Annotated in this window: 59 protein-coding genes and 1 pseudogene (1 of these 60 running past the window's edge); 21 read left to right on the forward strand and 39 right to left on the reverse strand. The window is 57.0% G+C overall.

Features of this window, described 5'->3' with window-relative positions; genetic code table 11:
- From KORM41_RS21970 to KORM41_RS00965, 5 genes and pseudogenes are all read right to left on the reverse strand, one after another.
- Positions 1–266, reverse strand: a pseudogene (locus KORM41_RS21970) (hypothetical protein); the annotation flags it as partial.
- 290 nt (positions 267–556) lie between these two features.
- On the reverse strand, positions 557–1,465 hold the full coding sequence (gene argB, locus KORM41_RS00950; RefSeq protein WP_082719644.1) for an acetylglutamate kinase: 909 nt from the start codon (positions 1,463–1,465) through the stop codon (positions 557–559).
- A gap of 52 nt (positions 1,466–1,517) precedes the next feature.
- Positions 1,518–2,243, reverse strand: a complete 726-nt coding sequence (locus tag KORM41_RS00955) for a lysoplasmalogenase (RefSeq protein WP_068143445.1) — start codon at positions 2,241–2,243, stop codon at positions 1,518–1,520.
- Positions 2,244–2,344: 101 nt separating this feature from the next.
- Positions 2,345–3,649, reverse strand: a complete 1,305-nt coding sequence (locus KORM41_RS00960; protein WP_068143447.1) for an MFS transporter — start codon at positions 3,647–3,649, stop codon at positions 2,345–2,347.
- Between the two features lie 10 nt (positions 3,650–3,659).
- The gene (locus tag KORM41_RS00965) at positions 3,660–4,289 is read right to left on the reverse strand and encodes a cation transporter (RefSeq protein ID WP_068143449.1); all 630 of its coding nucleotides are present in this window, start codon (positions 4,287–4,289) and stop codon (positions 3,660–3,662) included.
- Between the two features lie 174 nt (positions 4,290–4,463).
- Between KORM41_RS00965 and KORM41_RS00970 the strand changes: the two genes are divergently transcribed.
- A complete protein-coding gene (locus tag KORM41_RS00970; protein ID WP_068143451.1) occupies positions 4,464–5,546 on the forward strand; it encodes a succinylglutamate desuccinylase/aspartoacylase family protein in 1,083 nt (360 codons plus the stop codon).
- Between the two features lie 114 nt (positions 5,547–5,660).
- Entirely contained in the window at positions 5,661–6,683 is a 1,023-nt protein-coding gene (gene hemH, locus KORM41_RS00975; RefSeq protein ID WP_068143452.1) for a ferrochelatase, read from the forward strand.
- A 2-nt stretch (positions 6,684–6,685) separates the two neighbouring features.
- Here hemH and KORM41_RS00980 read toward each other — a convergent pair whose 3' ends face one another.
- The 9 genes from KORM41_RS00980 to KORM41_RS01020 form a co-directional block, all read right to left on the reverse strand.
- Positions 6,686–7,237: a TIR domain-containing protein gene (locus KORM41_RS00980; RefSeq protein WP_068143454.1), complete on the reverse strand. Its 552-nt coding sequence runs from the start codon at positions 7,235–7,237 to the stop codon at positions 6,686–6,688.
- A gap of 2 nt (positions 7,238–7,239) precedes the next feature.
- On the reverse strand, positions 7,240–8,076 hold the full coding sequence (locus tag KORM41_RS00985) for a macro domain-containing protein (RefSeq protein WP_068143455.1): 837 nt from the start codon (positions 8,074–8,076) through the stop codon (positions 7,240–7,242).
- 79 nt (positions 8,077–8,155) lie between these two features.
- Positions 8,156–8,605: a copper chaperone PCu(A)C gene (locus KORM41_RS00990; protein ID WP_068143457.1), complete on the reverse strand. Its 450-nt coding sequence runs from the start codon at positions 8,603–8,605 to the stop codon at positions 8,156–8,158.
- Between the two features lie 212 nt (positions 8,606–8,817).
- The gene (gene pip / locus KORM41_RS00995) at positions 8,818–9,783 is read right to left on the reverse strand and encodes a prolyl aminopeptidase (RefSeq protein ID WP_068143459.1); all 966 of its coding nucleotides are present in this window, start codon (positions 9,781–9,783) and stop codon (positions 8,818–8,820) included.
- A 124-nt stretch (positions 9,784–9,907) separates the two neighbouring features.
- A complete protein-coding gene (locus KORM41_RS01000) occupies positions 9,908–10,576 on the reverse strand; it encodes an HAD family hydrolase (RefSeq protein WP_068143461.1) in 669 nt (222 codons plus the stop codon).
- A 2-nt stretch (positions 10,577–10,578) separates the two neighbouring features.
- Complete coding sequence (locus KORM41_RS01005; protein ID WP_068143464.1) at positions 10,579–11,376, reverse strand: nucleotidyltransferase family protein; 798 nt, start codon at positions 11,374–11,376, stop codon at positions 10,579–10,581.
- On the reverse strand, positions 11,343–12,533 hold the full coding sequence (locus KORM41_RS01010) for a hypothetical protein (protein ID WP_068143466.1): 1,191 nt from the start codon (positions 12,531–12,533) through the stop codon (positions 11,343–11,345). Before KORM41_RS01010 ends, KORM41_RS01005 begins: the two co-directional genes overlap by 34 nt.
- 346 nt (positions 12,534–12,879) lie before the next feature.
- On the reverse strand, positions 12,880–13,692 hold the full coding sequence (locus KORM41_RS01015) for a nucleotidyltransferase family protein (RefSeq protein WP_068143468.1): 813 nt from the start codon (positions 13,690–13,692) through the stop codon (positions 12,880–12,882).
- Between the two features lie 41 nt (positions 13,693–13,733).
- Positions 13,734–15,134, reverse strand: a complete 1,401-nt coding sequence (locus tag KORM41_RS01020) for an MmgE/PrpD family protein (protein ID WP_068143470.1) — start codon at positions 15,132–15,134, stop codon at positions 13,734–13,736.
- A 158-nt stretch (positions 15,135–15,292) separates the two neighbouring features.
- On the opposite strand from KORM41_RS01020, the gene KORM41_RS01025 reads away from it, so the two are divergent.
- The 4 genes from KORM41_RS01025 to KORM41_RS01040 are packed head-to-tail and all read left to right on the forward strand — an operon-like array spanning position 15,293 to position 18,848.
- Positions 15,293–16,432, forward strand: a complete 1,140-nt coding sequence (locus KORM41_RS01025) for an ABC transporter permease (RefSeq protein WP_068143472.1) — start codon at positions 15,293–15,295, stop codon at positions 16,430–16,432.
- Between the two features lie 3 nt (positions 16,433–16,435).
- A complete protein-coding gene (locus KORM41_RS01030) occupies positions 16,436–17,212 on the forward strand; it encodes an ABC transporter ATP-binding protein (protein WP_068143474.1) in 777 nt (258 codons plus the stop codon).
- A gap of 32 nt (positions 17,213–17,244) precedes the next feature.
- Complete coding sequence (locus KORM41_RS01035) at positions 17,245–18,216, forward strand: MlaD family protein (protein ID WP_068143477.1); 972 nt, start codon at positions 17,245–17,247, stop codon at positions 18,214–18,216.
- On the forward strand, positions 18,213–18,848 hold the full coding sequence (locus KORM41_RS01040) for an ABC-type transport auxiliary lipoprotein family protein (protein ID WP_068143478.1): 636 nt from the start codon (positions 18,213–18,215) through the stop codon (positions 18,846–18,848). Before KORM41_RS01035 ends, KORM41_RS01040 begins: the two co-directional genes overlap by 4 nt.
- Here the strand turns inward: KORM41_RS01040 and KORM41_RS01045 are convergent.
- Positions 18,845–20,077, reverse strand: coding sequence for an MFS transporter (locus KORM41_RS01045; RefSeq protein WP_082719646.1), 1,233 nt, complete (start codon positions 20,075–20,077; stop codon positions 18,845–18,847). The two genes, KORM41_RS01040 and KORM41_RS01045, sit on opposite strands and share 4 nt — an antisense overlap.
- Before the next feature lie 104 nt (positions 20,078–20,181).
- Entirely contained in the window at positions 20,182–20,775 is a 594-nt protein-coding gene (phaR, locus tag KORM41_RS01050) for a polyhydroxyalkanoate synthesis repressor PhaR (protein WP_068144066.1), read from the reverse strand.
- A 144-nt stretch (positions 20,776–20,919) separates the two neighbouring features.
- Here phaR and KORM41_RS01055 point away from each other — a divergent pair, with 144 nt between their 5' ends.
- The 6 genes from KORM41_RS01055 to KORM41_RS01080 all read left to right on the forward strand — a co-directional run bounded on the left by KORM41_RS01055 (position 20,920) and on the right by KORM41_RS01080 (position 24,493).
- Positions 20,920–21,126 (forward strand): hypothetical protein, encoded by a 207-nt coding sequence (locus tag KORM41_RS01055; RefSeq protein ID WP_068143482.1) that lies wholly within the window; start codon positions 20,920–20,922, stop codon positions 21,124–21,126.
- A complete protein-coding gene (locus tag KORM41_RS01060; protein WP_068143485.1) occupies positions 21,123–22,394 on the forward strand; it encodes an alpha/beta fold hydrolase in 1,272 nt (423 codons plus the stop codon). The genes KORM41_RS01055 and KORM41_RS01060 overlap by 4 nt, the downstream gene beginning before the upstream one ends.
- Positions 22,384–23,106 carry a class I SAM-dependent methyltransferase gene (locus tag KORM41_RS01065; RefSeq protein ID WP_068143486.1) on the forward strand — a complete coding sequence of 241 codons (723 nt, stop codon included), beginning with the start codon at positions 22,384–22,386 and terminating at the stop codon, positions 23,104–23,106. Before KORM41_RS01060 ends, KORM41_RS01065 begins: the two co-directional genes overlap by 11 nt.
- Positions 23,107–23,264: 158 nt before the next feature.
- Positions 23,265–23,477: an SMc00767 family acetate metabolism repressor gene (locus tag KORM41_RS01070; protein ID WP_068143488.1), complete on the forward strand. Its 213-nt coding sequence runs from the start codon at positions 23,265–23,267 to the stop codon at positions 23,475–23,477.
- Positions 23,478–23,482: 5 nt separating this feature from the next.
- Entirely contained in the window at positions 23,483–23,989 is a 507-nt protein-coding gene (gene rraA / locus KORM41_RS01075; protein WP_068143490.1) for a ribonuclease E activity regulator RraA, read from the forward strand.
- Positions 23,990–24,493, forward strand: a complete 504-nt coding sequence (locus KORM41_RS01080; protein WP_197420912.1) for a hypothetical protein — start codon at positions 23,990–23,992, stop codon at positions 24,491–24,493.
- Positions 24,494–24,562: 69 nt separating this feature from the next.
- On the opposite strand, the gene KORM41_RS01085 is transcribed toward KORM41_RS01080, so the two are convergent.
- The 5 genes from KORM41_RS01085 to metX form a co-directional block, all read right to left on the reverse strand.
- Entirely contained in the window at positions 24,563–25,384 is an 822-nt protein-coding gene (locus tag KORM41_RS01085; RefSeq protein WP_068143492.1) for a flagellin, read from the reverse strand.
- A gap of 248 nt (positions 25,385–25,632) precedes the next feature.
- The gene (locus KORM41_RS01090) at positions 25,633–26,820 is read right to left on the reverse strand and encodes a flagellin (RefSeq protein WP_068143494.1); all 1,188 of its coding nucleotides are present in this window, start codon (positions 26,818–26,820) and stop codon (positions 25,633–25,635) included.
- Positions 26,821–26,956: 136 nt separating this feature from the next.
- The gene (locus KORM41_RS01095; RefSeq protein ID WP_082719647.1) at positions 26,957–27,850 is read right to left on the reverse strand and encodes a helix-turn-helix transcriptional regulator; all 894 of its coding nucleotides are present in this window, start codon (positions 27,848–27,850) and stop codon (positions 26,957–26,959) included.
- An 80-nt stretch (positions 27,851–27,930) separates the two neighbouring features.
- Entirely contained in the window at positions 27,931–28,530 is a 600-nt protein-coding gene (gene metW / locus KORM41_RS01100) for a methionine biosynthesis protein MetW (RefSeq protein ID WP_082719648.1), read from the reverse strand.
- Positions 28,523–29,683, reverse strand: coding sequence for a homoserine O-acetyltransferase MetX (metX, locus tag KORM41_RS01105; RefSeq protein ID WP_068143499.1), 1,161 nt, complete (start codon positions 29,681–29,683; stop codon positions 28,523–28,525). The genes metW and metX overlap by 8 nt, the downstream gene beginning before the upstream one ends.
- Before the next feature lie 214 nt (positions 29,684–29,897).
- On the opposite strand from metX, the gene hisC reads away from it, so the two are divergent.
- Both hisC and KORM41_RS01115 read left to right on the forward strand, forming a co-directional pair.
- Positions 29,898–31,004 (forward strand): histidinol-phosphate transaminase, encoded by a 1,107-nt coding sequence (gene hisC / locus KORM41_RS01110; protein WP_068143501.1) that lies wholly within the window; start codon positions 29,898–29,900, stop codon positions 31,002–31,004.
- Positions 31,001–31,924, forward strand: coding sequence for a prephenate/arogenate dehydrogenase family protein (locus KORM41_RS01115; protein WP_068143503.1), 924 nt, complete (start codon positions 31,001–31,003; stop codon positions 31,922–31,924). Before hisC ends, KORM41_RS01115 begins: the two co-directional genes overlap by 4 nt.
- Positions 31,925–31,964: 40 nt before the next feature.
- Here KORM41_RS01115 and KORM41_RS01120 read toward each other — a convergent pair whose 3' ends face one another.
- The 5 genes from KORM41_RS01120 to ftsE all read right to left on the reverse strand — a co-directional run bounded on the left by KORM41_RS01120 (position 31,965) and on the right by ftsE (position 36,114).
- Positions 31,965–32,831, reverse strand: a complete 867-nt coding sequence (locus KORM41_RS01120; protein WP_068143506.1) for an SDR family oxidoreductase — start codon at positions 32,829–32,831, stop codon at positions 31,965–31,967.
- A 138-nt stretch (positions 32,832–32,969) separates the two neighbouring features.
- Complete coding sequence (locus KORM41_RS01125) at positions 32,970–33,920, reverse strand: DUF2125 domain-containing protein (protein WP_068143507.1); 951 nt, start codon at positions 33,918–33,920, stop codon at positions 32,970–32,972.
- Between the two features lie 2 nt (positions 33,921–33,922).
- The gene (locus tag KORM41_RS01130) at positions 33,923–34,537 is read right to left on the reverse strand and encodes a YdcF family protein (RefSeq protein WP_068143509.1); all 615 of its coding nucleotides are present in this window, start codon (positions 34,535–34,537) and stop codon (positions 33,923–33,925) included.
- Positions 34,538–34,546: 9 nt separating this feature from the next.
- Entirely contained in the window at positions 34,547–35,425 is an 879-nt protein-coding gene (locus KORM41_RS01135) for a cell division protein FtsX (protein ID WP_068143510.1), read from the reverse strand.
- Positions 35,426–35,427: 2 nt separating this feature from the next.
- Positions 35,428–36,114, reverse strand: coding sequence for a cell division ATP-binding protein FtsE (gene ftsE / locus KORM41_RS01140; protein WP_068143513.1), 687 nt, complete (start codon positions 36,112–36,114; stop codon positions 35,428–35,430).
- 252 nt (positions 36,115–36,366) lie between these two features.
- Between ftsE and KORM41_RS01145 the strand changes: the two genes are divergently transcribed.
- The 3 genes from KORM41_RS01145 to KORM41_RS01155 are packed head-to-tail and all read left to right on the forward strand — an operon-like array spanning position 36,367 to position 38,608.
- Complete coding sequence (locus KORM41_RS01145) at positions 36,367–37,503, forward strand: zinc-ribbon domain-containing protein (protein ID WP_068143515.1); 1,137 nt, start codon at positions 36,367–36,369, stop codon at positions 37,501–37,503.
- A 28-nt stretch (positions 37,504–37,531) separates the two neighbouring features.
- On the forward strand, positions 37,532–38,086 hold the full coding sequence (locus KORM41_RS01150; RefSeq protein ID WP_068143516.1) for a phosphoribosyltransferase: 555 nt from the start codon (positions 37,532–37,534) through the stop codon (positions 38,084–38,086).
- Positions 38,087–38,140: 54 nt separating this feature from the next.
- On the forward strand, positions 38,141–38,608 hold the full coding sequence (locus KORM41_RS01155) for a response regulator (RefSeq protein ID WP_068143518.1): 468 nt from the start codon (positions 38,141–38,143) through the stop codon (positions 38,606–38,608).
- On the opposite strand, the gene lysA is transcribed toward KORM41_RS01155, so the two are convergent.
- Genes lysA through argH form a run of 3 tightly spaced genes read right to left on the reverse strand, consistent with a single transcriptional unit; the run spans position 38,548 to position 41,391 of the window.
- Entirely contained in the window at positions 38,548–39,819 is a 1,272-nt protein-coding gene (gene lysA, locus KORM41_RS01160) for a diaminopimelate decarboxylase (RefSeq protein WP_068143520.1), read from the reverse strand. The two genes, KORM41_RS01155 and lysA, sit on opposite strands and share 61 nt — an antisense overlap.
- Positions 39,820–39,842: 23 nt before the next feature.
- Complete coding sequence (gene lptM, locus KORM41_RS22440; protein WP_407928202.1) at positions 39,843–39,956, reverse strand: LPS translocon maturation chaperone LptM; 114 nt, start codon at positions 39,954–39,956, stop codon at positions 39,843–39,845.
- 10 nt (positions 39,957–39,966) lie between these two features.
- Positions 39,967–41,391 carry an argininosuccinate lyase gene (gene argH / locus KORM41_RS01165; protein ID WP_231727054.1) on the reverse strand — a complete coding sequence of 475 codons (1,425 nt, stop codon included), beginning with the start codon at positions 41,389–41,391 and terminating at the stop codon, positions 39,967–39,969.
- Between the two features lie 72 nt (positions 41,392–41,463).
- Between argH and KORM41_RS01170 the strand changes: the two genes are divergently transcribed.
- Positions 41,464–42,054: a TlpA disulfide reductase family protein gene (locus tag KORM41_RS01170; protein WP_068143522.1), complete on the forward strand. Its 591-nt coding sequence runs from the start codon at positions 41,464–41,466 to the stop codon at positions 42,052–42,054.
- Between the two features lie 106 nt (positions 42,055–42,160).
- Complete coding sequence (locus KORM41_RS01175) at positions 42,161–42,760, forward strand: TlpA disulfide reductase family protein (RefSeq protein ID WP_231727056.1); 600 nt, start codon at positions 42,161–42,163, stop codon at positions 42,758–42,760.
- On the opposite strand, the gene KORM41_RS01180 is transcribed toward KORM41_RS01175, so the two are convergent.
- The 8 genes from KORM41_RS01180 to KORM41_RS01215 all read right to left on the reverse strand — a co-directional run bounded on the left by KORM41_RS01180 (position 42,757) and on the right by KORM41_RS01215 (position 51,469).
- On the reverse strand, positions 42,757–43,434 hold the full coding sequence (locus KORM41_RS01180; RefSeq protein WP_068143525.1) for a glutathione S-transferase family protein: 678 nt from the start codon (positions 43,432–43,434) through the stop codon (positions 42,757–42,759). The genes KORM41_RS01175 and KORM41_RS01180 overlap by 4 nt on opposite strands.
- Positions 43,435–43,544: 110 nt before the next feature.
- Complete coding sequence (locus KORM41_RS01185; RefSeq protein ID WP_068143527.1) at positions 43,545–44,207, reverse strand: glutathione S-transferase family protein; 663 nt, start codon at positions 44,205–44,207, stop codon at positions 43,545–43,547.
- 20 nt (positions 44,208–44,227) lie between these two features.
- Positions 44,228–47,680 (reverse strand): DUF3857 domain-containing protein, encoded by a 3,453-nt coding sequence (locus KORM41_RS01190; protein ID WP_068143529.1) that lies wholly within the window; start codon positions 47,678–47,680, stop codon positions 44,228–44,230.
- Positions 47,681–47,848: 168 nt separating this feature from the next.
- Positions 47,849–48,721, reverse strand: a complete 873-nt coding sequence (locus KORM41_RS01195; protein ID WP_068143531.1) for a 3-hydroxybutyryl-CoA dehydrogenase — start codon at positions 48,719–48,721, stop codon at positions 47,849–47,851.
- 127 nt (positions 48,722–48,848) lie between these two features.
- The gene (locus KORM41_RS01200; protein WP_068143533.1) at positions 48,849–49,778 is read right to left on the reverse strand and encodes an electron transfer flavoprotein subunit alpha/FixB family protein; all 930 of its coding nucleotides are present in this window, start codon (positions 49,776–49,778) and stop codon (positions 48,849–48,851) included.
- The gene (locus KORM41_RS01205) at positions 49,778–50,524 is read right to left on the reverse strand and encodes an electron transfer flavoprotein subunit beta/FixA family protein (protein ID WP_068143535.1); all 747 of its coding nucleotides are present in this window, start codon (positions 50,522–50,524) and stop codon (positions 49,778–49,780) included. The genes KORM41_RS01200 and KORM41_RS01205 overlap by 1 nt, the downstream gene beginning before the upstream one ends.
- Positions 50,525–50,703: 179 nt before the next feature.
- Positions 50,704–51,270 carry a cob(I)yrinic acid a,c-diamide adenosyltransferase gene (locus tag KORM41_RS01210; protein ID WP_068143537.1) on the reverse strand — a complete coding sequence of 189 codons (567 nt, stop codon included), beginning with the start codon at positions 51,268–51,270 and terminating at the stop codon, positions 50,704–50,706.
- 10 nt (positions 51,271–51,280) lie between these two features.
- Positions 51,281–51,469: a twin transmembrane helix small protein gene (locus tag KORM41_RS01215; protein ID WP_068143539.1), complete on the reverse strand. Its 189-nt coding sequence runs from the start codon at positions 51,467–51,469 to the stop codon at positions 51,281–51,283.
- Between the two features lie 231 nt (positions 51,470–51,700).
- Here KORM41_RS01215 and KORM41_RS01220 point away from each other — a divergent pair, with 231 nt between their 5' ends.
- Positions 51,701–52,225: a hypothetical protein gene (locus KORM41_RS01220; RefSeq protein WP_156431845.1), complete on the forward strand. Its 525-nt coding sequence runs from the start codon at positions 51,701–51,703 to the stop codon at positions 52,223–52,225.
- Here the strand turns inward: KORM41_RS01220 and gluQRS are convergent.
- Positions 52,209–53,060: a tRNA glutamyl-Q(34) synthetase GluQRS gene (gluQRS, locus tag KORM41_RS01225; RefSeq protein ID WP_068143543.1), complete on the reverse strand. Its 852-nt coding sequence runs from the start codon at positions 53,058–53,060 to the stop codon at positions 52,209–52,211. The two genes, KORM41_RS01220 and gluQRS, sit on opposite strands and share 17 nt — an antisense overlap.
- 60 nt (positions 53,061–53,120) lie before the next feature.
- A complete protein-coding gene (locus KORM41_RS01230; protein ID WP_197420913.1) occupies positions 53,121–55,304 on the reverse strand; it encodes a hybrid sensor histidine kinase/response regulator in 2,184 nt (727 codons plus the stop codon).
- Positions 55,305–55,546: 242 nt separating this feature from the next.
- On the opposite strand from KORM41_RS01230, the gene KORM41_RS01235 reads away from it, so the two are divergent.
- A protein-coding gene (locus tag KORM41_RS01235; RefSeq protein ID WP_068143547.1) for a TauD/TfdA family dioxygenase crosses the window boundary here: on the forward strand, positions 55,547–56,376 show its start. The gene runs 1,333 nt beyond the window's last position; 830 of the gene's 2,163 nt are visible here — the first part of the coding sequence; the start codon lies at positions 55,547–55,549; the stop codon falls past the right edge of the window.

The following is a 56,376-nucleotide window of genomic DNA, read 5'->3' on the forward strand; positions in this document are numbered from 1 at the left end:
AGCGGTATTGGTCCGGCGCCGTCTCCGATGCCACCATCGGGTTCGACCGGCATGGGGCTTCCAAGTGGTATTGGTCCCGCCCCATCTCCGATGCCACCATTGGGCTCCACGGGGAAAACAAGCTCACCGCCACCTGCGGTTTGCCCTATCAGCCCCCTGATTTGATCACCCGACACGTCTGATGGCATGTCGAGCGTCACCGTGGTTTGGGGGATGGCAAAACCGCCAGGCCCTCCAAAGTTCCACGCCCCAGTCATGTAGATCAAAAGTCCTCTCCTTATTTTGATCAATTGTCCAGAATGTCCGGCCGTGATTACGGCCAGGGGTTGAATTGTGGAAATCAGGGGCTGAACCCAATATGAACGGAAAATTCAGAAAAGCCTTTTCCTGTTAAGGAATGGCATTCTTCTTCGATGTGTCTTGTGGAAAAAGGCTGATTTGAGCCATTTTCTCCTGGAGGTTGGGTCACACCTGCTTCTCTGCAGCCCATGCTCCAAGACAAAGGAGGCCGAAAGGGCCCCCTTGTTCCTTCATTTTGCCGCTTATCGCGAAAGGGTCAGTGCGCAGGCCGTATCAGCGTACCTGCACCGCGCTCGGTGAAGATTTCAAGCAGCATGGCATGCTTGACCCGGCCGTCCAGGATAACCGCACCTTTAACGCCGGCTTCCACGGCCTTGATGCAGGTTTCCACCTTGGGGATCATGCCGCCGGTGATGGTGCCGTCCGCCTTGAGGCGCGCGATGTCCTCCGGGTCCAACTCCGTCAGCATTTCCTTGTCTTTGCTGAGTACGCCCGGCACGTCTGTCAGCAGGAAGAAACGCCGTGCGCCCAGTGCCCCGGCGATGGCCCCCGCCATTGTATCGGCATTGATGTTATAGGTATTGCCGTCTTCGCCAGCCGCGATGGGTGAGATCACGGGGATGATGCCGTTGGCCATGCTTTGCTTGAGGACGGTCGGGTCGACATGCGTGGGTTCGCCCACGAAACCCAGGTCGATTACCTTCTCGATATTGCTGTCCGGGTCTGGCTTGGATTTTTCCATCTTGGTGGCGGTGACCAGCTTGCCGTCTTTGCCTGACATGCTGATGGCCCGGCCACCTGCCGCGTTGATGTCAGCGACGATGGATTTGCTGATAGAGCCACACAGCACCATTTCGGCGATATCCACAGTTGCTTTGCAGGTCACGCGAAGGCCGTCAACAAAGTCGGTCTCGATCGAGAGCTTCTTGAGCATTTCGCCAATCTGTGGGCCGCCTCCATGGACAACCACTGGGTTGATGCCCACCTGTTTCAAAAGCGTGATGTCCTGGGCGAACTGGCGTGCCAGCGCGTCATCGCCCATGGCATGTCCGCCGTATTTGATAACGAAGGTTTCGCCAGCATATTTGCGCATGTAGGGAAGCGCTTCGACGAGCGTGGCTGCTTTCTTCTGCAGAATTTTCATATCGCGGTCCACTGTGATCATGGCCTTGTTCCATCAATGAGGGTGACAAAAAGATGTAAGGCCAAGGCTGGCCCTAGTCAAATCGATACCCGCCAAAGTTTGTTGGTCGGTCGTCCGTCAGCATGACCCCCATCGTCATCATAAGCTGTGATGCATAATAAGCGGCCCATATGAAATAGCCGACATACTCTGGGGCTCCCATGAACTCGCGTGCGCCAATAGCGGCATCCGACAGCACGAACAACACAGCCCCGATGCCAGTCAAGCGGAACGGAAATTTGCTGAGCAGCGCAGAGGTTGCCATGGCAGTCAGGACAGCGGTGTAGACATACACATACATGCGCATCTCGCCCAAACCGTCATACAGCATGTAGCCGGAGAAGAAGGCGAACAGCCACAATAGCGACGACAGCCTGACAGGCAGCGTGCTTATGTCGCTCATGGGTTGGCGGTTGGTAAGGTACAGAACGATGAAGAAAATGTGGCCAACCATGAAGCCCATCATGCCGCGCAGGAATGCCTGCCCAGGCGGGTCGGTTGGAATTTCCAGGAGCACATCCCCTGAAACAGAGAATATGAGCGCGAAAAACAAAAGGGCGTGCCCGAATGTGCGTATATTCACGGCAACAAACAGCGCCAGGAAAGACACGGCACTGGCTTTGGAGAGAACGCTCCACAGGATGCCGTCCGGGTGCCATCCGGCCCCGTGAACCACAGCGCCAATGAATGACAGAACAATGAAGATCTGCCCCAGCGCTTCCAGGACCGGTCGTTTGCGGCGGCTAAAGATGCGTGTCACGTGATGCTCCTCCTCGCGCCACTATATGCAGGCTGCTGGGGTTGTCACAAGTCTTTGATTCAAATGTATCAATTTTAACCGCTGCTGTGTAGGGACAGTTTTCAATTGGCATTCTCAATGCGTGCCTTCAACCGCGCGGCGGGGCGCAGCAGCACAAGGTTTGCGGCGGCATACAGGATCAGGATCTGGATAACCGTCAAGCCTGTCGCCAGGAGGGCTGCGGCGATGATGGTACCGCCCGCCATGAAGGCGCTGTTGAATACATTGTTGGCGGCAATCGCACGCGACCGGGCCTCGCGCGGGGTATATTCCTGCAAAATGGTGTAAAGCGGCACGATTACCATGCCTGCCATCATGGCCACACCAATCAGCGCGATAAGCATCGGCCAGTTGGATGGAGCGGCGATAAAGGCCTTCAGACCAACGACAGTTTCAGCAGAAAAGGGCACACTGGGCACTTCTGGTAGGGCCCAAATAAAGGCCAGGCTGACAGCGCCAAGCCCCACAAGGGCACGGGGCGCCAGGCGGGCTGAAATTTCGCCCTTCAAAATGCGGCTGCACAAAAGCGCGCCCGCGCCAATACCGACCGAGAAACAGGCGATCACCAGCGTGATGACTGTTTTGTCCCCGCCCATGCGCGCGTAAACGATTTCGGGTATCTGCGCGATATAGATGGAACCATAAAGCCAGATCCAGCTGATGCCGATGATGGCTGGGCGTGCGATATCATTTTGCCATGCGCTTTTCAGAAGCGTGCCGGTTGAGGTGAAGATATTCACCCGGATGTCCAGGTTGGGCGCGGCCTGCCCGGTTTTGGGGACCAGCCGCCCTGTCAGCGTGCCGATGACGGCGAAAGCGATCATGATGCCGGAGATGATGAAATTGTCACCGTCCTGGCTGATCACCAGCCCACCCACCAGGATGCCAAGCAGGATGGCAACAAAGGTGCCGGCTTCGATAAGCGCGTTGGCGCCCAGAAGCTCATCTGTTTTCATCAGGTCAGGCAGGACACCATATTTGATCGGGCCGAAGAAGGTGCTCTGGAGCCCCAGCCCGGAAAGCACAGCCACCATCATGTAGAAATTCTGGAAATAGATGGCAAAGCCGCCCACCACCATCAGGCCAATTTCCCAAATCTTGATCCACACGATCTGGTTGGTTTTCTCATACTTGTCGGCAAGTTGCCCGGCAAGCGCGGAAAACAAGAAGAAGGGCAGGATGAACAGCCCGATCGCCAGGTTGGTCAGGATGGACGGCTGGATACCCATCTCGGACGCCAGCTTGACGGTGATCAGGATAACAAGCGCCTGCCGGAACAGGTTATCATTCAGCGCACCAAGAAACTGTGTGATGAAAAGCGGCAGGAAGCGCCTTGTGCCAAACAGCTGCCACTGCGTGCGTCCCACGGGCCCCGGCCTATTCTGCGGCCGCAGTGCGGTGGTGCGAAAGCTCGTGGCTGGCCTGCCGGATAATCTGGAACGAGCCGGACAGGAACAGCGATGCCATGATGCCTGCCACAATCAGGTCCGGCCAGCCGGTGCCGGAAATCCACACGCCGGACGCCGCCACCATCACCATCACGTTGCCGATGGCGTCATTGCGGCTGCAAAGCCACACGGACCGCACGTTGGCGTCACCGTCCTTGAAGCGCATCAGCAGAAGCACGCTCGCAACATTGGCGGCCAGCGCCGCTGCCCCAACGCCGCCCATAATCGCGGCGGTTGGTTGGTTCAGATAGAAAACCGTATAGATGGTGGACCCCAATACCCACAAGCCCATTACCGAAAGGCTGATGCCTTTGAAAAGCGCGGCCTTGGCGCGCAGGCTGCCGGCCTTGCCAATCACATAAAGCGACAGGCCGTAGGTGAAGGTGTCGCCCAGGAAATCAAGCGCATCTGCCTTCAGCGCCTGGCTCTGGCCCACAAAGCCCATGGGCATTTCAAACAGGAACATGGCCGCATTGATGAGGATCACATAGATGAGCGCACGCTTATAGCGCGGGTCCATCCCTTCAAACTTCACATCATGACAGCAGTTCGCACCCATAACAGTCCCTCTGGTTTCGCCCTTATTTGGCCCGATAATATGTTGGTGTGCAAGGCAAATTTCTGGATGATATTCCATTACATGGCTGGATGATATTGCATTACATATTTGCAATTGAAGCCGGTCTGTTGCGATGATAGGCGATGCTTTGAAAGCAAACGGAGCAGTAACCACATGATGCCAGTTCGCACGATAACCCTTGGCCTTCTTGTCAGCCTTTTTGTCGCGGCGCCGTCACGCGCCTCTATGATGCCGCCCATGGAAGACACGGGTGACCGTGTGGGCGGCGTTACGGTGATCACCAGGCTTGAGGCCGAGCGGCTGCCCGAAGGGCGGCATGATTTCTATTTCCGCGCGGGCTGGCGCAACACCGGCGCGCCCATTCATGTGCCGGTTGTGGTGGTGCGCGGCGCGAAGGATGGCAAGACGCTTCTGTTGACCGCCGCGGTCCACGGTGATGAGCTGAACGGCATCGCCGTGCTGCACCGGCTTCTGGAAAAGCTGGACCCAAAGACCCTTTCAGGCACGGTGGTGGCAGTGCCGGGGCTGAACCAGCCGGGCATCAATGCCAACAACAGGCGCTTCCCGGTGTCTGCGGGCGGTGGCTCGCTGGTTGATCTGAACCGTAATTTCCCAGGCAGTGTGGGCGAAAGTGGCAGCACATCCGGGCGCTATCTTGGTGCCCTGTGGCAGGGCCTCATTCGCCAGAACGCTGATTTCGCCGTGGATATCCACACCCAGACGCGGGGCGCTGCCTATCCGCTTTTTGTGTTCGCCGATTTCGGCAACAGCACAGCGCGCGCGGCGGCCCATACCCTTGGCCCCGACATGATCAAGAATGACGCGGGCCAGCAGGGCACGCTGGAGACCAGCCTGATGAAAGAGGGCATTCCGGCTGTTACGCTTGAAGTGGGCGCGCCAAAGCAGTTCCAGGGGGAGCTGATTGACCGCGCGGTCTGGGGCCTCCAGAACCTGATGCGGGCGCACAGGATGGTGCCGGGCAGTGTGGAACAGCCGCCGGTGAAAGCCATCGTGGGGTCGAACTACACCAATGTGTATGCCGACCGGGGCGGCATTGCCGTTTTGCATGTGGGCCTGAAGGACGCGGTGAAGAAGGGCCAGGATGTAGCCACGCTGTATGACGCGTTCGGGCATGAAATTCGCACCTACACGGCCCCGCATGACGGCTGGGTGCTGGCCGTGGCCACAGACCCGGTGCGCGAGGCCGGAAGCATGCTGGTGCGTATCCTGCAGTAGGCACACGAGCGAGATACGCGCCAGATGACAGATATCTGATTTTTTCATGAGCCATTTCGGCGCCGCTGTCGTAGAAACGGCGCAAGCAAAGTTAAGAAAACGGCGAACAGACCTATGACCAGCGAAAAACCGACAGATCACCCCACCGTGGCCCACGGCAAGCTGGGCATCCTGATGATGTCCCTTGGCACGCCCGACGCCCCCACCTATGGCGCGGTTCGGAAATATCTGGCGGAGTTCCTCTCGGACCCGCGCGTGGTGGAAACGCCGCGCCTGATCTGGCTGCCGATCCTTCATGGCCCGATCCTGACCTTCCGGTCTGGCAAGTCCGCCAAGGCCTACGCCAAAATTTGGGACAAGGAGCGAAACGAAAGCCCGCTTCGGACCTACGCTAGAGGCCAGGCCGAAAAGCTGCAGGCCGCCTTCGGGGAAGAAGCCGAGGTTGAATGGGCCTTCCGGTACGGCACGCCGTCCACCAAGGATGGCCTCACGCGCCTGCGCGAAAAGGGTTGTGACCGCATCCTGTTGTTCGCGCTCTATCCGCAATATAGCGCCACGACGACTGCGACAGCTTATGAGAAAGCTTTCGAGGTAATGGGCGAGATGCGCTGGATGCCATCTGTGCGCACGGTGCCGGCTTACTTTGATACGCTGGAATACCCTTCCGCGCTTGCCGCGAGTGTGAAAGACAGCCTGAGCACATTGGATTGGGAGCCGGATAAAATCCTGGCGTCCTACCATTCGATCCCAAAGGCCTACTGGGATAAGGGGGATCCATACCCCTGCCACTGCCATAAGACCAGCCGTTTGCTGAACGACGCGCTTGATCTGCCGGAAGGCAAGCTGGTGACCAGCTTCCAGTCGCGCGTCGGTCCCACCGAATGGGTGCAGCCCTACACGGACAAAACGGTCGAGCAGATGGCCAAGGACGGCGTCAAAAAGCTCGCCGTGCTCGCCCCGGCCTTTTCACAGGACTGTCTGGAAACCCTTGAAGAAATCAATATGGAACTTCGGGAAACCTTCCTTGAGAACGGCGGCACCCACTTCCACTATATCCCGTGCCTGAATGACACAGAGCAGGGCATGTGGGTGCTCGAGAGCGTCGCAAGGAACGAGCTCAAAGGCTGGCTGGGTTAGGGCTATGTGCAACCTAGCTCGGAGTGGGCTTTTGCAGAATAAAAATTGAGAGGTCCAGTCAATGCGTTAGCATGTACCGTAAATTGGCTAATAGAATCTAAAATTGCCCCCTTTTTAAATGGGATATGAATAGCATAAGCAGTTTCCTGGTGAACTCTCTCCGTTAGCGCTTCTGGCCAACGATTTTTCAACAATATTGGTTTGGACACAATGTTGAAGCCGGGATAGGTGATAATTAGAGGCAGCTCATACCTATCAACGGCTTGTTCAATTTCATAGCTGAGCATGCTGCCGGAACTCCTCGTTTTATCGCTTAAAATAACGAGGCAGTTTTTTGATTTGGCAAGGCGCTCTCTTATCCTCGATTCTAGGGTAGATCTTTGGCTGCTATCTCTAACTGCATACGTCTTCTCGTGGCTGTTCACGAATTTGAATTCGATATGCTTTTTTGAACTCCAGGCTTGTATGGTTGAGTAATATCTAAAGTCCGACTTGCTCGGGTCGGTTTGTCCAAGGCCGTCAAAAGCAATGTAGGTTCCATTGCGATAAGCCATATCTACTTCCAATCTTGATAGATTGATCCCAAATCGATTTCAGGCTTCTTGTCTTTTGGCAAAACTATTTTTATGGAATTTGAGACCTTTCCCTGTTTAGTTTCTTCAAACACCGCGGTGAGTATTAAGTCGACAAGAATAGCGTTTTTGATACCAATGCGGGCAAGCCCAGAACCTAGCAGCGGGATGTAAATAGTTTCGTTGGAACAGGAGTTTCGAGCTTTAACTAGAAGCCCCCGAACTGCTTTAATTAGGTCTTCCGCTGTAGCCGACGTTCGATGAGTTGTTTCATCGGTTCGGCCAAGCGCGACAAAAAGGAACTTATTTTCGTTAACAATAGCTGTCGCGGTTGTTCCAATTTCATAGCGTCGTGTACGCCCAGGATTCCTTGTAATGGTTGTAAAGGGCGTTTGAGAGAGTGCTGTGTCGACTTGGTTTCGCCAATTGCCACTATTTCCTCCCCAGAATTTCTGAATGACCTGGCCGTGAAGGCTCTTGGATGATACTATTATGTCATCAACGATGTCATCAAAACAGTCGTTCACCCCAATGGCTTTCCAGCCTTTTTGATCAAAAAAATCGCCAAAAAGCACGGATATTTTTGTGTCGAAACTATTGCTGGAAATAACGATTTCGTTTTTGAAGAAACCTTCTAAGAAAAGACCATCTGCAAAGAATAGAAGTAGCCCGAGGAGAGTAGAGCTTAACAAAAAATCTTTGTAGGAAAGGTCTAATTCCTGATTTGTGATGCCCTCATATGACTCGATAAAGAGCCATATAATGCCGATAGCTGTGAGCAAAGCTCGAAAAAAGCATAGCCACTTAGAAAACGACTTCATAGTAATGCACACTCCAAGGTATCATGAAGTTAGCATAGCATACGATATTGGACTTTTTGCAATTTATACTGGTTTTTGACTACTGCATCCCCATCATGCCGGTGACTTCCACAATCACCTCGCGCTCATGCTCGCCGTCGAACTCCAGCGTCAGCGGGAAGACATCGCCTTTCTCAAGCGGCTTTTTAAGGCCCATCAGCATCACATGATAGCCGCCGGGCGCGAGCGTGAAGGTCTCGCCCGGCTTCAGCGGCACGCTCATCACATGGTCCATCTTCATGATGCCGCCTTCCTCATAGGACCGGTGGATCATGGTGGTGTTCGCAATATCTGTATCCGCGCCCGTCAGCTCAATAATGTCGTGCGTGTTGTTGCGGATGGTCAGATACACAGCGGCAGAGACCGTGCGGCTGGTTTTGCGCGCCCAGACCTTTTCAATTTCAATGCCTTCGCCATCATGCTCGCCGTGGGCGAACGCGGTGACGGAAAAACTGAGGGCCAGAATAAGGGCGGACAAAATTGCTTTCACGGGTGTTCTCCTTTGTCCTGCTCATAGCCTGACTATATAGGCTCAGGCAAGGGACATCACGTCGCAGGGGGCAGGTAGTTTCGAAATGGACCCTGAAACAAGTTCAGGGTGACAGATGAGTGGGGTGGACGGCTTAAGCAACTCAGGTCGTCATGCTGAACTTGTTTCAGCATCCATACAGCAGTTGGCGAATGACGACCTGTTAACTTGGCCTACGCCGCGTCTGTGGCGCAGATCAGCTCATGCTGGATCGCGGGCTCGAACGCCGAATGGCCTGCCACCGGCACCATCTTCAGCGTCGCCCACGGCATGGCCTGCGCCAGCTCCCACGCGCTTGTCGGTGGGCAGATGGCGTCATAGCGGCCCTGCACAATGGTGGTGGGCACGCCCCTGAGCTTATGGGCGTCGTCCAGAATCTGGTTGTCGGCCTCAAGGAAGCTGCGGTGCTTGAAATAGTGGGCCTCGATCCGCGCGAAGGCGAGCGCGAAAACAGGATCCACCGAATGGGCGCGTTGTTCTTCATCGGGCACCAGTGTCACGGTGCTGCCTTCCCACAGGCTCCATTCCTTGGCGAAGGTCAGGCGGTCTTCTTCCCAGTCAGGGTCCACCAGGCGCTTATAATAGGCGCTGATCAGGTCACCGCGCTCTTCTTCCGGGATCGGGCCGCAGAAACGCGCCCAGGCTTCGGGGAAAATGCTGCTGGTGCCGCCACGATAGAACCAGTCCAGCTCGCGCTGGCGCGACAGGAAAATGCCGCGCAGGATCAGGCCACGCGTGCGTTCTGGAAAGGCCTGGCCATACAGAAGCGACAGGGTGCTGCCCCAAGACCCGCCAAACAGGAACCAGCTGTCGATATTCAGATGTTGCCGGATGGCTTCCATGTCGGCCACCAGATGCTGGCTGGTGTTGTGGTCGAGGGACGCGTGCGGGCGGCTTTTGCCGCAGCCGCGCTGGTCAAACAATATGATGCGGTATTTCGCCGGGTTGAAGAAACGCCGCTGGATCGGGCTGGTGCCGCCGCCAGGGCCGCCATGGACAAACACAATCGGTGCGCCCACCGGGTTGCCGGACTGCTCCACATAAATCTCATGCCCGCCTGGCACTTTCAGGCGTTCGCTCGCATACGGCTCGATGGATGGATAAAGAGAGCGGAGGGTTGTTGTACTGTCTGCGCGCACCGTGCTGTCCCGATTTTTTTTGTCTTAGGTTTCAGCCAGAATAAGCCGCAGAAGTTAATAATACAAGAAACACAGGTTGCCCGGCCCCATCCGCAGGGTCGCGCCAGCCGACGCCGCTTAGGCGTCAATGCCAGATGGCTGTTTCCACCCGGTCGTGCTGGCTGGCATACTGGCGCAGCTTGCGGGTTGGGTTCACTGCAACGGCTGAATCCACCAGATCAAGGGTCGGTATATCGCTGTGGTCATCGGTATAGAAAAGGGTCTCCAGGCCGCCCAGTTTCTGCCCCTGGATCAACTGCTGAACCATGGCCCGCTTTGCGTCGCCATAACAATTGTCACCCTGGATGCGGGGGATCACCATGCCGTTCCGCGTCTCCAGCCTCGTGGCCACCAGGTGGTTGAAACCAAGTTTGTTGGCGATGGGGGCGGCATAGAAGGCATAGCTGGCGGTGGCCAGCACAAGGATGTCGCCTTGGGCCTTGTGCCTGGAAATGGCGCTCAGCGCGTCCGTATAGCATTTCCCGCGCACGATCATGTTGGCGAAGGCATCGGCTGCGCCCTCTAGGTGGGCAAGCGGTTTAGTGCCAACCAGCAGGTGGAACATGACTTCCTTCAATCGGCTGCGGGAAAAAGCCTTGAGCTTGTAGGCCGCCATCACCAGCAACATCACCGGCGTCAACAGCAGGCGGTGGGGAGCATAATGCCATGCGTACCAAAGCAGAAAAGGCGTGTAGCTGCCAAATCTGATGATGGTTCGGTCCAGATCGAAGATGACAAGTCTTTGGCGCTGCATAATCAGGTATCCAGAATCTCGCTGGCGATCATGACATCCGAAGGCTTGTCTACATCGATGGACAAATGGGCTTCCTTGAGGATGACGGGGTGGACCGTGGCACCAATGGAGTGGGAGGCGCGGCTGAAAGCGCTTTCCAGGCTCAAGAGGCGCAAGGCAAAAGCGATAAAGACCAGTGGGCCGAAATGCCAGGCAAGCCGCCAGACGCGCTTGCGGTTATGTTCGATACCAGCCCAGAAGGCCAGGACCGAGCGGGCGCGTTGTCCCTTCAGCAGGAACAGGTTGCAGCTGGTGTAGGCCGCGCCCCGCGCGAACTTCAGCCATGTGCGGCGGGCCGCCGGTATCTTGGCCAGCACTGTTTCCGCCGGCACCAGCCCCACGGCGATATCGGTGTCCAAAGGCTGGCCGTCGAGGAAAGCCGCGACATCGCTACCCGTCAGCAATACATGATCGCATGTGGTTACCAGGGTCGGCTGGTTGCTTGGGTGACTGTCGAGGAAATCCACGATGCTGCCACAGATGGAATCGCCGCTGGCGACAAAAGTTACATCGCGCCGTGCCTTGAACGGCTCGAAATCTTCGAGCGCCGCCATGTCTTCGGGCGACTGGGTCAGGATGAAGATATCTGACACACGCCCCGATGCATCGAGCGCGTCCACGACACGGTTGAGCATGGCGCGTCCGCCGATATGGGCGGCGGCCTTGTATTTGACGTTGAACATGTCCGCGACCGGGTCGCCCTCCGGGCGGCGGCCAGCAAGGACAATTACCCGTATTTTTTCAGCGGTACAGGTTGACACGTATCTAGCCCCAGAAAGTTACAATAGGCTTCGGCGGCACGCTGTGCGGATGATTTTTGCTGAAGGTCGATAGACGACTTGAAGAGCTTCTGTTGCTCCGCCCTGTAGGCGTGAGGCGTTTCAAGTGCGGCCTTCAAAGCTTGGTCGAGTTGGTCAATTGAGGACGCAACGGGGCCGAGGGTCCAGAATTTATATTTCGGGTCGCGCTGCCAGTCCGCGCCGTGTCCGTTAAGGAAGATGCAGGGCCGTGGACGGGCAATGAATTCATACACCTGACTGGAGACGTCACCCAGATAGATGTCGGCCGAGCGTATGTGGGTCATGTCCATGCAGGCCGGGCTGCCGGTGTCGATCAGGATATTGTCGCTGTTCTTGAAACGCTTGGCCAAATCCTTCCGCCAGCGCACCACCCGGTTGGTCAGTGACGTATGGATGCGGCGCTTGTAGAGCATCACATGAGGCGCAAAGATCAGGTTGAAATCCTTGTTGTTCGCGAAATAGTCCAGAACCTCTTCGCCCATGGTGAACCAGGAAGACAGGTAAGGATCGAAGTGTGGGTTATAGAGCACGATCGGTCGCTGGTTCTTGAACGGACGGTGGACGATATTTTCCTCCGCCAGAGCATCGAACTTCATATAGCCGATCACGGCGCTGTTTTCCGGCTGCACGATGCCAAGGGCGATCATCCGGTCGCGGTGTTTGTCACCAGGCAGGAAAACATAATCGAATTTGGAGATATTGTCCGACCAGGCGACGTCCCGGTCGCCAGCACCATGGCAGACACGGACCATTTTCAGGTGGGTCAGGCCAAAGACCTCACGCAGCATCAGGCTGGTGCGCTCCGGCACCACCAGGGTGTCCAACTGGCGGAAATGGTCGAGGTTGTTTTTCAAAACAGCGATGCGCTTGAATGGCGCGACTTTGTTCAAGAGCTTGTCGAGCACTTTGTAGACAAGCGGCACATCAAGCAGCGTGAACTGACAGCGGGGCGTATCGCCCGCAATTTCGCGGACCATTTCAAGTTGTTCTTCAGTGGAGGCGAAAACCTCAATTTCCACATCATCAGCAGTGCCTGCCAGCGCCGGAATCATGGGCGCAAGATGGCTGACCTGATGAGCGGCATCATGGTTGAACAGAAATCCAATGCGGTGTGGCATAAGCGGCTTCTTTTTTTCTTTCTGCTTTTTATGAGGCCTTACTTAACTCGCGGCCGTCGCGGACATTTCAGACTAAAAAATAAACAAAGATCAGAACAAAACACTCTGACAAAACGTCGCATAAGGGCTGATTTTGCCCCAAATAAGGCAATTCGACAACCGATATGCTTCAAACGGGGGCGTTTTCGCTTCAGGACCGAAACAATAAAAAGGCCGTAAACGTTCGTTACACTAGCGTTTCAGAAATGTTTCGTCTTATCGGGGACGGACCTGATTTAACTAATTTCAGGCTGCAGAAGCGAAAAAAGGTGCCAATGGACGCCTTTTTCTGGATTAAGCTTGGTTGCTACTGTGCAGCCATGCGGCGGGACTTCAGGATTTGATCCGTCAGTTCCATGTCGCCTGGGTTGTCCACATCAATTGGTGCATCGGCGAATGGCATGCGGATCACCTGCACCGTCAATTTCCAGCGCCGTGACAGGCTCGCGGCCAGCTCGTGAATGGTGGCCAGCTTGTAGCGGTACTTGAGCATGAACATCAGGCCAAAGGCCTTCATGATACGCTGCGGTTTCTTGCCGAACTGGCCGCCACCCTCGAAAATCTTGGCGGTTTCCAAGGCTTTCTCGTTGGCCAGCGCATAGAGGTTGCAGCTGGACCAGCCACCGTCCTTGAGATTATGGAAGGCGCGCTTGCCTTCGGGATATGCTTCCAAGATAACGGATGCTGGGGTCATGGCAACGGCTGCATCGGGCTTGTGCTGCTCAATTTCCTTGCAGAAATGGTCAACCATTTCAGTGGTGTGCAGGGCGTTGTCCCCTGTGGTGATCACGAGTGGGTACGGGTCCTCGATCCGGGCGGCAGCGTCCGCGACCGAAAGATAGAGGTTTTCCGCGCTCGGCACATACTGAATTTCGCCCTTGTCCAGCATTTTAGCGAGCGCGGGCACAGTCCTGAGCAGCTCTTCGCTTTCGATTGAAACAAACACACGGTCGATGCCACGGGCGTTTTTTATTTCGCGGATGACGCGTTCCAGCATCACGACACCATCAAGTGTTACCAGGCACTTGTGGCTGACCCCTTGGGCTTGGGCGACAACGTCGGCGGCGCCGCGACGGCTGGCAGCCAGCACCAAAGCTGTGGCTTTCTTGGTTACAGTCATAGGGTTATCCCTCCTACCCAACGGGCATAGTTTAAATCAGACTAGGCCGTTAAGGAAGACATGAGTTTACGAGCGCTTTCGCCCTTCGGAAGTGCCATCAATGTCTCTCTTGCGGTCTTGTATCTCTCTTTGTCCAGAAGGGTGCCCACACAGCCGTCGAATTTGTCCCAAAGCTGGTCCAGCGTCAGGGGTGCAGCACTTGAGCCCACCGGCATTTCAACTTCAATGCTCATGGTGGTGCCAGACTTCAGCGTAACATGAACCTGTGTCGGGAAATCGCTCTCCAGTTTCTCGACATACTCTTTGCGCACAAGCGGCAACAGCGCGGTAACTTCCGGGCGACTGATCGCGGCCTCTTCATAGTCCGCCAGCGTCGCGTTGCCCGTCAATAGTCCAACAGCCAGTCCATATTCAAGGCTGAATTTGGCTTCCATCGAATTGGTTGGGCGCTCATACATCAGGTTCCGGAGGTGCGCAGCCGGCGCACGCACAAAAATTTCCGCCACATCAGGGGCTTCAAAGCCATGTTTTTCGCGCAGGAAAAGAAGGCCGTCGAGCGCACGGTGGACGCTGCCACAGTTGGGGAAACGCTTCAGTTTCAGGCCATATTCTTCAATATGCAGCGGCGTGCCGATATCCTTGGTCGCGAACTGGACTTTCTGACCATATTCATCCTTGTCTGCCATGGTGGCGCGCAGCTCTTCCACATCCTGGCCGACCATCAGCGTTCCCATGCCGTTCGCGGCATGCAGCGTGTTCGCGCCTGCTGTAATGCCGGCCTCGGCGAACTGGGCGGCCTGAACCGCGCCTGCGGCTGCAAGCCCTGCATGCAGCGGTTTGGTCATGGTGCCGAACTGGCTCATGAAGCCACCGGCAAGGCTTGTTGAAAGCGAAATGGCGTGGGCTGTTTGCTCGGCATCCAGGCCCATCAGTCGCGCGCATCCGGCAGCCGTGCCTACGGTGCCAACCGTTGCCGTGGCGTGCCAGCCGCGGCTGCGGTGGTAAGGGTTCACGCCCTGGCCCACACGGCCAACCATCTGCAGGCCAACGATATAGGCATCAAGAAGCGCTTCGCCCGTTAGGTCGCGTTCGTCCGCAATGGCCAGAAGGGCAGGTACCAGAACTGCGCTGGCGTGGGCTTTTGCTGGATCGAAATTGTCGTCAAAATCAAGGGCATGGGCGGCCGTGCCGTTCACCAGGGCGGCCATGGGGGCAGACAGGCCGCCTTCAAAGCCAACCGCGCGGCAGTCGCCTTGGCCCCACCTGCGGGCGAGAGTGAACACTTTGTGTGTAACGTCCTCGCGCGCACCGGGCACCATGACAGCGATGGTGTCAATGAAGGCGTCTCGCGCGCGGTCAAGCGCCAGGCTCGACCAGGAGGCGTCTACGCCAGTCGTCCAGGCTGCAAAAGCGTGCAGCGGGTTATCCGAATTGACCTTCATATGTCCCTTGGTATCTTATATGACTTGTGTGTTGGTCTGAATTCAGCAAGATTTATTTATAGTTAAATAAAACCGGCAGATAAAGCCTGTGTTTGTTTTCCAGGCGGCCTCTATTTGCTGTTTTGGGTTTTTGAAATCAAGAGGGAAGTGGCAAAAAATTGGCGGATGCCCGGACAGGTAACGGCTTTGTAACGGTGGAAAGTGGCAGCCCCAGCGCCTTGGTGCGCCTGCGCGGCGACTGGATCATCGATAATGCTGTCGATATCGACAATGCCATGCCGGGCATTGTGGCGGCCTGTGAAGCGGGCGCCGTTGTCGACTGTTCGGAAATCACAAGCCTTGATACCACGGGTGCCGTGCTGATCCGCCGTTATTGTGCCGCCATCGAGGATGCCGGTGCCGCAGTGCTCACAGGCGTTCTGGCGGCCCACAAAACCCTTTTGGAAGTTATCTCCTGCTGCCCGCCGCCTGCCAAAACAGAACCCGATCATGTCGCCTGGTATCTGATGCCTCTCCTTCAGGCGGGTGAAGCCACCATGACGGCGCTCCGGTCGTCAGCCCGGCTCCTGGGGTTCCTTGGGTTTGTGCTGATGCGCCTTTTTGGCTCGTTGTTTGACCTGGGGCGTATTCGCCTGGTGCCGGTGGTGCACCAGATGGAAGTGGTGGGGCTGCAGTCCATGGGAATCGTGGGGCTGATTTCCTTCCTGATCGGTGCCGTGATGGTGAACCAGGGGGCTATCCAGCTGGCCAAGTTCGGCGCCGATATTTTCGTTATCGACATGCTTGGCATTGGCCATCTGCGGGAACTGGGTATTCTTTTGACCGCTATTATTATAGCGGGCCGGTCCGGCAGCGCCTTCACGGCCCAGATCGGATCGATGGTGCTGCATGAAGAAGTGGACGCCATGAAGACGCTGGGGATGGAACCCATTGATGTGCTGGTGCTGCCGCGCCTTGTGGCGCTGACGGTATGCCTGCCGCTTCTGGCATTCTATGCCGATGTGGTGGGGATCGCGGGCGGCGCGTTGATGGCATGGATCCAGCTGGATATCACGCCCGCCAATTTCCTGACCTATTTCCGGGAAGTGATCTCGATCGACCACTATTGGGTTGGCATCATCAAGGCGCCTTTCTTTGCCGCAGTTATCGCCACAACCGGCTGCTACCACGGCCTCAGGGTACATGGCAGCGCCGATGCGCTGGGTATGCGCACAACCAGAAGCGTGGTGCAATCCATCTTCCTGGTGATCGTGCTTGATGCCCTGTTCGCTATCTTTTTCACCAGTGTGGGGCTATAGGCGGTGGCTAACAAGAAACCGGACATCGTTGTAAAGGTGCGGGACCTCAAGACCGCCTTCGGCACCCATGTGGTGCATGACGGTCTCAATCTGGATGTCAGGCGCGGGGAAATTCTGGGTGTTGTCGGTGGCTCGGGCACGGGTAAGTCAGTGCTGCTGAAGGCCATTATCGGGCTTCTGAAACCTCAGAGCGGCACGATCGAGATCAATGGTCAAGACCGGGCCACGATGAGCAATGAAGAAGACAGGCTTTCCCGGCGGGACTGGGGGGTCTTGTTTCAGGATGGGGCGCTCTTTTCATCGCTGACGGTGGCGCAAAACATCCAGGTGCCGCTTCGGGAACATTTTCACATGTCCCACAGCCTGATGAAGGACTTGGCGCTTTCGAAGTTGCAGATGGCAGGCTTGTCGCTGGATGCGGCGGCCAAGTTCCCCAGCGATCTTTCTGGCGGCATGCGCAAGCGCGCCGCACTCGCGCGCTCATTGGCGCTCGATCCGGACCTTCTTTTTCTCGATGAGCCCACAGCCGGGCTCGACCCTATCGGCGCAGCGGCGTTTGATGAACTGGTACAGGAACTCTGTCGCTCGCTGGGGCTTACGGTTTTTCTTGTGACCCACGATCTCGACACACTTGTCAGAGTATGCGACCGTATCGCGGTGCTAGGGGATCAGAAAATCCTGATCAACGCGCCGCTTGAGGAAGTGATGGCGTTTGATCACCCTTGGGTGCAGGAATATTTTCACGGTCCCCGTGCGCGGGCCGCAGGCGCAAAAGACTAGTGCCAAAGACGAGATAGGACAGGCAACGGCTTATGGAAACACGGGCATCGCATATATTGGTTGGCAGTTTTGTTCTGGCGTTCCTTGCCGGGCTGATCGCCTTTGCCATCTGGATCGCCAAGGTCGATTTGGATGCCGAATATCAGGAATATGACATCTTTTTCGATGGCTCCGTGTCCGGCCTTTATAAGCGCAGTATCGTTTACTATCTGGGCATTCCGGTTGGAGATGTGCGGGACATTACGCTTGCTCCGCACGATAGTGAGAAGGTTCGCGTGCTCGTGCGGCTCAGAAGCGAAGTGCCGGTCAATGAGGAAACCTACGCACGGCTTGAGTTTCAGGGGCTGACCGGCGTTGCCTATATCGAGATCAAGGGCAGCCCGCAGGGCAGCGCCCCCCTTAAGGCCAAGGCAGGGCAGGAACGGCCTGTGATCCGGTCTGAGGCCTCGCCCATTCAGGAAGTGTTCGAGACCGCACCAAACCTGATCAATGAGGCAATCCTGACGGTTGGCCAAGTCAAGAAGATGCTGGCAGAAGAGAATTTGGAACGGGTCAGCAATATCCTGGAGAATACCGAGCGGGCCACCCGCAATATTGCAGACGGCACGGAAGACCTGGATGCCTTGATGGTTGAAGTACGCGAGGTGATGGCCCGCGTGAATGAAACAGCTGCCAAGCTGGGCACGCTCGCGGACAGTGGCAACAAGCTGCTGGCTGAGGACGGCGAACGGCTTGTGGCTGAGGCGATTGAAACCATGAACGCCGCGCAGGCGATGCTGGAACGTGTCGATGCGCTGGTAGCCGCCAATGAGGACAGCGTCACGCAATTCGTGCAGGGCAGCCTGCCTGAGGTTACCCGGATGATCATGGACTTGCGAAGCACAGCCCGCAGCCTTTCGCGGCTGGTCAGGAAAATAGAGCAAAATCCGGCTGAAACGCTTCTGGGCCCGAAAGAGAGTACATACGACCTTGACGCCCGCAAGGTGAAGGAGACGAAAGAATGAGGCAGCTTTTTAGAAAAAACGCGCTTGGTCTTGTCGCTGCTTCTGCCCTTTTGGCGTCATGCGGGCCGCTTATCTCCTTCGGCGATGAAGGCCCGGCGGATGAGATTTATACGCTTCGCTATCAGGGCAGCTATCCCGCAAGCGGGTCGGGCCCTGTTGTATTCATTGATGAGCCCGCCGTTGCAGACAGCCTCAAGGGCGACAAGGTTGCGGTTGCGCTGCCGGGTAACCGCCGTTCAACCATTGACGGCGTACGTTGGTCGGCGCCTCTGGCGGACTTGATCAGAGACTATGTGTTGAGATCTCTTGCAGCAAGCTCAGAGGCCCGGATGGTCGGCGATGGTGGGCTGGATATCCAGTCCAGCTGCCGTCTGGGTCTGAAGGTCTGGGAAATGGACTTTGTTCCCGGCGCCCGTGCTGCGGACGACAAGGTCTCTGTTGTTTTGGAATTCACGCTCGTGCGCCTGAAGGACAACCAGCTCCTTGGTATGCCGACCATTGCGAAACAAGTGAGTACCCGCGGTAGCGGTACGGATGCCGTGATGGCAGCCTTCCATGAAGCCATGGGTGACGCGGCCGGGGATGCGGCCAGTTGGTTCGGCAAAGCCCATGAAGCTTGCGATGCGGGCTAGGCAGCAGGTTTCCTGAGTTCCCAGAAACTCCAGGCCAAAAGCAGGCAGCTTGTGACCGCGATAGCGTAAAAGAGCGGCTCTGGCGCTTCTTTTGTATACAGCAGGCCCGCGGCCAGCGGCCCTGCCACCCGACCAAGGGCCGAAATCCCGCTTGAAAGTCCAAGGGCCGCGCCCTGGTGGTGTCGGTCCGTGCGGCGCGACAGCAGGCTGTTGAGTGCGGGGAATGAAATGGTCATGCCGCTCATGATCAGCGGGAAGGCAATCAGCGCCACAGTGAAGGACGGCGTGCCGAAAATGATGACCAGGCAGCCAATAAAATGGATGCTGCCACCAAGCACCAGCGATTTCAGTTCACCAATGCTTTTGAACAGCGGCCCTGTCGCCAGCGACTGGATCGCAGCAATGCACAGGCCGATGGCCCCCATCAGGTTGCCGACTTCCTGCTGGCTCCAGAACAAGAGGTCCTTGGTCCAGAAGGGCATGATGGTGAAGGCCATGATCTGCCCTGCGGAGGTCACGATAAACATGGAAAACAGCGCCAGCTGGGCCGGGGTTTTAAGGAAGGTGGACCAGGGAGGACGCACTGACACGTGGCTGGTTTCTGTCTCACTCTCGTCAGAATTCGTTTCGGATATGAAACGATAAGCCATGAAAGCGGCGATCAGCGATAGGCTGGCTGCCACAAGGCCGGGCAACAGAATGGCTGATCCGCCACTCGCGCTACTGAGGTGGCTCAGTTGCCCACCTACCAGCGGGCCGAACGCGAACCCCAGCCCGAACACAGCACCGATCAGGCCCATGGCCCGGCCACGGTTGCTTTCATCGGTCAGGTCGGCCATGGCAGCCATGGCGATGCCTACATTACCGGCCATCGCGCCAGAGAAGGCGCGGGCCAGGAAAAGCATCAGAAGGCTGTCTGAAAACGCCAGGATGACATAGGAAACCATCGCGCCGATGAAAGTTGCGGCAAGGGCAGGGCGCCTGCCGATGCGGTCCGACAGCCGCCCCCACAAGGGGCCGGCGGCAAAAGCGGTCAGCGAATAGATGGAAAAGAGCGCCGCCCCCAGGGTCGCTTCATCCAGCACCATGCCCCCAACTGTTACGGTGCCCGCATAGGGGCCAACCAGAAACGGCAGGATCGGCACAATGATGCCGAAACCCAGGAGGTCGATAAAGATGGCGAACAGGATGGCTGGCATTGCCGGTGGTCTCTCGCTGCGGAGTTTCATTTAAATTGGGGCGCTCACTTGAGCATACTTTCTCGCCTTCGTGTATCACGAAGTTGCGAGATGGGGATGAAGCGTGCGCCCTGCGCGTTAATTCGATCAGCGCGTTAGTCCGAAAGCGCGTCGACTTTTTCCTTGAGGGCGGCCAGTTGGGCCTGGAGGTCTGCGATTTCCCGATCCTTCTCGCCGCCTTTGGGTGCCTGTTCTGCAGGTTTTGCAGCAGGTGCGTGCGTGGTCTGGGCGCTTGCCGTTAGGGCACGCATGCTCTGTTCAAAGAGCGCCAGGTTCTGCCGTGTCAGCTCCTCGAAAATCGGCATGAAATTGCTGCTGTCCACTGTTTCACCGCACGCGGAGCGGATCTGCTCCTGATGCCGGGTCAGAACTTCCATGGCGCTCTGCAGATAGCTTGGCACCATGGCCTGAAGGCCGTCGCCATAAAGGCTGATCAGCTGCCTGAGAAAGGCGATGGGCAGCATGTTTTTTTCGCGGGTCTCTTTCTCGAAGATAATCTGGGTTAGGACAGCGCGGGTGATATCGTCGCCCGACTTGGCGTCGCGCACCACAAATTCCTCGCCGGACTTGATCATGTCAGCCAGGTGGTCGAGCGTCACATAACTAGAGGTTTCAGTGTTATAAAGCCGCCGGTTCGCGTATTTTTTGATGATGATCGGTTCGCCTTGATCGCGCTTTTTCCGTGCCATCTTCTGTCCCATCCTGCCTTTTCGGATACCCCTTCCTCGCATGTGCGAAAAATCCGAAAACACGGCAATTCTTTAATTAATTGGCCGAATTAAATGGTATTTGGTGCGCTGCCGCAAGGAAAATTGTGCATATGCACAAAGAAAATGACTTTGCGCCAAATGCAGGCATCCTATAGTGAAATTGTCATGCGCGATGAAGATATTGAACAAGCGGCCGACCTGTTCCTGACCCTGTGGCAGGAAAATATCCGTCTTTGGGCAACCGAGAAGGATCTGCTGCCGCACGCCGAGCTTGCGGCGCTTCTTGAGGTGCCGCTTGAACGGTCACCAAGTGTGGGGGAAGACCCATGACCGCGCAGCCAAAAGAACACGCCAGCCGGATGGCAGATGTGGAAGCACAAATCCGCGGCCCCCGGCCTATGTCGCTCCATCTTGCCAACAGCTTGATGATCTGGCGCGAAGCTGGCGCGGGTGCCAGGCGGCTCCGTGCGGGCACTGGCATATGGCACACTGGCGTACGCGACAACCTGGATGCGCTCAAGGGCTTGATGCGCTCTGAGGATGACTGGCAGCGCTTTTTCACCGCGGTGGAAAGGAAGGCGTCAGGCCGCGCCGATACCATGCTGGCGGGTATCGCCAAATATCTGGCGCATCCTTACCGTCGTCCGGAAAGCAAGGCGGCTGAGGCAGTGCGTATTGGCAATTGCCGATTGCTTGATTTTGGCGCGCCTCAATCAGGAAACAGGGGCAAACCGATCCTGCTGGTGCCCAGCCTGATCAACCCGCATTATGTGCTGGATCTGATGCCGGGCCGTAGCCTGGTTGAATTCCTGAAAGGGCATGGTTACAGGCCCTATCTGGTGCACTGGTACGAGCCGGGCGAGGAAGAGCTGGGCTTTGGTATTGGCGATTATGTAATGAAGCGGTTGAAGCCGTTTCTGGATCATGTGGCGGGCGTGGCTGGCGCCCCGGTTCCTGTGCTTGGCTACTGCATGGGCGGGACGCTGACAACCGCTTTGGCCGCGCGCGCGGGTGATATGGTGTCAAAGCTTGCCCTTGTGGCCGCGCCGTGGGATTTCGATACCAAAAAGCCTCATGCGGGTAAGAAATATGCGCCAGTGATGGTGGAGGCGCTGGCCAAACTACCTACCAACATGCCGCTTCCGGTGGATGCGGTGCAGACGTTTTTCACAAGCGTGGACCCCACGCTCAATGATCGCAAGTTCCGGAAGTTTGCCACCATGGACCCATCTTCCGAAGCCGCCGAGTTTTTTGTCGCGCTTGAGACCTGGGTCAATACCGGCGCGCCGCTGCCGCGCCGGGTGGCGGATGAAGCCATGGTCGGCTGGTACCGGGACAATACCACAGGCCGGGAAGAATGGTATGTGGACGGCGCGCCCGTGCGGCTTGAGGATGTCACATGCCCGGTCTGGATCGCCGCGCCTGAGGAGGACCGGCTCGTGCCGCAGGAAAGCGCCTATTCCATGCTGAAAGGCCTGCCGAATGCCACCGTGCACGACCCGGGCGCCGGGCATATCGGTATGATGGTCGGGTCAAAGGCGCGGACGGGGCTTTGGGAACCACTTCTCAAGTGGCTGGAGACTGACCATGCGGCCTGATGTTCTGAAATTATACCGTTTCTATGCAAGCGCGATCGGCCGCGCCACCTGTCCGATTATTACCGCGAAGCTGATGCGCCTGACAGCACCGCCAACCGATGGTGTCACCATCGGTTTTGGCTTTACCCTGCCGTACCTTGACCTGATTGCCAGGGCAGAAGGCAGGGCCGGTGGCCGCTTTCTGGCTTTCATGCCCGCGCAGCAGGGTGTCTGCCATTGGCCCGCGCATTTGGGCAGCCGGACCGCCTTGGTCGAGGAATATCATCTGCCGCTTGCTGACAGTTCCGTTGACCGGATCATTCTGGTGCATGCGCTGGAGCATGCCAACAGGCCGGTAAATCTCCTGCGCGAAATCTGGCGGGTGCTGGCACCGGGCGGCCAGATGATCGCCGTGGTGCCCAATCGCATGCGCAGCTGGGCAGCCTATGAGGGCACACCTTTTGGTCACGGCAGGCCTTATTCGAAAGGCCAGTTGTCGTCGCTTCTGGAAGAACAGATGCTGCCGGTGGATGGCTGGGACACGGCGCTGATGATGCCGCCCTTCATTCGCCCGATGGCTTCGAAGCTCCTGAGATACGGCGAACGCCCCATTGGCTTTCTGGGCAAGAACCTGGGAGGGGCGCTGATTGTCTCGGCTCGCAAGCAGGTTTATGGCACTTTACCCAAAAGTGCCCGCAAAGCGGCAATCATGCCGGCTCTGACCGGTTCATGATATCTGTACGAACAACCCTGTGACCATAGAGCACCACCAAGCCTTTTCCAGCGAGGCGAGCGAAAATTCTTCAGATTTCTGGTCTTGTATTATTATTGCGCAGACAATATTGTTTGGGTCATAAAATTATTCGAAACGTCAAGCTAGTGGAGAGCAATATGACGAACGAGACCCCTAAAGATTCGACGATGGAAGAAAGCAAGGAAATGGCGATCCGTCAGGTAGCAAACGCCCTGCACCGCCTGAACGATGCTGTTATCTCCGCCGTGGGCAAGGGTGTCACGGTCGAGCTGATGCGTGCTTCCCGCTACCACAATGAAGAAGGCGCCTGGGGCGATATGCTGGTGCCGATCATTCACAAGCAGGACTAGGGCTCATGCCAAACGGGGAGATTGTCACGCCAAAACTGGCGACAGCGGACGTGTGCGACGCCATGGGCCGCGCCGTCTCTGTGCTCCCCGTTGACTTTCAGGATTTCGGCGGGCGCGTGGATTTCGCCGGGCCTGCCGTTACCCTTCGCACGCTGGATGACAATACCAAGGTGCGTGCGCTTCTTGAAGGCAAGGGCGAAGGCCGGGTGTTGGTGGTGGACGGCGATGCTTCTACCCGTGTGGCACTTCTGGGTGGGAACCTTGCGGCATTGGCGGCCAAAAATGGCTGGGCTGGCGTGGTGATATATGGCTGTGTCCGTGACCGGCACGAATTGCTGGGCGAAGACGTGGGCATCAAGGCGCTCAGAAGCTGCCCCAGGAAATCCGAAAAGCTGGACCGGGGCGATGTGAATGTGGAAATCGCCATTTCCGGTGTGCCCATCCACCCGGGCGACTGGGTCATCGCGGATGCCGACGGTGTGGTGATCGCCAAGGAACTCCCGAGTTTGTAGGTGGCTTCCTCTGATCCGCATATCGACCTCAGTCAATTGCCTGCGAGCAATTTGCTGACGTTGCATGCACAAATCACGGAAGAACTTCGAAGGCGTGAAATTTTAAGAAGCTCAAACAACCCTGTTGGCGATTTGGCAGAATTTCTATTCGTTAACGCCTTTGGATGGTCTCAAGCACCGAACTCTCAGAAGGCGATTGATGCCTTTGATGCCAAAGATCGTACTTTTCAAATCAAGGGGCGCCGTCCAACTCGTCATAATAAATCACGCCAACTTAGCTTCATTCGCGAATTGGATAAGAAGCATTTCGACTGTCTTGCTGGTGTCATTTTCCGTGAGGATTATTCGGTCTTTAGGGCGGCACTCATCCCATATGATGTCGTCATTGCCCATTCTCGCTATTCTTCGCACGCAAATGGTTGGTTGTTTCAATTGAAAGATGACATCTGGGACATACCGTCAGTTGAAGATGTCACGCTTCGGCTGCTTGAAGTTTCCTACTAAAAAACGGCCACCGCCCGCATGGGGTCAGTGGCCGAGTGCTCTCAGATAGTATTTTTTCTGAATTCCGTTTTACCTGAACAGGGACAGCACAGCCTGTGGTGCCTGGTTGGCAATGCCGAGCGCCTGAAGGCCGAGCTGCTGTTTGGTCTGGAAGGCCTGCAAGTTCGCGCTTTCCTTGGCCATGTCCGCGTCCACCAGGTTGCCGATCCCAGTCTCGATCCCGTCGCTGAGCTTGCTGTTGAATTCAATGAGTCTGTCGATCCTTTTAGCCGTGGCGCCAAAGTCCGACAGTGCTTGGTTGACCAGATCTATGCCATCCTCCAGATAGCCCACACTCGCTGCAGCGTTTGAGGCACTGTCAAGGTTGGCGTCTGGTTGGCCAAACTGCAGGACGATGGCCTCGATTGGATGAGCCGCCATGGTAATTGTTGCGCCATTCTTGCCGGAAAGAACCGTGGTATCTGTGCTGGTTTGCATAACGAGGTTAACGCCGTCAAATTCCGCATTCAACGCAATGGCGTTGATCTGGTTCCTGAGTTCCAGAAACTCTTCTGCAAGCGCGGATCGTGATGTTGCATCCAGAGATGTGTCCCGTGCCGCAACCGCTTTTTCCTTCATTTCAATCAAGAGATCCGAGATTGATTCGCCAGCCGCCATCGCGACATCAAGTATCTGACCGCCGCGATTCAAGCTGTCCTGGACAGCACGCAGTTCAGCAAGATCGCCTCTCATGGACTGAGCAATAGAATATATCGCCGCATTATCCTTGGCGGACGCGACTTTAAGGCCGGTATTGATGCGGGATTGGGTCTGGTCCAAAGCGCCTTGGGTGGCATTCAAATTTTGCAATGCCGCGAACGCACCAGCGTTGGTGTTAACTGAGAATGACATATTCTATGTCCTGCAATACGGTTCTGTATTCATGGGCCCATCGAAACCCTGACTCCTTTTGAGCCAGCTTTTATCCTACCTTAAGGTGTGCCTCGAGTCGACTCTGTTAGTTAAAATTTTATCTATTGGCTGCAGTTTTCCTTGGTTGGCCAACGGTTTGACTGCCGGAACTTCAAAAAAACGACCGTTGCCTGATTAAGGGACAACGGTCGAGTACTCTCAGATAGTATTCTTATCGAATTCGATTTTTACCTGAACAGCGACAGGACGCTCGATGGCGCTTGGTTGGCGATCGAAAGCGCCTGAAGGCCCAGTTGCTGCCTGGTCTGGTAGGCGGTCAGGTTTGCGCTCTCGCGCGCCATGTCCGCGTCCACCAGGTTGCCGATGCCCACTTCAAGGCCGTCTGACAGCTGGCTGGTGAATTGTTTCTGGATATCAAGCCTCTGTGACGTGGCGCCAAGGTTCGAGAGCGTCTGGTTGACGGCTTCAATGGCTGCATCAATGGAGGTTACGGCTGTTTGCGATGCAGCCGGTGATGACGGGTCTTCGCCTGCTGCAGGGTTGCCGTTTACAAGGTATGAGGACGCTCCGTTTCGAACCAGATAGAGGTTACTGCCGGCGTCAACATTGGGGGCGAAGGCAAAGCCATCGACCGTGGTGCCGTTAATCTCGGACGCGCTGATGCCGAGTGCTGCTGCAACGCCCTGCTGGAAGTCGTTGCTGACCGGGAATGTGTAGTTGGCATCTGTGGTGACGCCGGTGGAGGGATCGATCGTTTCGCCGTTCAAATTGCCGCCATTGTCGTTCTGCAGATTGACAAGCGCTGCCCGGAATTCGGCATCAGTGCCGGCACTAATGGTTACACCCGCCAGCGCCACAGGCGTGCCGGTAACAGATACAGTGGAGCCAACCAAGTTGGAGTCGGTGAGGCCCAAGGTGCCCAGTGTCAGGTCGCTGGCAGCAGAACTGATCGTGCTTGATCCGCTGTCGTCCGTGATGGCGGTGATGGAATTGGTACCGTCAACCACATTGCGCCCGTTGAAGGTCGCATTGCTCACGATGGATTCGATCTGGTCCCTGAGCTCAGTATATTTCTGGCTCATGGCAGTGCGGCTATCGGCGTCCAGACCTGCGTCGGAACCGGCCACGGCAAGTTCCCGCATTTCGATCAGGAGATCGGAAACGGATTCTGCGGCAGCGAGGGCGATATCGGTTTCGGACATAGCCCGGTCGAGCGAGCTTTGGACAGCATTCAGCCCGGACACATTGCCGCGCATGTTTTGGGCGATGGAATAAATGGCTGCGGAGTCTCGGGCACTGGCGACTTTGAGCCCCGTGTTTACACGCGACTGGGTCATTTCCAGCAGCTTGGTGCTGGCACCCAGATTTTGAAGGGCGGCAAAAGCGCCCGCATTTGTGTTCACACTGAAAGACATCTTCTATGCCCACATTAAATGTTTTCGCCCGTTCTGAGCGGCGCGCACCTTTTGTGCACTATCGACATCAATAACGTGAACAGTGGGTGTGAGTCCCGCCTTTGCGTCTCAAACTAGAGTCAATTTGTCTCAGATTTTATCTTTTTAGATTTCGCAATTCCGATGGCGTCATGCCGAAGGCTTCCTTAAAGGCACGTCGGAATGCGGTTTCTGTGCCGAAGCCCAGATCAAAAGCCAGATTGGAGATGGAGCCGGCCTCGTTACCTCCATGCCGCAATTTTTCATGGGCCAGTTGCAGGCGTTTGGTGCGGATATATTTCCCAATGCCACCCAGTGGCTCGGCCAAGCGGTACAGGCGTGCGCGGGACAGGCCCAAGTGTTTCGCGACCATATCTGGGTCCAGGTCTGGGTCCAGCAAATTTTTGTTGATGAAGATACAAACCTTGTCCAGTTGGCTGTCGCCGGTTGAGCCCTCATTGCCTGCATGGCGCTTGAAAATAGTATTCAGCATCATCAACAGGGGCGGCAGCAGTTCCTCAACGTCTTCCCCCTGCATAAGGTTCGTGTAGGTGCGGAAACAGATGAACTGTTGATAGAGAAGGCTAGTTGCGGGCAAGAGCGCAGAAAGAATAATGGGTGCCTCGTCACTAAGGCCAGTGGGCAGGAGGGGCTTTAGTTGCTCGTCGATAACCAGACAGTCGAGCTCGCAATCCGCACCTCTGAAGGTCACGTCCGCACCCAGCGGAATAATAGCGAAGTCGGCTGGTTTCAGTATTTCTTTCTGGCCGGCGCTCAGGATGGTTGTTTCACCGCGCCGCAAGGTGGTCAATATCAAGCCACGACCGCTTGATACCAGGGGCTGTGCCTGACGGACATGAAAATCTTGCCCATTAACATTCAGCGTCACGGCAGCAAAGTTCTGGAAGCAGTGGACTTGGTGCAAGCTAGCATATGCAGAAAAGTCCTTTTTCTGCATGGAGTTAGAAGCTGAATGCTCGGTCTGCATGATTTCCTGATCGAGTTGGGTCAAGATTTCTCCACCTGGTGCCGATATCTCCGAAAAAGCAAAGCAAAGGCAGTGCCAGTTTAGGAGAGACTAGAGCGGTGGGTTTACTTTTCCAGCAGGAACAGTGCCTGGTCGGCAGCCCAGTTGGCACGGGTGCGGCCATACTTCAGCGGCGTGCCGTCCGCCTTGTGGGGGACAAATTCCCGAACGCGGATGCCTTCTTCCTCGATCAGGTCAAATAGGTCGAGAATGGTACAGAAGTGGATGTTGTCCGTGTTATACCATGTTTTGTCGAGCGCCTTGGTCACCGGCATGCGGCCCCGTCCAACCAGGCTCATGCGCACTTTCCACTGACCGAAATTAGGGATGGTGACAACGGCGCGCTTGCCGATGCGCAGCAGTTCCCGAAGCACTAGCTGGGGCCGATACACAGCCTGCAGGGTTTTGGACAGCACCACATAATCAAAGCTCTGGTCCGGATATTCCTTCAGGTCGTTGTCGGCGTCGCCCTGAATCACGAACAGCCCCTTGGCGACGCATTCATTCACGCCAGCCTGGCTGATCTCAATCCCGCGGCCGTCGACACCCTGTTTGTGCACAAGATAATCCAGTAGCTCGCCGTCGCCGCAGCCTACGTCCAGAACGCGACTGCCGGGCTCGATGAGTTCGGCGATCAACTTCAGGTCGGGTCTGAGGTTATGCATCATCCGCCTCCTGTTCGCTGACCGTCAGCCCGTTGGTTTTCGCCGCGGCCTTCACGAAGCCCGTCAGCATATGGTCCATCTCCGGCACGTCCAGGAGGAAGGCGTCGTGGCCAAAGGGGCTTTCGATTTCGGCGAAGCTTACCGGTACGCCCGCTGCGTTGAGCGCATGCACAATCGACTTGTTCTCAACCGTTGGATAGAGCCAGTCTGAGGTGAAGCTGATCACGCAGCAGCGCACATGGGCCGCGGCCTTAAAGGCATCCGCCAGCCGTCCACCGTGGCGCGCGGCAATATCCAGATAGTCCATCGCACGGGTGATATAGAGATAGCTGTTGGCATCGAACCGGTCGACAAAGCTGGAGCCCTGGTGCCTCAGGTAGCTTTCTACCTGGAAATCCGCCTCAAACCCGAAGGTGACTTCCTCGCGGTTCTGCAGGTTGCGGCCGAATTTGGCTGTTAGCGCGTCTTCCGACAGATAGGTGATATGCGCCGTCATGCGTGCGACAGACAGGCCCTTGGCGGGTTTGACGTCATGGTCATAATAGCGCCCATCGCGCCAGTCCGGGTCGGCCATGATGGCCTGCCGCCCCACTTCATGGAAGGCAATGTTCTGGGCTGTGTGGCGCGGGGCGGTTGCCAGCATTACGGCGCTGTGCAGCTTTTCCGGGTAGGTGGTCAGCCATTCCTGAACCTGCATCCCGCCCATGGACCCACCAATGATCATCATCAGCTTGTCGATGCCTAAGTGCGCCACAAGCCCGGCCTGCACACGCACCATATCGCGCACTGTGATCACCGGGAAGCTGGTGCCCCAGGGCTTGCCGGTTTCCGGATTGTCCTGCCAGGGGCCGGTGGTGCCAAGGCAGCTCCCGAGCACATTGGAGCACACAACGAAATACCGGTCGGTATCGATCAGCTTACCGGGGCCCACGAGCCGTTCCCACCAGCCTGGCTTGCCGGTGATCGGGTGGGTCGAGGCCACATACTGGTCACCGGTCAGCGCGTGACAGATCAGCACGGCGTTGGTGCCCGCGTCGTTCAGCGTGCCATAGGTCTCGTACCCCACTGTCACAGGCGACAGCACAGCTCCGCCGTCAAGCTCAAGCGGCTTGTCGGTGAAAAGCGTTGCGGTTTTGCCAGCGGTTGGTGTCACGAAACCTGTCCAAATCCTTTGAGCCAAGGGCTGGTTTTGCCCGGGCCTTGTGGATGCACAGAAAAGCGGGCGCAGGCCCTTATGTCAATCGCCCTAAAACTTACCCGTGAGATTAGGAAAGTTTCCTTTGCCTTTAGGGGGGCGGCGCTTTATCCCTTTTTCTTGTATTTCTTAAGGGTTTTCCGGGTATTTTCCGGCTTTTTGGAGGTTTTTCATGGGTGCGCCCAAAGCACATGACTGGATTATGGACCTGGAGGCCTATGTGCCTGGCAAGGCGAAGGCTGAAGGCGTCAAGAATCCGGTGAAGATGTCGGCAAACGAATCCGCGCTGGGGCCAAGCCCCAAGGCTGTGGAGGTCATCAAGGCGTCAGCAGGCGGCGTGATGCGCTATCCAGACCCGGCTTCCCATGACCTGATCGAGGCCATCGCCAAGGTGCATGGCCTGAAGGCAGAGCGCATTTTGTGCGGCACTGGCTCTGACGAGCTTCTGACGCTTCTTATCCATTCCTATGCAGGTGTGGGCGACGAAGTGATCTTTTCAGAGCTCGGCTTTTCAGTATACCCCATTCAGGCGCAGGCCGCCGGCGCAACGCTGGTGCCGGTGCCGAATAAGGACTGGGCCGCAGACGTGGACGGCATGCTGGCCGCGGTCACCGACAAGACCAAGCTTGTGATTGTCGACAACCCCAATAACCCCACAGGCGCCTACCTGCCGTGGTCTGAGGTTGAGCGCCTGCATCAAGGCCTGCCGGACCATGTATTGCTGGTGCTGGACGCCGCCTATGCCGAGTGTGTCACAGCGGGCGACTATGAAGCCGGTGAAGAACTGGTGGACAAGTTCGATAATGTGGTGATGACGCGCACGTTCTCAAAACTGTACGCGTTGGCGGGCCTGCGGGTTGGTTGGATGTATGCGCCCGATGGGGTGATTGATGTGATCAACCGCTGGCGTATGCCTTTCAATGTGTCGAACCCAGGCCACGACGCCGCGCTCGCGGCCGTTAAGGACCAGGCATATCTGGATGAGGTCGTTTCCTTCACCGCCCAGTGGCGCGACTGGTTGACGGCGGAACTCACGGCCATTGGCCTCGATGTGGTGAAAAGCCAGACCAACTTCGTGCTGGTGGGCTTCCCGGATGAAAGCCCCTTCACGGCGGCTGAGTGCAACGACTACCTGATGAAGCATGGCTATATCGTGCGCAAATTTGGTGTGTTGCCCAATCACCTCAGGATTTCTGTCGGCACGGAAACCCAGAACCGGGGGATCATATCGCTCATCCGCGGCTTCATGAACGGCTCACCAGATGAGGCGCAGGCATGACGGATAAAGTTCACTTTGACCGTATCGCCATTATTGGTGCGGGGCTGATCGGATCATCCGTGGCCCGCGCCGTCATGCGCGCTGGGGCCGCCGGTACGCTTGTGGTATCTGACCGCGATGAGGCGGTCCTGAGTGAGGCCGAAAAACTGGGCTTCGCGCACGAGTTCACAGTGAACGCGCGCGAGGCCGCGCAGGATGCCGATCTGGTGGTCATTGCTGTTCCCGTTGGGGCAATGGCGTCCGTGGGCGTTACGATCGCACCTGTGCTCAAGGCTGGCGCCATTGTCACGGACGTGGGGTCGGTCAAGGAAGGCGTGTTCAAGGCACTTGAACCGCTGCTGCCTGGGAATGTGCATCTTATCCCCGGCCACCCTGTGGCGGGGACCGAGCAATCAGGCCCATCGGCGGGGTTCGCCAGCCTTTTTGACGGCCGCTGGTGCATCATCACGCCGCCTCAAGGCGTTGACGAAGGTGCGCTTGAGAAACTCACCAAGCTATGGGAAGCCATGGGCAGTAAGGTTGAGATCATGACCGCCCAGCACCATGACCTGGTGCTGGCGATCACCAGCCACGTACCGCACCTGATTGCCTACAATATTGTGGGTACGGCCAGCGACCTTGAAGAAGTGACACGCTCGGAAGTGATCAAATATTCTGCGGGCGGCTTTCGGGATTTCACCCGTATCGCCGCCAGTGATCCCACCATGTGGCGCGATGTGTTCCTGAATAACAAGGATGCGGTGCTTGAGATGCTGGGCCGCTTCAGTGAAGACCTTACGGCGCTTCAGCGGGCGATCAGGTGGGGTGACGGCGACGCGCTCTTTGACCTGTTTACCCGCACCCGTGACATCCGCCGCCGCATCATTGACGCCGGCCAGGACGAGGAAGCCGCCGATTTCGGTCGTCACCACGAGGAATAAAAAGATTAAGGCCGGGGAGACCCGGCCTTTTTTGTGTTGGTTACCAGACCTTCATCACTTCGGTAGGCAGGCGCTCGACCACCTCGTCGGGCACGAAGAAATCGGGCACCAGTGGTCCTTTGGCGTGCGGCGCGTACTTGGTGAAGTCGGTCATGCCCTCTGCGCGCAACACTTCTTCATCAATGAAGAAGTTGCCTGAACACTCTTTCGAATGGCGCGTCAGGATAGCAAAGGCCGCATCCGCCATGATCTCGGGCGTGCGGCTCTGCCTGGCCATCTCACCGTCGCCGATCACATTCCGGATCGCCGCCGTGTCGATCGCGGTGAAGGGCCACAGGCTGTTCACAGCAATGCCTGCCGCCTTGAACTCAGCGGCCATGCCTAATGTGCACAGGCTCATACCGTATTTGGCGATGGAATAGGCCACGTGGGGCGCGAACCAGCGCGGGTTCATATCCAGCGGTGGCGACAGCGTCAGGATGTGCGGGTTATCAGACTTCAAAAGGTGCGGGATGCACTTCTTGGACACAAGGAACGTGCCGCGCGTGTTGATGTTGTTCATCAGGTCATAGCGCTTCATGTCTGTCATCTGTGTGTTCGTGAGCGAAATGGCAGACGCGTTGTTGACGCAGATGTCGATGCCGCCGAAGGCCTCGACCGTTTTGGCGACCGCCTCATCCACCTGTTCTTCGAAGCGGATGTCACACAGAAGCGGCAGCGCCTTGCCGCCCGCTTTCTCGATCGCCTCAGCCGCCGTGTAGATGGTGCCTTCAAGCTTCGGGTGCGGCTCTGCCGTTTTGGCGCCGATGGCCACATTGGCGCCGTCCTTCGCTGCCCTAAGCGCGATCGCCAGCCCGATACCGCGGCTGCCGCCGCTCATGAAAATGGTTTTTCCCTTCAGGCTCATGAAATTCCTCCTTTTCCCCGCGAAACCGATTGGCCCGCATCCTTCCTTGCCCTGATAATAGCGCGTTTGGCGCTATGGGCAGCGGAAAAGGCAGAATTATTTTTGGGGCCTGATGGCTTAGATGGGGGCTTAGGGGGCTTAGTCCTCGAGAAGCGGCTTCAAAGGCATGACAGGCTCACCCTCCAGTGTCAGGCTGCCCATTTGCAGCATGACAGACAGGTCGTCTTCACCGGCGCGGGCGATGGCGCTCGCAGCATTCTCAAGCCCCATGTCTTTGAGGGTGGCGGCGATGGCATCGCGGCCCAAGACCCTGAAGGTGGCACTGCCCAGCGGGCGGAAGTCTTCATCGAGTGTCAGGCTGGCGTTGCCGCCAAGGCGCCCGCCGCCTGCATCCAGCTTGATGGCGTCCAGCTCCAGAAGGCCACCTGCGTCGCGCCAGGCGCCAAGGTCGCGGGCAGTCCAGCCTTTGACGATGGGCCCCATGATACCGCCGGACGTTTCAATCTGCGTGGCACCGGTGTCAACGGTCAGCTTGAAATCCAGAAAGCGGTCTTCATAGAGGCCGTTTTCAGGTTCATGATGCGCTGTGTCGGACCGCAGGAACAACTGCCATCCCTTGAGGCGTTTTGGCCCCTCCAGTCCTGGGGCTTTCATCAGGCTGAAGTCTGCCATATTGCCGGAATCAATTGCGATCACCGCCTTGCCGTCGTCGTGGATGCGGTAGCTGCCGCGCATGCTGCCGTCGGTGAAGGCAAGGGCTTCACCCGCGGCCTGAACGCGCACATTGGTGGCTTCGGCCACCCAGTGGCCGGGCGTCCAGAGGTGGCTCACCAGCGTCACGCTTTCGGCGCCAAAATCCAGCCCAGGCCCGCGGGTCTGAACCTGCAGCCCATCCACCGTGATCACGATGCGGTAGGGAAAGCCGGACAGCTTCACCTTGCCGTGCTCCACCTTCAATCCTTTGTCACGCCAGCCGCCGAGCATGGCTTCGGTGTCTTTTCGGGCCTGGAAGCTGCTGGTGTACCAAAGGCCAGAATAGATAATGGCGGCGACAATCAACAGCCCGGCAAAGGTGCGAATCTTGGTCATGGTCAAAGGGTCCCTGTCGCTGATTTGGCTTGCTTGCCCGCATCACCCGGCGCGGGTTTGAAGGCTTCTCCGATCAGCGTAAATACATATTTGTTATATTCATTTGCAAGATACAGCATCGGCCATTCGCCTTTGACCGGGTAGGCGAAAATGGTGGCGTTCGGCATGGCACGCCTGAACAGGATCAGGCTTCTGGGCATGTGATAATCTGCAGTGACAAGCACCAGTGTCTGGTAGCCGTGGGTTTGTGTCCACAGGTTGCTTTCGGTGGCGTTGCCCGCGGTGTTGGGCGCGGCCCGGTCGAGGTCCACACAGCAGGTGAAAAGCGCCTCTTCCGCGCCGGTCAACGCGCTCAGCTCATGGGGTTCTACCACCGGATTAACGCCTGAAATCAACATGCGGTCAGCTACCTTGGCTTCCAGCAGCTTAAGACCAGCTTCCAGCCGTCCGGCCCCGCCTGTCAGCACAATAATGCCGTCGCTTTTCGGGGTCATGCCGTCGGGTATCGCTTTTGGCAGTGTCAGGACGAAAAAGCCGAACCCGAGAAGCCAGGCGGCAACCAGATAGACAGGTGCCTTGATCAGGAGGCGCGCGACTGATTTTCTGTTTCTTGCCATGGTGTGCCGCTACATCATTTGCGCCAGCGCCCGCCGCACGGTAATGCGGGCTGTGACCATGGTGATGAGTGCAGAAAACAGTGGCAGCAAGGCAAGCCAACTAAGGTTGGCATTGTCGGGCAGGGTGGCTGTGATTAGCCCCTGGCCCATTTCACCCGCCAGATAGTTGATCAGATACAGTGTGCCCGCCGCCAGCAGCACACCCACAAGGCCGCCCTTAAGGCCGTGCGCCATATAACGCTCGTCAAAGGCCTTGGAAATCATGGCATCTTCGGCGCCCATCAGGTGCATGATCTCAATGCTTTCCCGGTGGGTGGCAAGGCCCGCGCGACAGCCAAAAATAACGATCGCCACGGTGGACAGCACAACCATGACCACGATGCCCGCCAGCACCAACTGCACGGCCGATGCAAGGTTTAGCACCTGGCTCATCCATTCCTGGTGGTCGTCAAGCTGCGCGCCCGGTGCGGCTGTGGCCAGCCGTTCCTTGAGGCCCCCGATATGAACCGCATCAGGTGATGAAAGTGACACATCGATCAGGGTAGGCAGCGGCAGGCCCGCATCAAACGGCACATCCCCAAGCCACGGGGACAGAAGCTCCAGCACATCTGCTTCCGCCAGCACATAGGCTGATGTGATGCCCGGCGTGGCCCTGAGAAGCGTGAGCGCGTCTTCGGTTTGCCTGGCGCGCTCAGCTTCATCCTCAACCACAATCTGAACAGTCAGGTTACTGCTCAGGCCCGCGCTCCATTGCTCGATGCCCTTGCCAAGGGCAAGGCCGCTTGCGAGCGCCAGCGTGCACAAAAACAGCATCACGCCGATCACCCACGGCAGCAGGCCTTCCCGCTGGTGCTGCTTAGGCAGAAATTGAAGTGTCCGGCCCCACATGCTCATGCTCCCGGATCGATTGGTGTGCCGCCCGGGACGTGCTCCAGATCGCCTTTGTCGAGTTTCAGGATCGGTGCACCGATAGATTTCACCAGTCCTTCATCGTGGGTTGCCACCACGGTGGTGGTGCCTTCCTTGTTGAGGGCGACAAAAAGATGCATCAGGCGGCGCGACATCTCGGGGTCCACGTTACCTGTGGGTTCGTCCGCCACCAGAAGGTCAGGCTTATTGATGATGGCGCGGGCAATCGCGACCCGCTGCTTTTCCCCGCCCGAAAGGGTCGCGGGGCGCGCATGCATGCGGTCCTCCAGCCCAACCCAGCACAGAAGTTCTTCCACATGGTCGGCGACCTGGGCCTTTTTGGCCCCTTGGATGCGAAGCGGCAGGGCGACATTTTCAAACGCGCTCATATGCTCGAACAGCCGGAAATCCTGGAACACCACGCCGATACGGCGGCGCATGCGAGGCAGCGCGTCACGCTCAAGCGTCATCAAATCACGGCCGAAAAAATTGATCAGCCCGCGAGATGGCCGATGCGCCAGATACAGCAGCTTCAAAAGTGTTGTCTTGCCGGCACCCGAAGGGCCAACCAGAAAATGAAAGGACCCGCGATCGAGTGAAAAGCTGACATCCCGAAGGACTTCAGCGCCCATTCCGTACCGCATGCCGACATTTTCGAAGGTTATCATCTGGTGCTCCCGCCAAGTTGCGCGCAGAATTGCATATAGGGGCTTTTGCGTCCAGTGGCATGGTGCACAGCTGGCTGATAATGTTGCCCCGTGTTAACCATGATGTCGGGATGTCAGCCAAGAGAAGCTCTTGGATCGCCCATGCCATGCAAGTGCTTGTGTTATGAGGCAGTTTTCCTATAGTGTTAACACTTATTTTATCGGGTGGGGCCTATCATTGCGGGTCTTTGGTGAGAAAGTTCGGGCGTTTAAATGATCCTTGTTTGTCCTGCATGTGATGCAAAGTTCAAGATTCCGGACGGGGCCATCCCGGCCTCCGGTCGCAAGGTTCGCTGTGCCAAATGCAAGCACAGCTGGCACGCTGTACCCCAGCAGATCGTCAAGGCACTGGCTGCCGCCGCTGCGCCGCCGCCACGACCTCAGTCTGCGCCAAGCGCTGCGTTTCCGCCTCCTGAAGAAATTGACGCCGGCGCCGCTGCGCGTGCTTCGGCCATTCGGCAATCTGTCCAGGGATTTGATGATGCTGCCTCGCCTGCGCCGCCACCGCTTGCGGATGAAGATCGCGATATGTTCGATGAGGACGGCGCACCTGAACCGAAAGTCGCGGCGCCGGGTGACGAATTTGACGAGGATCATGGCGCGACTGACCACGGTTCGTCGGAGTTTGACGGTGACGACTTCGGTGTTGGCGCTGTGGCCAAGGAACATATGGGTACTGAGTTTAGCCTGGATGACGATGACGACCATGAGGGCGGCGATGACGATAGTGAAGAAGATTATGATGCAGGTGATTTTGTCGCCCGTCGCCGCGCCGAGCAGCGCCGGGAGGCAGAACGCAAGGCCCAAGCCCGGAAGCGCCAGCTTCTGGTTGTCGGGTGGGCGCTTCTTGTCGTTATGTGGCTGACAATTCTGGGTGGACTGGTGTTCATGCAGGATACAGTGGTGAAAACCTTCCCGGGCATGGTTGGTTTCTATGAGATTTTTGAAGGTGCAAGCGACGTTGAACGATTCCGTCCGGAAGATGGTGAACCGCTGACGACGCCCCTGACCGAACGCGAGATCTACCTGACGGCAAAGCTCTATAATGACCGGACGCGGGTTGAGACCGTGGACGGTAACCCGGTTCTTATGGTGCGGGGGTTCGTTGAAAACCCAAGTGCCACGGAATTTGGACGAACGGCATCTGTACCGCAGGTACGCGTGGATGTGCTGGACCGCAGCGGCAATGTGCTTGAGACTGTGATCACCGACCCGGAGGGCTTTGCCATCCGGCGGGGCGCACGGATCGATTTCGAGACTAGCATCTATCCCGTGCCGCCGGGGGCTGCGAATGTGTCTGTAAAGGTGCTGGAAGGGACCCGGTCGCGCGTGGTGCGCAGTACTGGTTGACGCATGAAATGGGGGAGAGGGGGCGACAATGGATTACTTCTTCGATTGGAATAAAGCCGGCGATGCACATGTCGGCATAGAGCCCATCTTCACTGCAGATGAAATCGTCAACAAGGTGGATGAATTAGCTGGCAGGCTGACCCGCTGGTTTGATACTGAACCCGTGGCCCAGGTAGCGATGAACGGGGCCATGATGTTCGGCGCGGACCTGAGCCGCGCCATGTCTATGCGCGGCTGTGTGATGGAGATGGATTTCATCCATGTGATCAAGAATAGGCAAAAATCGACCCTGGAACTGAAGGCCACCACAGAATTGCCGGTAAAAGGCCGTGATGTTCTTATAATTGATGATATATTCGAACAAGGCAGGACTTTGAGCGCCATGCGAGAATATTTTCTATCCCTGGGTGCAGAAACAGTGACCAGCGTTGTGCTTCTTGATAAAAGTGGTAATAATCCAACTAGTATTAGGCCGGATTTCATAGGTTTTGAGTGCCCCGATGTTTTTGTCATCGGATATGGAATGGACATTGCATACCGATACCGGGAATTGCCCTTTATAGGCAAAATGGGCCGGGCATAGATCGGCGAAGATGCATTAATTAGGTGTCTTCCGTTTTTTAGGAAGGGTGTCCCCTTGGCACGGGTATTGGTAGTTGAAGATGATGAAGCGGTTCGCGACTTTGTATGTCGCGTCCTTTCGATGCATGGCCACAGTCTTCTGACCGCTCATGACGGCGCTGAAGCTGTGGAGCAGATGAATGCCCACCATTTTGACCTACTGATTTCAGATATCGCGATGCCTGTGATGGACGGTATTTCGCTTGCGCTCAAGGTGCGGGCATCAAGGCCCCATGTGCCGATCATTCTGATGACCGGCTACGCCAACGAGCGCCAGCGTGCTCATAATCTGTCGCTGTTGATCGAAGGGCTTCTTTCCAAGCCTTTCACCATGGAGCAACTGCTTGCGGAAGTTGGCAATGCCCTGAAGGCTGCACGGGCCCGCCAGGCGGAGATGGAGGCGGCAGGCGCCCCCATTGCGGCTCAGTCGTCCGAGAGCCAGGACGGCACGTCGTCAAGCGACAGCAAGTCTTCAAGCGACTGACGTTTCCTGACCACCGAATATCTGTCACCGTCCACCAGCACTTCTGGTACAAGGGGGCGGCTGTTGTAGGTTGACGCCATCACCGCGCCGTACGCGCCGGCGGATTTGATCGCCACCAGGTCCCCTGCTTTCAGGGGGGCAGTGATCCGCTGCTTTGTGAATACGTCACTGCTTTCGCAGATCGGCCCAACGAAATCGGCCCTCAGGGTGTCTCCTGATTTTGGTTCCTCTACCGGCACGATGGCGTGATAGGCGTCATACATGGCGGGGCGGGAAAGGTCATTCATAGCCGCATCAAGGATATAGAAAGTGCGGTTTTCGCCCTGTTTTTCATACAGCATTTCCGTGAGCAAAAGCCCCGCGTTCCCGGCGATCAGGCGGCCGGGTTCCAGGATGATGCTGCAATCCATATCCCCCAGTACATCCTTGATCATAGCGCCATAGTCCGCGGGCGCGGGTGGTGCCTCGGCGTCTGGGTCGTAGGGGATGCCCAGGCCGCCACCCAGGTCGATATGGCGGATGTCATGGCCTTTGGCGCGCAACTCGCGCACCAGGCCGACAACGCGCTCGAACGCCAGGCGGAAGGGTTCGAGATCCGTGAGTTGGGAGCCAATGTGCAGGTCTACGCCCACAGCCTTCAGGTTCGAAAGTTCGCCAATCCGGGCATAGACGTCGTCCACTTTCTGCCAGGCGATGCCAAACTTGTTTTCCGATTTACCGGTGGAGATTTTGGCGTGGGTCTTGGCGTCCACATCCGGGTTTACGCGGATGGAAATCGGGGCAACCTTGCCCATGCTGGCCGCAACCTCATTCAGCACCTCAAGCTCCGCTTCGCTTTCGGCGTTGAACTGCATGATGCCTGCCTCAAGCGCTGCTGCCATTTCTGCGCGGGTTTTGCCGACGCCGGCGAAAGCAATCTTCGAGGCCGGAATGCCAGCCTTGAGCGCACGCTGAAGCTCACCCAGGCTGACCACGTCCGCGCCCGCACCGGCCTTTGCCAATATGCGCAGCACAGCGATATTGCTGTTTGCCTTCACGGCAAAGCACACCAGCGCATCGAGGCCCTCGAAGGCGTCGGAGAAAACGCGGTAGTGCCGCTCAAGTGTCGCGCGCGAGTAAACATAAACAGGGGTTCCAACCTCTGCAGCAATCCTGCTCAGGGGCACATCTTCAGCCATCAGTTGGCCATTTTGGTAATGGAAATGATCCATGGATAAACCTGTCTGGGGAAGGGTCAGTTTGACGTGGATGAATAACCGGCAGGCGGCTTCACGTCGCCCTTCTTGCCGCAAGCGCCAAGGCTGCTGGCTACCAGCAGGATCATGCTAATGGTCAAAATCTTGCGCATCCGGGGCTCCTTATTTCAACGCTTTGCGGGCGGCCGTGACCGCTTTTTTGACATTCTCTGGCGCCGTGCCACCAAACGATGTGCGGCTGGACACGCTTGCCTCAACGCTCAACACGTCGAACACGTCGGACGTGATCCTGGGCTCAATCGTCTGCATCGCTTCGAGCGGCAGGTCCTTGAGGTCCACACCCAGCTGTTCGGCGGCTTTCACGACTGAGCCGGTGACATGGTGGGCGTCACGAAACGGCAGGTTCAAGACACGCACCAGCCAGTCGGCCAGGTCTGTAGCGGTCGAGAAGCTCTGGCCCGCGGCCTCCGCCATTACGTCTGCGTTTGGCTTGAGGTCCTCGATCATCCCGGTCATGGCGGCGAGGCACAGCTCAAAGTCATCGACAGCCTGGAATACGGGCTCCTTGTCTTCCTGCATATCTTTGGAATAGGCAAGCGGCAGGCCCTTCATAACCATCATCAGGCCGTTCATTGACCCGCTGATGCGGCCTACCTTGGCGCGGATCAACTCGGCCGCGTCAGGATTGCGTTTTTGCGGCATGATCGACGACCCGGTCGAATAGGCGTCAGAGAGCGTCAGGAAGCGGAAGGCAGCCGATGCCCACAGCACAATCTCGTCGGCGAGGCGCGACAGGTGCACAGCGGAGATCGACAGCACGCTGAGGAACTCAAGCGCGAAATCGCGCGCCGACACGGCATCGAGTGAGTTGGCCATCGGCCGGTCGAAGCCAAGCGCTTCGGCCGTCATGTGCCGGTCAATCGGGAAACTGGTGCCCGCAAGTGCGGCAGCCCCCAGCGGGCTTTCGTTCACGCGGGCGCGGCAATCAGATAGGCGCGCGCGGTCCCGGCTCAGCATTTCATGGTAGGCCATCAGATGGTGGCCAAGGGTAACGGGCTGTGCCGTCTGCAGGTGCGTGAAGCCGGGCATCACGGTGCCCGCGTGTTTTTCGGCCTGATCAATCAAGGCACCGAGAAGCCCGGCAAACTGGGCGTCGAGCGCATCAATGGCGCCGCGTGTCCACAGGCGGAAGTCAGTCGCCACCTGGTCGTTCCGGGACCGGCCGGTATGCAGCCGCGCGCCAGCATCGCCGATAAGCTCGCGCAGGCGTGCTTCCACATGCATGTGAATGTCTTCAAGGGCAGGATCGAACACCATCTTTCCTGCTTCAATCTCCGCCGCTACCTGATCAAGGCCCTTGTGGATCGCGTCGCAGTCTGGCTGGCTGATCACACCGACAGAGGCCAGCATGCTGGCGTGCGCCTTCGAGCCCGCAATGTCTTCGCGGTACAGGCGTTTGTCGAATCCGATCGATGCATTGATTTCTTGCATGATGGCGGATGGGCCGGAAGCGAAGCGGCCGCCCCACATGCTCTGGCCGCCTGCCTGCTGTTCAACTGCGTCGTTCTTGTCGGATTTGTGATCCACGGTAGTCTTGCCTTTCGTATCAGCCTGACTATTGTCTTGGCCAATTAATAACGGTCCTGTCGGGAGACTAAAATGTCCAAAAAGGCGCTTGTGCCAGCAGTCATCCTTGTCGTCCTTCTGGGCGCTGCAGCTTATCGGCTGTTTTCGCCTACGACAACGCCCTTCCCCACGGGTGCGCCGATAAATTCTTATCTGAAAGGCGAAATGGCAAAGCTTTCCTTGCCCGATACGCCAAAGGGCCTGACGGACCATATCATCATGCGCGAAGATGGCTCGCCCATCAAGCTTTCGGCCATGAAGGGCAAGGCGATGCTGATCAACCTGTGGGCCAGCTGGTGCGCGCCCTGCCGGGCGGAGATGCATGAGCTTGCGAACCTGCAGAAAGAACTGGGCGACGACACGTTCGAAGTTGTAGCCATCACGGTGGACCGTGGCGGCATCCTGCAGGCCAAAGACACGCTGGCCGAATGGGGCGTTGAAGGCCTGAACCTCTATGCTGAACCCACAATGGCGATCGCCCTTGAACTGGCGGACGGCAAACTGCCGACCAGCTATATCGTTGGTGCGGACGGTGAGGTGAAGGCCTATTTCCTTGGGCCCCTGAAGTGGGACGTGCCGGAGGCCATCACGCTCTTTACCGCGCTCAAGGAAGGTGCGCTTTAAGTTTTCATCCCCTCCGGTACCTATTCCCTCTGGGATTGTATTGTGGCATTATAGTTCGTGTAATGAGGTACTAAACATGCACGGCAACCAAGGTGGGGACTATATGATGAAACAGAGCAAGATGTGGATTGTCGCGGGTCTTTTGGCTGCGTCAGTATCCTTTGGGGCAGGCGCAAAGGAGCGGCCGATTGATCAGTATCTAAAGGGTGAGCTTGACGGTATGCATGCCTTTGAAACCAGCCTTAATCTGTCAGACTATCAGGTGGTGACAGGGTTTGACGGTACCGACAAGCAGGTTTCCAAGCTGGCATCCAAGAAGGGCAAGGCCCTGTTGATTACCTTCTGGGACCGGTCTTGTTTGATTTGCCGCAGCTATCTGAAAGACCTTGATGCCCTGCAGAGCCAGATGGGCGATGACAAATTCGAGGTTGTGGCCATTGATATAGGCAAAAATAATTTCACCTATACCGAAAATTCGCTGAAGCGCTGGGGAATTTCATCGCTGGGCGTCTACGGCAGCTACTTCAACAGCATCTACAATGAACTACGTGCCAATCCAATGTTCCGCCTCTATGGCAATGAGCCCACGAGCCTGCTTCTGGATGGGAACGGGGAAGTCAGGGCCTATACCAGCGTGACGCGCGACTGGTTGTCTGACGACGGCAAGGCCCTGATCAATGCACTTAAGGAAGACGCGATCGACTAGCCCAGGCTGGTCGCGTCCGCCGGGATTTCATCCTGTGCGACAACCTGTGTCTCCGTACTCGCGTCGGCCTTCCATTCCTTGATATAGGGGTGTTCAAGCACCGCCTGCATGTAGGCGCGGGAGGTTTCGCCAAGCTGAATGCCATAGCTTTCGAACCGCGACACAACAGGCGCATACATCATGTCTGCCGCGCCAAACTCGCCATAAAGGAAATCCCCGCCCGCGCCGAAGCGGGTGCGGGCTTCTGTCCACAAGGCGTCGATACGGTCGACATTTTTCTGCACGGCATCTGAAAGCGTCAAGCCGGTGCGGCGGTCGCGCATGTTCATAGGCGCGGCACCCCTGAGGGCCATAAAGCCGCTGTGCATTTCCGCTGCGATGGACCGCGCGTTTGCGTAAGCCGCCTTGTCTTCAGGCCACCAAAATTTTTCAGGCGCAATGCGGGCGCAATAGTCGATGATGGCCAGCGAGTCCCACACGCGCACATCGCCGTCGCAAAGGGCGGGCACGCAGCAGGTAGGGGAATAGGCCTTGATACGCTGGTAAAATTCCGGCGTGTCCAGAGGCAGCTTGATTTCCTCGAACGCGAGGCCGGTGTGACGCACCGCCAGCCAGCCGCGCAAGGACCAGCTGGAATATGTCTTGGTGCCGATGATGATCTTAAGGTCTGACATATGTCGTGACTCCCTGATTTTTCTTGGGGTGAACAGGATAGTCCGTTGGCTTTTATCACAGGTCTGCACGGGCGTCGCCCGATTGTTTCTAAGGCTCTGCCTCCAAAAAATTAAGGCAGGTGTGAGACGCGGAGGTCACTGAAAGCGGTCAGGCTGATGCCTTCTTTTTCGCATACCTCACGCACAGTGTTTTGGCCCGCCATGCGCTTCAAATATGCCCCAAGGTGTGGGAAGCTTTGGGGCGGCGTAGGCATATCACTTGCCCAGATGCACAGCATCAGAAGGAAATAGTCACAGACGGTGACCGTATCCCCCACCAGATAGGTGCGGTCTTCCAGCGCCTGATCCAGAATTTTCAGGTCCGCAGCCACGCGCTCGCTGTGGGCGGCTTCAACGGCTTTTGCGCCGCCCGCGTCCTTTGTGTGCTTGGCGGGGTAACAATAAACCATATAGTCCGCTTGCAGCGTGTTCGTCAGATACATCAGCCACTGCAGGAATTTGGCCCGCTCCAGGCTGCCCGGCAGTGGAGCCAGACCGGCTTCAGTATGCTGTTCCGCCAGATACAGGCAAATCGCCGGGCTTTCGAATAAGGCCAGGTCGCCGTCCATCAGGGTGGGGATCCGCCCCGCCGGGTTCATCTTCAGGTATTCGGCCGATTTCTGCGCATCCGATTTTCGGTCCACCAGCACAAGTTCATAGGGCACGCTCAGATGCTTCAGCATGAAATGCGGTGCGAGGCTGGCGTTGCAGGGGTAATAATATAACCGGTACATGCAGAAAGCTCCCCTTGGCGTTACCCGCCCCAATGCAGGTCAAAGGCATCAATTTTTACCCGTCTGCCATTCTTGGCGAAAGCCTCCTGGGCCTTGGGAAGAGCCAGGGCCTTGCGCAGCCTGTTCATCATGATGCGCTCGAACGGTGGTGTGTGTGGCGCTTCCTTGGCTTGCAGGAATTTGGTTAGCGCCATATCCCGGTAGGCATTGTCTGCCAGATGCTCGATCATGAGGTCGGCGGTTTCCGAAGGCCTGTCGGCGCACAGCAGTGTTGAGGCATAGGCGTGGATATTCTTGCGCGGGTTTTCAGCCATGGCATCAAGGATGGCGTCGCCATTATCGGCCTGGCCCAGCATATAGTGCGAACAGGCCTGCACGCTGCGGATGAACATGCGACCAAAGTCGCTGGCATAGTCTTCAGCCACTTCGGCGTTCAGTTCTTGCGCATAGGCCAGAGCCTCTTCATAGCGGCCCACCTGCTGCAGCAGAACGGCCAGGTTGATGCGCATGTTGATGGTATCAGGGAAATCCTCGATCGGCAGAGCTGTGAGCTTCTTCATGATGTCAATCGACTGGTCATACTGCCCCAGGTCACTGAGCGCGCGGGCATAGCTGTCTACTACCCAGAAGGCATCCGTGCCGATGGCCTCTACCGTGCCCCAATCATCGACGAATGGTTTGGCGGCTGCGGCAGCTTGTTCCATTTTGCCGCCGTCGCGCAAAGCCTCCACATAGGCGGCTAATCGCTCTGCATCTTCTTCGTCTTCCTCATAGGCTTTCTTGCGATTTTCGATCTCGCGGTCCAGCGCAAGCCGCAGGTCGGCGCCCGCGCGTTTCTCCACGTCTGGCCATATCGCCTCATAGCGGCGGTCGATCATCAGGGACAGCAGGGATGACGGGTCGCTGATTTTTTCGAGGAACCGTGGGATGTTTGTCAGCCTGTCGCTCTTCACCAGCGCCTGAACCGCATTGGCATAAATCCAGTCAGCGCCCCATGAGTTGGTGCCTTCATAGCCGGCGCCCGCCAGCAGGATGGATAGATTGTCGAACAACTCGCTTTTCCCTGCTTCCGTCAGTTTGAAGTTCAGGTCGTTGATCCACTGGCTGTTCAGGTTTTTCGCAGACGCCGGATGCTTGGCCGCCAGCGTAACCAGAATGCCAACTTCCTTTTCAAGGTCTTCGGCCCCGCGATAAAGCTCAGCCATCCGGAAATAAAGATTGGCGTCGTCGGTATAAAGTTCCGCCGCTTCCTCAAACGCTTTGAGGGCGAAACTATCGCGGTCCAGCTTGTTCAGCGCCATACCACGCTTGAGCTGGATCAGGCCACGCAGGCGATTTGCTTCAGGCACTTGCTTGAGCATGGCGTTCAGTGTCCTGAGTGCCAGAATATGCTTGTTATCATCCATGGCCTTCAGGGCTTTGGTCATGTCTTCCTCAAGGGGGCTAAAGAGCTCTTCGTCGATGTTGAAGCGCCCTGCCATGGAAAGCGGCACCTTTTTGATGCTGAAAGTCAGGTTTGTGTTACTGGCAATGTCGTTCCCGAATTTGATAGCCTCTGCCGCGTCATCTGGCGTGACCGAAAGCGTGGTGTTGGTTACTTCGAAGTCGATCACGAGCGTTTCGCGGTCTTCAGTGAAAGTGCGCTTGAAGGCAGCGCCTTCCAAAGCGCGGCGGACAATTTCGCTGCCGCGCGGCCGGCGGCCTTCGACCTCCATCTTGATCTGATGATGCCGGTTGATACGGTAAGGCATTTTAAGCGGTGTACGCCGCTTGGTTTGATTGGGGGTGTTGAAAAGATCGCGAACACCCCAGGCATTGATCGACATGGAATTCACAGCGCCTGAGCTTTTCGCCGCGGCGCGGGGCAGCCGGTATGCCGCATTGATGGTGATGCGGTTGGCGTCCAGGTCATCTTCGATTGTCAGGTCGCGGGTCTCGACAAGGCCATCATACATGCCCAGATAATAGTCCAGGTAGGATGAGGAAAAATCGTCATAGGACTGGCCGGCAATCGTGCCGCGCTGGATGTCCGCCTCGTCTTCTTCATAGACTGTGGTGACCTCAAGAGTGAAGAAGTCCTCGCCTTTTTTAGGGAAGCTATAGGCTTCCGTGACACGCATAGTTGGATCGGTCGTGGGCTGTACTTCAATGGGCTCCAGGCCCGCGTCTTCGGCGCCGATTGGCAGGCCGTAAGCATAGCTTGGCTGGATCAGTATGTCACCTCGACCGCCCTGGTGCGACCAGGTTGGGTCAAGCCAATAGGCGCGATCACCAATCTCTGCTTTGACGATGGCGTGATCGAAGGCGATCGGGGCGGGCAGGGTGTCGGGCAGGCTGGGGCCTTGCTCGCTGTCCACCAGCGCGGGCCAGGCCTCAATGCCCAGTTCACGCAATACGGCGGTCAGGAGGAGCGCTTTGTCTTTACAGTCGCCATAGCCGCGGCGGATCACCTGCTGGGGCGTCCGCGGAATGTGGGATCCATTGCCAATTTCGATGCCGACATAGCGGATTTTGTCCTGCACAAGTCGCAGGGCTTCGGTCAGCCTGTCTTCGGGCGCCTGCCACTTGTCTGCAATCGCCTGTACCTTGAGCGCAAAGCTTTCAGGCAGGGTCATGTCCACATCATATTTTGGGGCAGCCCAGCGCTGAACATCCTGCCAGCTTTCCATGCTTGAGATGCTGACAAGCGGCCAGCTGACGTGCCACGCAGGGGTGGATTCTTCGCCCGGGATAGGGGTGGGGTCTATGACCGACCATTCATAGATTTTCACGTCGCCTGACTTGCTGATCACAGGGTCCGGCGCATCTTGATAGGTTTTAATAAAGAGTGGTTTGTCTTCAGGCCAGATCAGCCGATAGTGGCGCTCACCGATGGGGACAGACCAGCCCATGTCGAAATAGTCGAAGAACTCACCCGGCCAAAGGCTTGAATGCACAACGCTGGATACGGCATAGTCGATGGTGTCACCCACCTGAATGTCTTCAAGTTCCGCCAGCGCCGTCAGGTCGCCATCAATGATGCCAGCGCTTTCAAGACTTTCCTCTTGCCGAAGCAGTGTGATCTGAACGTCTTGAAGGCGGTCCTGGATTTCGCCGTTCCGGACGACACGGATGTGGTTGAAGGTCAGGTCGGTGTCGTGCGGGTCGAAGGCATATGTCAGGCGCGAAGCCTCTTCGAGGCCTGAGCGGTCAGTCACCGTATAGGAATAACGGGTGTAATATTCATAGCCGTCGGGCCGCCAGGCAACCTGTGTGTCGGCGAGCATATAGAAGATGCCGTCGCCCACGGCTGCGGCCCGGTGTTCCGGCACGCCGGTGCCAGCCTTTCGGTCAACGACCCAATCCGGCGCATCGGCCTTACCGACCGTGACATCTGCTTTGGTCTCGATTGATGCCTGAAGTGGCAGCGTGGCAGCTGGCAACAAAATCAGGAAAAACACAGCAACAATTGGTGCCCATACGCGATAGAACATGACAACCCCCGAAAGATTTTACGTCTGTGCGCGCAAGGCGGCACAAAGTACATCAGAAATTGATAGCGCCCCGGGGCCGCAGTTGCAACATTCGTGTATTTTCTACAAGTCTAACGAAAAAGCCCCGCCAAAGGGCAGGGCTAGTTATCTTTGCGCCGTCATGCGCCTTTAGCGGGTCGGTACAGGTATGTCGCCGCGATAGTCATAGAAGCCGCGGCCAGTCTTGCGGCCAAGCCAGCCGGCTTCCACATATTTCACCAACAGCGGGCAAGGGCGGTATTTGCTGTCCGCCAGGCCGTCATACAGCACCTGCATGATCGAGAGACACGTATCAAGGCCGATAAAGTCTGCCAGTGTCAGTGGCCCCATCGGGTGATTGGCGCCCAGCATCATGGCGTCGTCGATGGCTTCAACGGTGCCCACGCCTTCATAAAGCGTGTAGATGGCTTCGTTGATCATCGGCATCAGGATACGGTTGACGATGAAGGCCGGGAAGTCTTCGGACACCACGGTCGTCTTCTTCAGCTTTTCCGTGAACACATGGAAGCGGTCGAAGGTTTCCTCACTTGTGGCGATGCCGGGGATCAGCTCCACCAGTTTCATCACGGGTACCGGGTTCATGAAGTGAACACCCATGAATTTCTCTGGCCGGTCGGTTGAGGCGGCAAGGCGGGTAATGGCTATCGAAGACGTGTTGGATGCCACCAGCGCATCTGCCTTCAGGTGCGGGCACAGTTCCTTGAAGATGGAGGTCTTGATCTTTTCGTCTTCAACGGCGGCTTCGATCACCAGGTCGCATTTGTTGTGCGCCGCCAGCGTGTCGGCCAGCGTGATGCGGCCAATGGCTGCGTCCATATCAGCGGCCGTGATCTTGCCCTTGGTAACCTGGCGGCCCATATTGCCCTTGATGACTTCAAGCCCGGCTTCCGCACGGTCTATCGAGACATCCGAAAGGATCACATCCATGCCTGCAAGCGCGCAGACGTGGGCGATCCCATTGCCCATCTGGCCAGCGCCGATAATCCCTACCTTCTCAACCATGATATTCTTTCTTTGCCACGTTTTAAGTCGTGACTTTTTCTAACATATTTTTTTGAACAGGGGCAAAAAAGGGCGCGCAATACGTGCGAATTTTCGTCGCACAGGCTGCACGCCCTTTTAGAAATGTTTAGCCGAGGGCTTTTTCAAGCTCAGGTACGGCGTCAAACAGGTCTGCTACAAGGCCATAGTCCGCCACCTGGAAGATTGGGGCTTCTTCGTCCTTGTTGATGGCAACGATGATCTTGCTGTCCTTCATGCCGGCCAGGTGCTGGATCGCGCCGGAGATGCCAACAGCGATGTAAAGCTCTGGCGCCACGATCTTGCCGGTCTGGCCGACCTGATAGTCGTTTGGCACAAAGCCCGCATCCACAGCCGCGCGGGACGCGCCAACGGCGGCACCCAGCTTGTCTGCAACAGCGTCGATGATCTTGAAGTTCTCGCCCGAGCCCATGCCGCGACCACCGGAGATGATGATCTTCGCGGACGTCAGCTCAGGACGGTCAGACTTCGAAAGCTCAGCGCCCACGAAAGAGGATACGCCAACCTTGCCAGCTGCGGCGATGCTTTCAACAGCCGCAGAACCGCCTTCAGCGGCTGCTTTGTCGAACGCGGTGCCGCGCACGGTGATCACCTTCTTGGCGTCGGAAGACTGCACGGTCGCGATGGCGTTACCGGCATAGATCGGACGCTTGAAAGTGTCAGTGCTGACAACCTCAACGATGTCAGAAATTTGCGCAACATCCAGGCTTGCAGCCACACGTGGCAGGAAGTTCTTACCTGTGGTGGTGGCAGGCGCGAGGATCGCGTCGTAGCCATCCGCAACAGACAGCACAACTGCTGCGAGCTCTTCCGCCAGTGGGTGTTCGTAAGTCGCGTCGTCAGCAACCAGAACCTTCGATACGCCGTCGATCTTGGCGGCGGCTTCTGCGGCGGCAGCGCAACCGGAACCAGCCACAAGGGCGTGTACTTCACCAAACGCTTTGGCAGCCGTGACGGTCGCAAGCGTTGCGTCTTTTACGGACGCGTTATCATGTTCTACAACAACGAGAGCGGTCATTAGATTACTCCCTTTTCTTTAAGCTTGCCCACCAGTTCCTCAACGCTTTCAACCTTGATGCCGGCTTCGCGCTTCGGTGGCTCTTCAACCTTCAGCGTGGACAGGCGCGGTGCCATGTCGACACCGAAGTCGGCTGGGGTTTTCTCGTCGATCGGCTTGCGCTTCGCTTTCATGATGTTTGGCAGCGTTGCGTAGCGTGGCTCGTTGAGGCGCAGGTCAGTGGTGATGACAGCCGGAAGGTTCAGCTTCACGGTTTCCAGACCGCCGTCGATCTCGCGCGTTACATTCACGCTGTCGCCGTCTGCAGCAACTTCAGAAGCGAACGTGCCTTGCGGCCAGCCAAGAAGCTGTGCCAGCATCTGGCCTGTCTGGTTGCAGTCGTCATCAATGGCTTGCTTGCCCAGAAGAACGATCGATGGATTTTCTTCTTCCACGATGCCCTTCAGGATCTTGGCAACCGCGAGAGGCTCGCTTTCGCCGTCATGCTCCACCAGGATGCCGCGGTCGGCGCCCATAGCGAGACCGGTGCGCAGCGTTTCCTGTGCAGCCTTAGGGCCGATGGAAACAACAACAATCTCTTCTGCCTTGCCCGCTTCCTTCAGCCGGATCGCTTCTTCGACAGCGATCTCGTCAAAAGGGTTCATGGACATTTTAACGTTTGCGAGCTCAACGCCCGTATTGTCGGATTTAACGCGAACCTTCACGTTATAATCGACGACCCGTTTTACGGGGACCATGATCTTCATGGGGTTCTTTCTCCCAATTTTTGTGCAGGGCAACAAAGCCCCTGAGAACCTTGGTTGACTAGGCCGGGGCAATCAGGCCCCAACCCTTGAAAATATTAGGGGTACACAGCGTTAAACCAGATAAAAACCCGAGTCAATGCGGTGCAGCATTTTGCGCTGCGCCGTAGCGTCAATCCGGGCTATCGTGTTGCGCCAGGCACCCACAAAACGTCCGAAGCACCATCCTTGTTGAGGTGCCTTGAAAGGACAAATAGGTGGTCGGACAGCCGATTCAAATATTTTATCGCCGCCGGGTTGATCGAAACCTCGCGCGATGCAGTGATGGCATGCCGCTCAGCGCGCCTGATCACGGTCCGTGCCAGATGCAGATGGGCGCTGGCCGCAGACCCGCCGGGCAGGATAAAGTTGGTGAGCGGCTGCATGTTCGCGTTCATGCTGTCGATCTCTTCTTCCAGCCGCGTCACCTGCGCGTCCGTGATGCGGAGCGTCATCTCACCCGGCGTGAAATCCTCGCCTGGGGTTGAAAGGTCCGCGCCCAGGTCAAACAGTTCATTCTGGATGCGCGCCAGCATCTCGTCCGCCGCCCCTTCGGTCGTGAGCCGCGCGAGCCCAATCACCGAATTGGCTTCGTCCACTGTGCCGTAGGCCTCAATGCGGGCGTTGTCCTTTGCCACGCGTTCACCGCCGGTGAGCGATGTCTCACCCTTGTCGCCGCCGCGTGTGTAGATTTTGGTCAGCTTCACCATGCCTGGGGCCCTAAATCGTAAAGGCAAACAGGGCGAAGAACACAATGGCCAGTGCCTGTGCGCCTACGCGGGCCTGCATCAGCTTATTGCCGTATTTTTTGTTGAAATCACCGCCCTTCGCCATGGAGCCAAAGCCGGCGAACAGGATGAAAAGGGTGATCAGCATGAACAGCATGCCGAGAACGAGGAAAATAAACATATGCGCTGTCTCTCTTTTGCGTTTCGCACACTATAAAGCAGTACGGATGCAGGGCAACATCAGACCGGTAGGTGCGGCAAAAAGGACGCAACAATATCTATTTCGAAAATCGCGTTATTGTTGTTACATTGTTATCATAAATAGCAACGGGAGGCTGGTTTGAGATTGAAATGGATAGTGTTGGTAGTGGGGAGTTTGCTCTGGTCTACGGCTGCAATTGGGCAGACTACTGTGACAAAAGTAAACGGCGGGAGTGTTAAAGTTGAATTGGGATATGGTATCGCGGTCAATAAGGGGTCTTCACTTAATCGAGAGTGGATCGCGATAAATGATGCAGACCTGCCCCTTAAAATTAAAGGAACCCCGGGAGTTCAGGCTATTTATGATGCTGGAAAAAAGTATTCGAATGGAAGTTTCAAGTTTGTCGCAGCATACACGGTTTCTGCTGATGAGGAGTTGACTGCAGTAGAGGTTCGTTTTTTGACCTTTGATGTTTGGGGTGATCATATTCGAACTCTGACTGCAACGGATGTTATTGACTTGAAAGCCGGAGAGACCAAGAGCTTAGACGGCGAGTGGCGTGTGTATTCTGATAACGACATTATTGAATACTACGCTTCAATTGCGTACGTGGCTCAAGTAAGAACAAAGGATGGGCGCGTCTTAAAGGCTAACGCGAATGCAGTTCTCGAAGAGGCTAAGAAGTTCTCGGCGAAATTTGCCATGACTGATTTGGAGCCTATCGCGGAAAAATAGAATGTATCAGTGCTTCCGGGTCGATATCTCTCGCGCGCAAGCTTTCGAGCGTGACGGATTTGTTCCGCTTGGCGAAGCGTTCGCCGTGCTCGTCCAATAGCAGCCCGTGGTGGTGATATATGGGTGTCGGATAGCCGAGCAACTTCTGCAACACCACATGGATGTGCGTGGCGTGGAAAAGGTCCTCGCCGCGGATGATATGGGTGATGTGTTGCAGCGTGTCGTCCACCACAACAGACAGATGATAGCTTGTCGGCGTGTCCTTGCGCGCCAGCACCACGTCGCCGAGCTCTTCGGGTTTCGCCGTTACCTCGCCCTTGATCTCATCGTGCCACGAGAGCGGCTCGCCGATATGCTCAAGCGCGGCCTTCAGGTCCAGCCGCCAGGCGTGCGGTTTGCCCTCAGCCAGAAGTGGAACTGCGTCTGCCCGCCCCCGGCAGATGCCGGGGTAGATAGGCCCGTCCGGGCCGTGTGGCGCGCTCTCGGCGGCCTCGATTTCACGCTGGATATCTTTCCGCGTGCAGAAGCAGGGGTAGACAACTCCCATGGCCTTCAGCCGGTCCAGCGCCGTCTGGTAATCCGAGAAATGCTCGCTCTGGCGCCTGACAGGTTCTTCCCATGTCAGGCCAAGCCATTTGAGGTCTTCAAAGATACCGTCGACAAATTCGTTTCGGCACCGAACTGTATCAATATCTTCAATGCGCAAGAGGAAGCGCCCACCCTCTTCGCGCGCGCGGTGGTAGGCCAGAAGCGCAGAGTAGGCATGCCCCTTGTGCAGCCGTCCGGTGGGGCTGGGGGCAAAGCGTGTCACGAGTTGTTGCGGATCAGTGCTCATGGCCGCACTTTAGAAAGAAGTGCTGGACAAGGAAACGGCAAAATGACCGTCCGTGGATGTCTATGATGAAACCAAACAGGCGGCCTTGTTGATGGCTGCTGCCAGTTCTTTCTGGTTGATGGGCTTGCCAACGCAGTCGTTCATGCTGGCCTCAAAATAGGCTGCTTTGTTGTCCTCCATCACGTCGGCGGTGAGCGCGATGATGGGGATGGACGCTGCGGCATGTGGCAGGGCGCGAATTTTCCTGGTTGCTTCGGGGCCTGACATTTCGGGCATCCTGACATCCATCAGGATCAGGTCAAAGTCATTTTCCTCTGAAACCAGCCGCAATGCTTCCTTGCCGCTTTCGGCAATTGTCACCTTGTGCCCCATCTTTTTGAGGGTGTTCTGGACAATCATCTGATTGATCTGATTGTCTTCCGCAACAAGGATGGACAACGCCTGTTTTTCCGCTGCCGGGGATAGGGCTGGTTCGGCCTCTTTTGGCAGGTCATCGGCGCTGGCAGGCTCATAGGGCACAGAAAACCAGAAGGCGCTGCCCAATCCCGGCGTGCTTTTGACTGTAATTTCGCCGCCCATACGTTCCACCAGTTTCTTGCATATGGCCAGCCCAAGGCCGGTGCCATGATATTTACGGCTGGTGGAAGCGTCGGCTTGCTCAAATTCCTGGAACAGGCGCCCCAGAAGTTCCCCATCCATGCCGATCCCGGTGTCGATCACTTCAAACTCAAGCCGTTTTTTTGCGGCATTGTGACCGCATACCAGCGTGACCGAGCCACGATCGGAAAATTTTACAGCGTTGCCCATCAGGTTCACCAGCACCTGCCTCAGGCGCGTCGGGTCTGCCTTAACGGCCTCAGGAAAATCCCTGGCAATTTTCGCGGTGATTTGCAGTGTGTCTTTTTTCTCCATCGGGCAGGTTTGATAAAACATCTGCACGACTTCATTTGCCATAATCGCCGGGTTGAAGGGGATCTGCTCAATCTCGAACTTGCCTGCGTCCAGCTTAGAAATGTCGAGAATATCATTGAGAATACGCAGCAGCGCCTGGGCGGCTGATTTGATCTTGTCGACCTTTGCCCGGCTTTCATCAGGCAGCTTGTCTTCCTGCAGCATGTCAGAAAAACCCAGAATTCCTGTCATGGGCGTTCGGATTTCGTGGCTCATGGTTGCCAGGAACGCGCCTTTCGCCTTGTTGGCCAGAACGGCCTGCTGCTCTGCGTGGCGGCGCTCAGCCATCTCCCGTGACAGGCGGTATAGCGCAGCGCCGAACAAAAGTGCTGTGACCAGGGTGGTGATCATGACAGGTGTCAGGGCCTTGATGCGCGCTGCCCAGATGGCTTCAGCCGGGATTTGCGCCACAAGCTTAAGCGCAATATTGTTCGTAACAGTCAGGTGGCTCTCGGTTACGCCGATGGTATCCCACGTCCAGTGGCCTGCGGCAGTTTCCGCGTGTCCTTGGGGTGTGGTGTTTATCTTTTGCCAGGCTAAGGGGTTGCGCGTGCCCAGTGTTTCCGTTTTCCCCAGCATGAAGCCCCATTCATCGGCCGGGTTTGGCGATTTCAGCCAGAATCCATCGGCATTCAGCAGCATGATGTTTTCATTGTCTGAAAAGCTGATGATCTTGTCGAGCATGGGCTTGGCCGAGATGTTCAGCACCACGATGCCGTGCGGTATGCCGCTGTTGTCAAACAGCCGAAGCGCCATTCGGACAACCGGATTGAAGGGTTGCTGGACTACGCCGTTCTCCACGTTCAGGTCAAGCGGGGAAACATAAAGCTCAGAGGGCCCAAGCTGGAGGCCCTGTCGCACATAGGGGCGACTGCTTTTGTCCTGCAGGTCATCTGTTTCCAGCCTACGGACATCGGCGGGGGCGGGTTGATCAATCCTGACAACCTCAACCCCGTCTTCGCCAATCCAGCGGACCTGGGCATAATTGGGGTTGCGCATCAAAAGTGTGGTGAAGGCATTGGCCACTTCATCAAGAGCCGGGTCAGCCTGGCTGACTGCCTGCCGCATTCTTGGTTCAAGGACTGCCACGCTATAGAGGTGGCTGGCAGGAAGCCTCAGGCTTGAATGGAGCGACTGGCTGGCAAGGCGGACAGAGAGCGTCTCGCGGGCAATGAACTGTTCATTCAAGCGTGTGTAGGCCATCTGCCCGGCGTAAAAGCCGAACGCGGCGATCACCGCGAGGCCGAGCAGTAGCCACAGAGTAAAGCGTTTGCCTGATATGTTTTTTGTCACCATCGTATCCAAATAGGGGAACCGGTGCTCAGAACGCCTAAGCAACAGTGCCTTATTTCCTACGCCTGTTCCAGTTGCTTTGGATGAAATTATCAGTTGAATACTTTCAAGGCCGTTAATTTACCCGAGTGAATTTCAACATGGGTGAGAAACCCTGGATGGTTTACTGCAGGCCATGCTTTGGCTTTTGGCCGCTTGCCCACGTCAAAACCCGCGGGTAAGATCGCGCCAAGGGGGCAGGGATGACACTACCGCGCATTGAAGCAAAAGAAATACCCATATATAGGCCGCGCGCGTTGAAAGCGTTGGCGCGCCGCATCGCGCGCACCATTACCCGCTATCCTTATTTCACGGTCGTATCGGGTTTTGATACAGTGGCCAACGAGGAGGAGATCAAGGCGCTCGCCAGCATGCTTGGTACGCTTGGTTGCAGCGCAAAACAGACGCAGCCGCCGCTTTCCTTCACCCGCGTCGCTGTGAACCCTGAGGCTGTCCGGCGCACCAGAAAAGCAACGGCCTACAGCCGGACCCACCTGCCCATCAGCCCCCACACAGACAGCAGTTATCTGCCTGAACCCCATGACCTGGTGGCCTTCCAGTGCGTGGTGGCGGACACGGGCGGCGGTGAAAATGCCATGGTGGCGGTGACTGACGTGCTTACCTGCCTTGCTCCCGCAGACATCAAGCGCCTTCGCCAGCCGGTGTTCCCATTCTCAAGGGGATATTTCCCTGTGCTTGAAGGGGAGGGAGCTGAGACCACGATCCGCTATTACCGCACGCAGGTTGACCAGGCGGTTCTGGACGGCGCGAGCCTGAGCGAGGATGACCGCGCGCTTCTGGACCGGCTGGATGACGTGCTGGCGCATAAGGCACAGGCCTTCACCTTCAAGCTGGAGGAAGGCGAGGCTGTGTTTTTCGCCAACCAAAAGGTGCTGCATGCCCGCACCGGGTTTACAGCAGACAGCAATCGAACGCTTTTCCGGGTGCGTCACACCGTTGACTTGAAGCACGCAGCAGCAGGCGGCCTCAAGAGCTGGCTTTCCGGGTTGCGTGCCAAGCCAGACACTGCGCC

This window comes from Kordiimonas lipolytica (genome assembly GCF_001550065.1).

Bases quoted from the DNA above. Each gene is read 5' to 3' on its own strand.
- KORM41_RS01015 (WP_068143468.1), bottom strand. From the start codon at position 13,692: ATGACTGTAACCAAGAAAGCCACAGCTTTGGTGCTGGCTGCCAGCCGT.
- KORM41_RS01070 (WP_068143488.1), top strand. From the start codon at position 23,265: ATGACGAACGAGACCCCTAAAGATTCGACGATGGAAGAAAGCAAGGAA.
- KORM41_RS01045 (WP_082719646.1), bottom strand. From the start codon at position 20,077: ATGAAACTCCGCAGCGAGAGACCACCGGCAATGCCAGCCATCCTGTTC.
- KORM41_RS01055 (WP_068143482.1), top strand. From the start codon at position 20,920: ATGACTTTGCGCCAAATGCAGGCATCCTATAGTGAAATTGTCATGCGC.
- KORM41_RS00965 (WP_068143449.1), bottom strand. From the start codon at position 4,289: ATGGGTGCGAACTGCTGTCATGATGTGAAGTTTGAAGGGATGGACCCG.
- KORM41_RS00970 (WP_068143451.1), top strand. From the start codon at position 4,464: ATGATGCCAGTTCGCACGATAACCCTTGGCCTTCTTGTCAGCCTTTTT.
- KORM41_RS01115 (WP_068143503.1), top strand. From the start codon at position 31,001: ATGACGGATAAAGTTCACTTTGACCGTATCGCCATTATTGGTGCGGGG.
- KORM41_RS01125 (WP_068143507.1), bottom strand. From the start codon at position 33,920: ATGACCAAGATTCGCACCTTTGCCGGGCTGTTGATTGTCGCCGCCATT.
- KORM41_RS01090 (WP_068143494.1), bottom strand. From the start codon at position 26,820: ATGTCTTTCAGTGTGAACACAAATGCGGGCGCTTTTGCCGCCCTTCAA.
- KORM41_RS01010 (WP_068143466.1), bottom strand. From the start codon at position 12,533: ATGCCACACCGCATTGGATTTCTGTTCAACCATGATGCCGCTCATCAG.
- KORM41_RS01200 (WP_068143533.1), bottom strand. From the start codon at position 49,778: ATGACCGCTCTCGTTGTTGTAGAACATGATAACGCGTCCGTAAAAGAC.
- KORM41_RS01145 (WP_068143515.1), top strand. From the start codon at position 36,367: ATGATCCTTGTTTGTCCTGCATGTGATGCAAAGTTCAAGATTCCGGAC.
- KORM41_RS01060 (WP_068143485.1), top strand. From the start codon at position 21,123: ATGACCGCGCAGCCAAAAGAACACGCCAGCCGGATGGCAGATGTGGAA.
- lysA (WP_068143520.1), bottom strand. From the start codon at position 39,819: ATGGATCATTTCCATTACCAAAATGGCCAACTGATGGCTGAAGATGTG.
- rraA (WP_068143490.1), top strand. From the start codon at position 23,483: ATGCCAAACGGGGAGATTGTCACGCCAAAACTGGCGACAGCGGACGTG.
- KORM41_RS01085 (WP_068143492.1), bottom strand. From the start codon at position 25,384: ATGTCATTCTCAGTTAACACCAACGCTGGTGCGTTCGCGGCATTGCAA.
- KORM41_RS01000 (WP_068143461.1), bottom strand. From the start codon at position 10,576: ATGCAGCGCCAAAGACTTGTCATCTTCGATCTGGACCGAACCATCATC.
- KORM41_RS01180 (WP_068143525.1), bottom strand. From the start codon at position 43,434: ATGTCAGACCTTAAGATCATCATCGGCACCAAGACATATTCCAGCTGG.
- KORM41_RS01065 (WP_068143486.1), top strand. From the start codon at position 22,384: ATGCGGCCTGATGTTCTGAAATTATACCGTTTCTATGCAAGCGCGATC.
- hemH (WP_068143452.1), top strand. From the start codon at position 5,661: ATGACCAGCGAAAAACCGACAGATCACCCCACCGTGGCCCACGGCAAG.
- KORM41_RS01205 (WP_068143535.1), bottom strand. From the start codon at position 50,524: ATGAAGATCATGGTCCCCGTAAAACGGGTCGTCGATTATAACGTGAAG.
- phaR (WP_068144066.1), bottom strand. From the start codon at position 20,775: ATGGCACGGAAAAAGCGCGATCAAGGCGAACCGATCATCATCAAAAAA.
- KORM41_RS01170 (WP_068143522.1), top strand. From the start codon at position 41,464: ATGTCCAAAAAGGCGCTTGTGCCAGCAGTCATCCTTGTCGTCCTTCTG.
- KORM41_RS00985 (WP_068143455.1), bottom strand. From the start codon at position 8,076: ATGAAGTCGTTTTCTAAGTGGCTATGCTTTTTTCGAGCTTTGCTCACA.
- hisC (WP_068143501.1), top strand. From the start codon at position 29,898: ATGGGTGCGCCCAAAGCACATGACTGGATTATGGACCTGGAGGCCTAT.
- KORM41_RS01135 (WP_068143510.1), bottom strand. From the start codon at position 35,425: ATGTGGGGCCGGACACTTCAATTTCTGCCTAAGCAGCACCAGCGGGAA.
- KORM41_RS01020 (WP_068143470.1), bottom strand. From the start codon at position 15,134: ATGAAGGTCAATTCGGATAACCCGCTGCACGCTTTTGCAGCCTGGACG.
- lptM (WP_407928202.1), bottom strand. From the start codon at position 39,956: ATGCGCAAGATTTTGACCATTAGCATGATCCTGCTGGTAGCCAGCAGC.
- KORM41_RS01185 (WP_068143527.1), bottom strand. From the start codon at position 44,207: ATGTACCGGTTATATTATTACCCCTGCAACGCCAGCCTCGCACCGCAT.
- gluQRS (WP_068143543.1), bottom strand. From the start codon at position 53,060: ATGAGCACTGATCCGCAACAACTCGTGACACGCTTTGCCCCCAGCCCC.
- KORM41_RS01130 (WP_068143509.1), bottom strand. From the start codon at position 34,537: ATGGCAAGAAACAGAAAATCAGTCGCGCGCCTCCTGATCAAGGCACCT.
- KORM41_RS01035 (WP_068143477.1), top strand. From the start codon at position 17,245: ATGGAAACACGGGCATCGCATATATTGGTTGGCAGTTTTGTTCTGGCG.
- metW (WP_082719648.1), bottom strand. From the start codon at position 28,530: ATGCATAACCTCAGACCCGACCTGAAGTTGATCGCCGAACTCATCGAG.
- KORM41_RS01150 (WP_068143516.1), top strand. From the start codon at position 37,532: ATGGATTACTTCTTCGATTGGAATAAAGCCGGCGATGCACATGTCGGC.
- ftsE (WP_068143513.1), bottom strand. From the start codon at position 36,114: ATGATAACCTTCGAAAATGTCGGCATGCGGTACGGAATGGGCGCTGAA.
- KORM41_RS01195 (WP_068143531.1), bottom strand. From the start codon at position 48,721: ATGGTTGAGAAGGTAGGGATTATCGGCGCTGGCCAGATGGGCAATGGG.
- KORM41_RS01175 (WP_231727056.1), top strand. From the start codon at position 42,161: ATGAAACAGAGCAAGATGTGGATTGTCGCGGGTCTTTTGGCTGCGTCA.
- KORM41_RS00980 (WP_068143454.1), bottom strand. From the start codon at position 7,237: ATGGCTTATCGCAATGGAACCTACATTGCTTTTGACGGCCTTGGACAA.
- KORM41_RS01120 (WP_068143506.1), bottom strand. From the start codon at position 32,831: ATGAGCCTGAAGGGAAAAACCATTTTCATGAGCGGCGGCAGCCGCGGT.
- argB (WP_082719644.1), bottom strand. From the start codon at position 1,465: ATGATCACAGTGGACCGCGATATGAAAATTCTGCAGAAGAAAGCAGCC.
- KORM41_RS01190 (WP_068143529.1), bottom strand. From the start codon at position 47,680: ATGTTCTATCGCGTATGGGCACCAATTGTTGCTGTGTTTTTCCTGATT.
- KORM41_RS01215 (WP_068143539.1), bottom strand. From the start codon at position 51,469: ATGTTTATTTTCCTCGTTCTCGGCATGCTGTTCATGCTGATCACCCTT.
- KORM41_RS01210 (WP_068143537.1), bottom strand. From the start codon at position 51,270: ATGGTGAAGCTGACCAAAATCTACACACGCGGCGGCGACAAGGGTGAG.
- KORM41_RS01040 (WP_068143478.1), top strand. From the start codon at position 18,213: ATGAGGCAGCTTTTTAGAAAAAACGCGCTTGGTCTTGTCGCTGCTTCT.